Annotated in this window: 46 protein-coding genes and 4 pseudogenes (2 of these 50 only partly in view); 20 read left to right on the top strand and 30 right to left on the bottom strand. The window is 72.5% G+C overall.

Annotation, left to right across the window (positions count from 1 at the left end; all coding sequences use genetic code 11):
- The 8 genes from tpiA to uvrC all read right to left on the bottom strand — a co-directional run.
- Positions 1-764 carry the 5' portion of a triose-phosphate isomerase gene (tpiA, locus tag ACRRSS_RS09170; protein ID WP_351896774.1) on the bottom strand. It extends 16 nt beyond the left edge of the window, so 764 of the gene's 780 nt are visible here — the first part of the coding sequence; the start codon lies at positions 762-764; its stop codon lies beyond the left edge, outside the window.
- A 7-nt stretch (positions 765-771) separates the two neighbouring features.
- Positions 772-1,983, bottom strand: a complete 1,212-nt coding sequence (locus ACRRSS_RS09165; RefSeq protein ID WP_435970721.1) for a phosphoglycerate kinase — start codon at positions 1,981-1,983, stop codon at positions 772-774.
- A 104-nt stretch (positions 1,984-2,087) separates the two neighbouring features.
- Positions 2,088-3,098: a type I glyceraldehyde-3-phosphate dehydrogenase gene (gene gap / locus ACRRSS_RS09160; protein WP_435970720.1), complete on the bottom strand. Its 1,011-nt coding sequence runs from the start codon at positions 3,096-3,098 to the stop codon at positions 2,088-2,090.
- Between the two features lie 218 nt (positions 3,099-3,316).
- Entirely contained in the window at positions 3,317-6,268 is a 2,952-nt protein-coding gene (locus tag ACRRSS_RS09155; RefSeq protein WP_435970719.1) for a M14 family zinc carboxypeptidase, read from the bottom strand.
- 151 nt (positions 6,269-6,419) lie between these two features.
- Positions 6,420-7,409 (bottom strand): DNA-binding protein WhiA, encoded by a 990-nt coding sequence (whiA, locus tag ACRRSS_RS09150; protein ID WP_030205188.1) that lies wholly within the window; start codon positions 7,407-7,409, stop codon positions 6,420-6,422.
- Complete coding sequence (locus tag ACRRSS_RS09145) at positions 7,400-8,425, bottom strand: gluconeogenesis factor YvcK family protein (protein WP_435970718.1); 1,026 nt, start codon at positions 8,423-8,425, stop codon at positions 7,400-7,402. Before ACRRSS_RS09145 ends, whiA begins: the two co-directional genes overlap by 10 nt.
- Positions 8,422-9,411 (bottom strand): RNase adapter RapZ, encoded by a 990-nt coding sequence (gene rapZ / locus ACRRSS_RS09140; RefSeq protein ID WP_435970717.1) that lies wholly within the window; start codon positions 9,409-9,411, stop codon positions 8,422-8,424. The genes ACRRSS_RS09145 and rapZ overlap by 4 nt, the downstream gene beginning before the upstream one ends.
- Positions 9,408-11,384 (bottom strand): excinuclease ABC subunit UvrC, encoded by a 1,977-nt coding sequence (uvrC, locus tag ACRRSS_RS09135; RefSeq protein WP_435970716.1) that lies wholly within the window; start codon positions 11,382-11,384, stop codon positions 9,408-9,410. Before uvrC ends, rapZ begins: the two co-directional genes overlap by 4 nt.
- 117 nt (positions 11,385-11,501) lie before the next feature.
- Here uvrC and ACRRSS_RS09130 point away from each other — a divergent pair.
- Positions 11,502-11,906: pseudogene (locus tag ACRRSS_RS09130) on the top strand (SDR family NAD(P)-dependent oxidoreductase); the annotation flags it as partial.
- Between the two features lie 122 nt (positions 11,907-12,028).
- Here ACRRSS_RS09130 and ACRRSS_RS09125 read toward each other — a convergent pair.
- Both ACRRSS_RS09125 and ACRRSS_RS09120 read right to left on the bottom strand, forming a co-directional pair.
- Positions 12,029-12,859 (bottom strand): hypothetical protein, encoded by an 831-nt coding sequence (locus tag ACRRSS_RS09125; RefSeq protein WP_435975284.1) that lies wholly within the window; start codon positions 12,857-12,859, stop codon positions 12,029-12,031.
- 5 nt (positions 12,860-12,864) lie between these two features.
- Positions 12,865-13,452 (bottom strand): papain-like cysteine protease family protein, encoded by a 588-nt coding sequence (locus tag ACRRSS_RS09120; protein WP_435970715.1) that lies wholly within the window; start codon positions 13,450-13,452, stop codon positions 12,865-12,867.
- A gap of 210 nt (positions 13,453-13,662) precedes the next feature.
- Between ACRRSS_RS09120 and ACRRSS_RS09115 the strand changes: the two genes are divergently transcribed.
- Together ACRRSS_RS09115 and ACRRSS_RS09110 are read left to right on the top strand one after the other, a co-directional pair.
- A complete protein-coding gene (locus ACRRSS_RS09115) occupies positions 13,663-14,130 on the top strand; it encodes a transposase (RefSeq protein ID WP_435970714.1) in 468 nt (155 codons plus the stop codon).
- 117 nt (positions 14,131-14,247) lie between these two features.
- Positions 14,248-15,177, top strand: coding sequence for a hypothetical protein (locus ACRRSS_RS09110; protein WP_435970713.1), 930 nt, complete (start codon positions 14,248-14,250; stop codon positions 15,175-15,177).
- 52 nt (positions 15,178-15,229) lie between these two features.
- Here ACRRSS_RS09110 and ACRRSS_RS09105 read toward each other — a convergent pair whose 3' ends face one another.
- On the bottom strand, positions 15,230-15,667 hold the full coding sequence (locus tag ACRRSS_RS09105) for a Rieske (2Fe-2S) protein (protein WP_435970712.1): 438 nt from the start codon (positions 15,665-15,667) through the stop codon (positions 15,230-15,232).
- A 258-nt stretch (positions 15,668-15,925) separates the two neighbouring features.
- A complete protein-coding gene (gene uvrA / locus ACRRSS_RS09100; protein WP_435970711.1) occupies positions 15,926-19,012 on the bottom strand; it encodes an excinuclease ABC subunit UvrA in 3,087 nt (1,028 codons plus the stop codon).
- 187 nt (positions 19,013-19,199) lie between these two features.
- Here uvrA and ACRRSS_RS09095 point away from each other — a divergent pair, with 187 nt between their 5' ends.
- The 3 genes from ACRRSS_RS09095 to ACRRSS_RS09085 all read left to right on the top strand — a co-directional run bounded on the left by ACRRSS_RS09095 (position 19,200) and on the right by ACRRSS_RS09085 (position 22,009).
- The gene (locus tag ACRRSS_RS09095; protein ID WP_435970710.1) at positions 19,200-19,883 is read left to right on the top strand and encodes a maleylpyruvate isomerase family mycothiol-dependent enzyme; all 684 of its coding nucleotides are present in this window, start codon (positions 19,200-19,202) and stop codon (positions 19,881-19,883) included.
- A 43-nt stretch (positions 19,884-19,926) separates the two neighbouring features.
- The gene (locus ACRRSS_RS09090) at positions 19,927-20,583 is read left to right on the top strand and encodes an MBL fold metallo-hydrolase (protein WP_435970709.1); all 657 of its coding nucleotides are present in this window, start codon (positions 19,927-19,929) and stop codon (positions 20,581-20,583) included.
- Between the two features lie 133 nt (positions 20,584-20,716).
- Positions 20,717-22,009 carry an MFS transporter gene (locus tag ACRRSS_RS09085; protein ID WP_435975283.1) on the top strand — a complete coding sequence of 431 codons (1,293 nt, stop codon included), beginning with the start codon at positions 20,717-20,719 and terminating at the stop codon, positions 22,007-22,009.
- Positions 22,010-22,153: 144 nt separating this feature from the next.
- On the opposite strand, the gene ACRRSS_RS09080 is transcribed toward ACRRSS_RS09085, so the two are convergent.
- From ACRRSS_RS09080 to ACRRSS_RS09060, 5 genes are all read right to left on the bottom strand, one after another.
- A complete protein-coding gene (locus tag ACRRSS_RS09080) occupies positions 22,154-23,161 on the bottom strand; it encodes a TerC family protein (RefSeq protein ID WP_435970708.1) in 1,008 nt (335 codons plus the stop codon).
- Between the two features lie 230 nt (positions 23,162-23,391).
- Positions 23,392-25,455 carry a TerD family protein gene (locus ACRRSS_RS09075; RefSeq protein ID WP_435970707.1) on the bottom strand — a complete coding sequence of 688 codons (2,064 nt, stop codon included), beginning with the start codon at positions 25,453-25,455 and terminating at the stop codon, positions 23,392-23,394.
- Positions 25,456-25,595: 140 nt separating this feature from the next.
- Entirely contained in the window at positions 25,596-26,174 is a 579-nt protein-coding gene (locus tag ACRRSS_RS09070) for a TerD family protein (protein ID WP_435970706.1), read from the bottom strand.
- A 141-nt stretch (positions 26,175-26,315) separates the two neighbouring features.
- Positions 26,316-28,445: an excinuclease ABC subunit UvrB gene (gene uvrB, locus ACRRSS_RS09065; protein ID WP_435970705.1), complete on the bottom strand. Its 2,130-nt coding sequence runs from the start codon at positions 28,443-28,445 to the stop codon at positions 26,316-26,318.
- 196 nt (positions 28,446-28,641) lie between these two features.
- Entirely contained in the window at positions 28,642-29,541 is a 900-nt protein-coding gene (locus ACRRSS_RS09060; RefSeq protein ID WP_435970704.1) for an MHYT domain-containing protein, read from the bottom strand.
- 243 nt (positions 29,542-29,784) lie between these two features.
- Between ACRRSS_RS09060 and ACRRSS_RS09055 the strand changes: the two genes are divergently transcribed.
- Both ACRRSS_RS09055 and ACRRSS_RS09050 read left to right on the top strand, forming a co-directional pair.
- Complete coding sequence (locus tag ACRRSS_RS09055; protein ID WP_435970703.1) at positions 29,785-30,351, top strand: methylated-DNA--[protein]-cysteine S-methyltransferase; 567 nt, start codon at positions 29,785-29,787, stop codon at positions 30,349-30,351.
- Between the two features lie 151 nt (positions 30,352-30,502).
- On the top strand, positions 30,503-31,792 hold the full coding sequence (locus ACRRSS_RS09050) for an MFS transporter (RefSeq protein ID WP_435970702.1): 1,290 nt from the start codon (positions 30,503-30,505) through the stop codon (positions 31,790-31,792).
- A gap of 48 nt (positions 31,793-31,840) precedes the next feature.
- Here ACRRSS_RS09050 and ACRRSS_RS09045 read toward each other — a convergent pair whose 3' ends face one another.
- The 4 genes from ACRRSS_RS09045 to ACRRSS_RS09030 form a co-directional block, all read right to left on the bottom strand.
- Positions 31,841-32,836, bottom strand: a complete 996-nt coding sequence (locus tag ACRRSS_RS09045; protein WP_435970701.1) for a TolB family protein — start codon at positions 32,834-32,836, stop codon at positions 31,841-31,843.
- 3 nt (positions 32,837-32,839) lie between these two features.
- A complete protein-coding gene (locus ACRRSS_RS09040; RefSeq protein WP_435970700.1) occupies positions 32,840-34,249 on the bottom strand; it encodes an MFS transporter in 1,410 nt (469 codons plus the stop codon).
- Entirely contained in the window at positions 34,249-35,586 is a 1,338-nt protein-coding gene (locus tag ACRRSS_RS09035; RefSeq protein WP_435970699.1) for a discoidin domain-containing protein, read from the bottom strand. The genes ACRRSS_RS09040 and ACRRSS_RS09035 overlap by 1 nt, the downstream gene beginning before the upstream one ends.
- 538 nt (positions 35,587-36,124) lie before the next feature.
- On the bottom strand, positions 36,125-36,481 hold the full coding sequence (locus ACRRSS_RS09030) for a cupin domain-containing protein (protein WP_351896829.1): 357 nt from the start codon (positions 36,479-36,481) through the stop codon (positions 36,125-36,127).
- A 274-nt stretch (positions 36,482-36,755) separates the two neighbouring features.
- On the opposite strand from ACRRSS_RS09030, the pseudogene ACRRSS_RS09025 reads away from it, so the two are divergent.
- Positions 36,756-37,652, top strand: a pseudogene (locus tag ACRRSS_RS09025) (pseudouridine-5'-phosphate glycosidase); the annotation flags it as partial.
- Between the two features lie 164 nt (positions 37,653-37,816).
- The gene (locus ACRRSS_RS09020; protein WP_435970698.1) at positions 37,817-38,731 is read left to right on the top strand and encodes a carbohydrate kinase family protein; all 915 of its coding nucleotides are present in this window, start codon (positions 37,817-37,819) and stop codon (positions 38,729-38,731) included.
- Between the two features lie 4 nt (positions 38,732-38,735).
- On the opposite strand, the gene ACRRSS_RS09015 is transcribed toward ACRRSS_RS09020, so the two are convergent.
- On the bottom strand, positions 38,736-39,383 hold the full coding sequence (locus ACRRSS_RS09015) for a uridine kinase (RefSeq protein ID WP_435975282.1): 648 nt from the start codon (positions 39,381-39,383) through the stop codon (positions 38,736-38,738).
- A gap of 96 nt (positions 39,384-39,479) precedes the next feature.
- Here ACRRSS_RS09015 and ACRRSS_RS09010 point away from each other — a divergent pair.
- Positions 39,480-39,773, top strand: a pseudogene (locus ACRRSS_RS09010) (SDR family NAD(P)-dependent oxidoreductase); the annotation flags it as partial.
- Between the two features lie 162 nt (positions 39,774-39,935).
- Positions 39,936-40,282: pseudogene (locus ACRRSS_RS09005) on the top strand (MerR family transcriptional regulator); the annotation flags it as partial.
- Between the two features lie 87 nt (positions 40,283-40,369).
- On the opposite strand, the gene ACRRSS_RS09000 reads toward ACRRSS_RS09005, so the two are convergent.
- Positions 40,370-41,014, bottom strand: coding sequence for a winged helix-turn-helix transcriptional regulator (locus ACRRSS_RS09000; RefSeq protein WP_435970697.1), 645 nt, complete (start codon positions 41,012-41,014; stop codon positions 40,370-40,372).
- Between the two features lie 91 nt (positions 41,015-41,105).
- Between ACRRSS_RS09000 and ACRRSS_RS08995 the strand changes: the two genes are divergently transcribed.
- The 3 genes from ACRRSS_RS08995 (at position 41,106) to ACRRSS_RS08985 (ending at position 43,637) form a co-directional block, all read left to right on the top strand.
- On the top strand, positions 41,106-42,317 hold the full coding sequence (locus tag ACRRSS_RS08995) for a pyridoxal phosphate-dependent aminotransferase (protein WP_435970696.1): 1,212 nt from the start codon (positions 41,106-41,108) through the stop codon (positions 42,315-42,317).
- Between the two features lie 158 nt (positions 42,318-42,475).
- Entirely contained in the window at positions 42,476-42,934 is a 459-nt protein-coding gene (locus ACRRSS_RS08990) for a hypothetical protein (protein WP_351896843.1), read from the top strand.
- A gap of 13 nt (positions 42,935-42,947) precedes the next feature.
- Positions 42,948-43,637 carry a DUF2293 domain-containing protein gene (locus tag ACRRSS_RS08985; protein WP_435970695.1) on the top strand — a complete coding sequence of 230 codons (690 nt, stop codon included), beginning with the start codon at positions 42,948-42,950 and terminating at the stop codon, positions 43,635-43,637.
- A gap of 71 nt (positions 43,638-43,708) precedes the next feature.
- Here the strand turns inward: ACRRSS_RS08985 and ACRRSS_RS08980 are convergent, their stop codons facing one another.
- The 3 genes from ACRRSS_RS08980 to ACRRSS_RS08970 all read right to left on the bottom strand — a co-directional run bounded on the left by ACRRSS_RS08980 (position 43,709) and on the right by ACRRSS_RS08970 (position 48,768).
- Positions 43,709-44,512, bottom strand: coding sequence for a chaplin family protein (locus ACRRSS_RS08980; RefSeq protein ID WP_435970694.1), 804 nt, complete (start codon positions 44,510-44,512; stop codon positions 43,709-43,711).
- Between the two features lie 126 nt (positions 44,513-44,638).
- Positions 44,639-45,907 (bottom strand): SWIM zinc finger family protein, encoded by a 1,269-nt coding sequence (locus ACRRSS_RS08975; protein ID WP_435970693.1) that lies wholly within the window; start codon positions 45,905-45,907, stop codon positions 44,639-44,641.
- On the bottom strand, positions 45,904-48,768 hold the full coding sequence (locus tag ACRRSS_RS08970; protein WP_435970692.1) for an SNF2-related protein: 2,865 nt from the start codon (positions 48,766-48,768) through the stop codon (positions 45,904-45,906). The genes ACRRSS_RS08975 and ACRRSS_RS08970 overlap by 4 nt, the downstream gene beginning before the upstream one ends.
- 214 nt (positions 48,769-48,982) lie before the next feature.
- Between ACRRSS_RS08970 and ACRRSS_RS08965 the strand changes: the two genes are divergently transcribed.
- The gene (locus ACRRSS_RS08965; RefSeq protein ID WP_435970691.1) at positions 48,983-49,318 is read left to right on the top strand and encodes a hypothetical protein; all 336 of its coding nucleotides are present in this window, start codon (positions 48,983-48,985) and stop codon (positions 49,316-49,318) included.
- A gap of 87 nt (positions 49,319-49,405) precedes the next feature.
- Positions 49,406-49,675, top strand: coding sequence for a DUF6343 family protein (locus ACRRSS_RS08960; protein WP_435970690.1), 270 nt, complete (start codon positions 49,406-49,408; stop codon positions 49,673-49,675).
- 16 nt (positions 49,676-49,691) lie between these two features.
- On the opposite strand, the gene ACRRSS_RS08955 is transcribed toward ACRRSS_RS08960, so the two are convergent.
- From ACRRSS_RS08955 to ACRRSS_RS08945, 3 genes are read right to left on the bottom strand one after another with little or no spacing between them, the layout of a single operon-like run.
- On the bottom strand, positions 49,692-50,060 hold the full coding sequence (locus ACRRSS_RS08955) for a tetratricopeptide repeat protein (protein ID WP_351897065.1): 369 nt from the start codon (positions 50,058-50,060) through the stop codon (positions 49,692-49,694).
- 50 nt (positions 50,061-50,110) lie between these two features.
- A complete protein-coding gene (coaE, locus tag ACRRSS_RS08950; RefSeq protein WP_435970689.1) occupies positions 50,111-50,713 on the bottom strand; it encodes a dephospho-CoA kinase in 603 nt (200 codons plus the stop codon).
- A 31-nt stretch (positions 50,714-50,744) separates the two neighbouring features.
- Positions 50,745-51,683, bottom strand: coding sequence for a PAC2 family protein (locus tag ACRRSS_RS08945; protein ID WP_435970688.1), 939 nt, complete (start codon positions 51,681-51,683; stop codon positions 50,745-50,747).
- Between the two features lie 277 nt (positions 51,684-51,960).
- Here ACRRSS_RS08945 and ACRRSS_RS08940 point away from each other — a divergent pair, with 277 nt between their 5' ends.
- Positions 51,961-52,908 carry a right-handed parallel beta-helix repeat-containing protein gene (locus ACRRSS_RS08940; RefSeq protein WP_435970687.1) on the top strand — a complete coding sequence of 316 codons (948 nt, stop codon included), beginning with the start codon at positions 51,961-51,963 and terminating at the stop codon, positions 52,906-52,908.
- 177 nt (positions 52,909-53,085) lie between these two features.
- On the opposite strand, the gene rpsA is transcribed toward ACRRSS_RS08940, so the two are convergent.
- Positions 53,086-54,600, bottom strand: a complete 1,515-nt coding sequence (gene rpsA, locus ACRRSS_RS08935) for a 30S ribosomal protein S1 (RefSeq protein WP_435970686.1) — start codon at positions 54,598-54,600, stop codon at positions 53,086-53,088.
- Positions 54,601-54,946: 346 nt separating this feature from the next.
- Here rpsA and ACRRSS_RS08930 point away from each other — a divergent pair, with 346 nt between their 5' ends.
- Positions 54,947-55,810, top strand: a complete 864-nt coding sequence (locus ACRRSS_RS08930; protein ID WP_435970685.1) for a class I SAM-dependent methyltransferase — start codon at positions 54,947-54,949, stop codon at positions 55,808-55,810.
- 145 nt (positions 55,811-55,955) lie between these two features.
- Positions 55,956-56,673, top strand: partial view of an ATP-dependent RNA helicase gene (locus tag ACRRSS_RS08925; RefSeq protein WP_435970684.1) — the start only. Its footprint extends 1,949 nt past the window's final position; the window shows 718 of its 2,667 coding nt (coding positions 1-718); the start codon lies at positions 55,956-55,958; the stop codon falls past the right edge of the window.

Genomic DNA, 56,673 nt, shown 5'->3' with positions numbered 1-56,673 from the left:
CGGACGATCTTGACGAACTCGTCGGCGTCCAGTGCCGCGCCGCCCACGAGGGCGCCGTCGACGTCCGGCTGCGCCATGATCGCGGCGACGTTGCCGGACTTGACCGAGCCGCCGTACTGGATGCGGACCTTGTCGGCCAGCTCCTGCGAGTACAGCTCCGCGAGACGGCCGCGGATCGCCCCGCAGACCTCCTGGGCGTCCTCGGGGGTGGCGACCTCGCCGGTGCCGATGGCCCACACCGGCTCGTACGCGATCACGATGGTCTCGGCCTGCTCGGCCGGGACGTCCTTCAGGCCGCCGTCGAGCTGGGCGAGGGTGTACTCGACCTGCTGACCGGCCTTGCGGATGTCCAGGCCCTCGCCGACGCAGAGGATCGGGGTCACGCCGTGCTTGAAGGCGGCCTTCACCTTGGCGTTGCAGACCTCGTCGTTCTCGGCGTGGTACTGGCGGCGCTCGGAGTGGCCGACGGCCACGTAGGTGCACTTCAGCTTGGACAGCATCAGGCCCGAGATCTCACCGGTGTAGGCACCGGAGTCGTACGCCGAGATGTCCTGGGCGCCGTACTTGATCTTGAGCTTGTCGCCGTCGACCAGGGTCTGCACGGACCGGAGGTCGGTGAAGGGAACCAGGACCGCGACCTCACAGGCGTCGTAGTCCTTGTCGGTCAGGGCGAAGGCGAGCTTCTGGACGTGGGCGATGGCCTCGAGGTGGTTGAGGTTCATCTTCCAGTTGCCCGCCATCAGCGGGGTGCGGGTGCTGCTCATAAAGCGGTCAGTCCTCCAGTGCGGCGAGGCCGGGAAGCGTCTTGCCCTCGAGGTACTCGAGGGAGGCGCCGCCGCCGGTCGAAATGTGGCCGAATGCCTTCTCGTCGAAGCCCAGGGTGCGGACGGCGGCGGCGGAGTCGCCACCACCGACCACCGTGAAGGCCGGGGAGTCGACGAGCGCCTGGGCGACGGCCTTGGTGCCCTCGGCGTAGTCGGGGTGTTCGAAGACGCCCATCGGACCGTTCCAGAAGACGGTGCCGGCGTCGGCGAGCTTCGAGGCGTAGAGCTTACGGGTCTCCGGACCGATGTCCAGGCCCTCCTCGTCCGCCGGGATGGCGTCCGCGGCGACCGTGGTGGGGTGGGCCGGAGCCTTGGTCTTCAGGTCGGGGAACTTGTCCGAGACCAGCACGTCGACGGGGAGCACGAACTCCACGCCGCGTTCCTTGGCGCGCTCCAGGTACTCCAGGACCGCCGGGACCTGGTCCTCCTGGAGCAGCGAGATGCCGACCTCGTGGCCCTGGGCCTTGAGGAAGGTGTACGCCATGCCGCCGCCGATGAGGATGCGGTCGGCCTTCTCCAGGAGGTGGTCGATCACGCCGAGCTTGTCGGAGACCTTGGCGCCGCCGAGCGCGACCACGTACGGCCGCTTGACGTCGTCCGTGAGCTTCCTCAGGACGCCGACCTCGGTGGCGATGAGGTAGCCCGCGGCGTGCGGCAGGCGCGCCGGGAGGTCGAAGACCGAGGCCTGCTTGCGGTGCACGGCGCCGAAGCCGTCGCCGACGTAGACGTCGGCGAGAGCCGCCAGCCGGTCCGCGAACGCGCCGCGCTCGGCGTCGTCCTTGGAGGTCTCGCCGGCGTTGAACCGCAGGTTCTCGATGACGGCGACCTGGCCGTCGGTGAGGCCCGCGACGGTGGCGGTGGCGGAGTCGCCGACCGTGTCCGTCGCGAAGGCCACCTCGGCGCCGAGGAGCTCGCCGAGACGGGCGGCGGCCGGGGCGAGCGAGAACGCCGGGTCCGGAGCGCCCTTCGGGCGGCCCAGGTGCGAGGCGACCACGACGCGGGCACCCGCGTCGGCGAGCGCCTTGACCGTGGGCACGACGGCGCGGATGCGGCCGTCGTCGGTGATGGTGGTGCCGTCGAGCGGCACGTTGAGGTCGGCGCGGACGAACACCCGCTGGCCGGAGACGCCTTCGGCGAGAAGCTCGTCGATCGTCTTCATCTGTCACAGACTCCTTGGTACGCGGTGGAGCACACAAACAGGGCTCGTACAGCGCGGCGTTGCGCTGCCCGAGCCCTGCTCACATCGAAAGCCCGCCCTGAAGCTTAGAGCTGACCGCCGACGAAGACGGTGAGGTCGACGAGACGGTTGGAGTAGCCCCACTCGTTGTCGTACCAACCCAGGATCTTCACCGTGTTGCCCTCCTGGACCATGGTCAGGGAGGCGTCGAAGGTGCAGGAGGCCGGGTCACTCACGATGTCCGAGGACACGATCGGGTCCTCGGTGTAGTACAGGATGCCCTTGAGGTCGCCGTCCTCGGCGGCCTTCTTGAACGCGGCGTTGACCTCGTCCTTGGTGACCTCGCGGTCGAGCGTCACGACCAGGTCGGTGGCGGAACCGGTCGGGACCGGGACGCGCATGGCGATGCCGTCGAGCTTGCCCTTGAGCTGCGGGAGGACCAGGGCGGTGGCCTTGGCGGCACCCGTCGTGGTCGGGATGATGTTCTCCGCGGCGGCGCGGGCGCGGCGCAGGTCCTTGTGCGGGAAGTCCAGGATCCGCTGGTCGTTGGTGTACGCGTGGACCGTGGTCATCAGGCCCTTGACGATGCCGAAGTTCTCGTCGAGGACCTTCGCCATCGGCGCGACACAGTTGGTGGTGCAGGACGCGTTCGAGATGACGTCGTGCTGCGCCGGGTCGTACTTGTCCTGGTTGACGCCCATGACGATGGTGATGTCCTCGTCGGTGGCCGGAGCCGAGATGAGGACCTTCTTGGCGCCACCGGCGATGTGCTTCTCGGCGTCGGCCTTCTTGGTGAAGATGCCGGTCGACTCGATGACGATGTCGACGCCCAGCTCACCCCAGGGGATGTCGGCCGGGTTGCGCTCGGAGAGCACCTTGATGGTGTGGCCGTCGACGGTGATGGTGTCGGCGGTGTGGGTGACCTCTGCCTTGAGGCGGCCCAGGATGGTGTCGTACTTCAGCAGGTGGGCCGTGGTCGCGGTGTCACCCAGGTCGTTGACAGCCACGATCTCGATGTCGGCACCCTGCTCAAGGAGCGCGCGGAAGTAGTTCCGGCCGATGCGGCCAAAGCCGTTGATGCCTACGCGGATCGTCACGAACCGATCTCCTCGTTAGGAACGCCGGTGTGCTCGACGCCGGCGAGATTTTTGTTTTTTGGGATGTCCCCGACCGCTTACGACCCTACCTCCCCGGGCGCCCCCGAGTGACATCCAGCGCAGCCGTACGAGCCCGGAAAGTGAGGGAGAAAGGCCGACGGCCCGTACCTACCAACGGGTACGGGCCGCCGTGGGACCTTTGTCCCCACTACGCTCCGTCAGCGTCGGAGCACCCCGAGGGCGCGGCCCACCAGACGCGCCCGCTCTCCGGCGGCCGGCACGTGCTCCAGTCCGTAGCCGATGAGGACGGTGTCGCGGGTGGTGACCGCGGCCTGGGAGTGGAAGAGCGCGGCGGAGCGCGTCCAGTCGGCGCCGTTGCCGGGGCTGCCGGCCGGTGCGCCGGGTACGGTCCACGCGCCGAAGGCGGTCTCGAAGCCCTCCGCCTGGGTGGTGGTGCCGTCGAAGAGCCTGATGTCGTCCACGAAGGCGCCCGTCTCCCCCGTACCGGGGTCGGAGACGTACGAGATCGACAGCTCGACCCGCTTGCCCGCCCAGGCGCTCAGGTCGACGGAGGCCTGCCGCCAGCCGTTGGAGGGGCCGGTGAAGGCGTTCCAGGAACCGGTGGTGCCGGTGGCGGCGCAGCCGTCCTCGCCGACGGTGAGGTAGTGGGCGAGGAAGGGGTGGCCGGCGACGTAGTAGCCCTCGCCGCAGTCGGCGGGGGGCTCGGCGGACGTGCCGCCGTTGGCGTCGGGCAGGGTCGTCCAGTCGTCCTGGCCGACGGTGTGGGCCTCGACGACGAGGTTGTCGTAGCCGGGCTCGGTGTCGTAGCTGACCTGGAAGTCCAGGCGCGGCGCGGCTCCGGCGGCGACGCCGGTGAGGTCGACGGTCCTGCTGAGCCGGGCCCAGGTGTCGTCGGCGTGCTTGACCGCGGCGAACGTGGCGCCTTCGGCGGGCTCGAAGGGGGTGCGGATGCCCGGGTAGTCACCGGCGGAGGCGCTGCTCGCGAACTGCGGGAAGTCCTTCGGCTTCAGCGTGTCCGAGGTGACGGTGTAGGCGCCCGCGTTGTCGAGCGGGTTGTCGGCGGCGGCGCCGAGGCCGGCGCGGACGCCCGCGAAGGCGCCGGTGCCGGAGAAGGCGGGCGGGGTCTTGAGGCCCGCGCGGTGGTAGGCCCCGAGGTAGTACTGGGCGAAGTCGTTGGTCTCGGCGAGGCCGACCCGGGTGAGGCCGCCGGACTTCTCGCCGGCGTTGATGAGCTTGCCGCCCTCGTTGAGGTAGGAGCGGACGGCGAGCTGGGTGGCTCCGGAGGGCCGCTCGGCGCCGGTGTACCAGAGGACGGTGCGGAAGTGGGAGAGGACGCCGAGGGCGTCCGGGGTGCCCTGGGTGGCGACGTCCCAGACGGCGGCCCCGCGGCCGTTGTCGGCGAGTGCCTTCACGTAGCCGGCGGTGTGCTTCGCGGGGGTGGTGCCGCCCTCGTCGGCGAGGACGAGCACGTCGCCGCGGGGGCGCTCGGCCACCTTGTAGGTGAAGGGGGCGGAGGTGGTGGTCCGGCCCTCCCGGGTGCGGGCGGTGAACCAGACCTCGACGGAGTCGCCGGGCCGGGCGCCCTCGACCTCGGCGCGGTACTCGTCGAAGTAGAGGTTGTCCTCGCCGCCGTAGGTCTCGCCGCCCTTCCAGGCGTCGAGCCCCTCGGTGCGGGTGCGGCCGCCGTTGACGCGGTACTTCAGGGTCTTGCCGCGCAGCGACTTGCGGGCGGTGACCGCGACCTCCTGCTCCTCGCCGCGGGCGTAGGAGGTGGCGAAGGTCTTCGGGGTGAAGTCCGGGGCCTCGATGCCGACCGGGGAGACGGGCCGGTCCGGGTGGGCGGCGGTCTCGGCGACGGCGAGGGCGAAGGGGATGTTCTTGGCGAACTCGGCCTGGATCAGCTTCTCGTCGTCCGGGAAGGTGAAGACGGAGGCGCAGTCCGCCGGGTTCCACGCGTCGTTCGGGTCGACCCGGGAGGCGGTGGCGCAGGTCGACATCTCCGGGGTGAACATCTGCGTCCCGTTGACGTTGGCGGCGTGTCCGTCCGCCTCGCCGTTGGTGATGTACAGCTCGGAGGAGACCTGCGGCCGGTAGCCGGGCACGGCGGAGTTCTGCGGGGTGCCGGCGAGTGCCTTGAGGGCCACGTCGTCGGGCGTGTCGGTGGCGACCTGCCAGCCCACGCCGTACAGCAGGAGCTGGGCGGCCGAGTGGTAGTTGATGCCGTACGCGAAGCCGATGCGCTTCTGGAAGGCGTCGACGGCCTTGGTCTCGGGCTCCGACATGGGGCCCTTGCCGCGGAAGGTCTCGTCCGCCGGGTCGGGGGACGAACCCTCGTTGTCGTAACCCCACTTGTAGGAGAAGTTGCGGTTGAGGTCGACGCCGTCGCCGGAGGTGATCCGCCCGTCGCGGTCGTTGTCGCGGAGGTTCTTGCGCCACTGCCGGTTGGCGGGGTCGGCGTGCGTCCAGTCGTAGCCGTCCGGGTTGGCGGAGAGTACGAACCACAGTTCGGTGGTGTCGACGATCCGGGTGATCCGCTCGTCCTTGCCGTACCCGTCGAGGTAGTGGTGGAGCAGGCGCCGGGTCATCTCGGGGGTGATCCACTCGCGCGCGTGCTGGTTCGACATGTACAGCGTGGCGGGCTTCGACCCGTCCTTGACGCGCTGGGCGCCCTTGGTCAGCTTGAGGGCGAGGATGTCCTGGCCCTTGACGGTCCTGCCGAGGGAGACGACCTTGGTGATCCCGGGGTTGGCCCGGGCCGTGTCGAGGATCTCCTGCTTGAGGCCGTTCGGCCCTCCGTACGGGCGGAAGACCCCGTCCCCGGCGGCCGCCACCCGCTTCTCGGCCTGGGCCGTCAGCTGGTGCTCGGCGAGCTCGACGCCCTGACCGCGCAGCTGCCCGGCCTGGCGGCCGGTGAGGAAGAGCTCGACCGTCGCGGTGCCCTTCGCGGGCACCTGTTCGGTCAGTTCATGGGCGTCCGCACCGGCTTCGAGGAGGAGCGGAACCTGCTCCTTGGTCACCTCGGCCCGCCATACGGAGAGGGCGTCGCCGCCGTCCCGGTCGTTCGGCTGCGCTCCGGCGACGGGTGCCGCCGCCACTCCCGCGATCAACAGTGAAGCTGCTGCGAGGATCGATCTCGCCCTGCGTCTCATGAGCCCCCCTTGCTGTCGTCTGCCACGAAGGTGAACAGACGAAAGGCTCATGGGAGCCCATGGGCCTGTCAAGGGTGCCGCGCGGGTGTACGAAAAAGCTGCCGGTGCCTCAGAAAGGCACCGGCAGCGTGGAGTTCGGTGTTCCGTGCGCTCAGCCGACCAGGCTGTCGTCGAGCTCCTCGGTCAGGTTGGACTCGGTCCCGGGAATGCCCAGGTCCTGCGCCCGCTTGTCGGCCATCGCGAGCAGCCGGCGGATCCGTCCGGCGACCGCGTCCTTCGTCAGCGGCGGGTCGGCGAGCGCGCCCAGCTCCTCCAGCGAGGCCTGCTTGTGCTCCATCCGGAGCCGGCCGGCGGCCGCGAGGTGCTCGGGCACCTCCTCGCCGAGGATCTCCAGGGCGCGCTGCACCCGGGCACCGGCGGCGACCGCCGCGCGGGCCGAACGGCGCAGGTTGGCGTCGTCGAAGTTGGCCAGGCGGTTGGCGGTGGCGCGGACCTCGCGCCGCATCCGCCGCTCCTCCCAGGCGAGCACCGACTCGTGCGCGCCGAGCCGGGTGAGCAGGGCACCGATCGCGTCGCCGTCGCGGACGACGACCCGGTCCACACCGCGCACCTCACGGGCCTTCGCCGCGATGGAGAGCCGGCGGGCCGCGCCGACCAGCGCGAGCGCGGCCTCCGGACCCGGGCAGGTCACCTCCAGGGAGGAGGAGCGACCGGGCTCGGTCAGCGAACCGTGCGCGAGGAAGGCGCCCCGCCAGGCCGCCTCCGCGTCACAGGTGGCCCCGGAGACCACCTGCGGGGGGAGGCCCCGGATGGGGCGGCCCCGGCCGTCCACAAGCCCCGTCTGCCGGGCCAGCTGGTCGCCTCCGGCCACCACCCGCACCACGAAGCGCGAGCCGCGCCGCAGTCCGCCGGGGGCCATCACGATCAGCTCCGAGCTGTGCCCGAAGATCTCCAGGATGTCCCGCTTGAGGCGGCGCGCCGCCATCGCGGTGTCGAGCTCCGCCTCGATCACGATGCGGCCGCTCACCAGGTGCAGCCCGCCCGCGAACCGCAGGATCGACGAGACCTCTGCCTTCCTGCAGCAGGTCCGGGTGACGGGAAGCCGGGAGATCTCGTCCTTCACCGCTGCCGTCATCGCCATGGGCCGATCCTTCCATGCATCCGAAAAATACGGTCGTACGCGGCGGCCAACAGCTCCGGGTCGTGCTTCGCGGAGCCGTCGGGCCCGGCCACCGGCGCCAGCTCGACCGCGGCACCGAGCCGCTTGGCGGCATCGGCGAGGGACTCGCGATCGGGCACGGCGGCCTCGTCGGCCAGCACCACGTCCAGGGCGAGTTTAGGGGCGTGTCGTCCCAAAACCTCCAAATGACGCTGCGGGGAGAAGCCCTCTGTTTCTCCGGGCTGCGGCGCGAGGTTCAGCGAGAGCACCTTCCGGGCCTTCGTCTCGGCCAGCGCGTCGAGCAGACCGGGGACGAGGAGGTGCGGGATCACCGAGGAGAACCAGGAGCCGGGACCGAGGACGACCCAGTCCGCGTCCAGGACCGCCTCGACCGCCTCGGGCACCGCCGGCGGGTCGTTCGGCACGAGGTGCACGGACTGCACCTCACCAGGCGTGAGCGCCACCGTCGCCTGACCGCGCACGGTGTCCACGTCGTCCGGGCGCTCCGGGTCATGGCCCCTGACCAGGGCCTGGAGCTCCAGGGGTACGGCGGACATGGGCAGCACCCGGCCCTGCGCGCCGAGCAGCCGGCCCACCAGGTCGAGGGCCTGCACGGGGTCGCCGAGCTGCTCCCAGAGGGCGACGATCAGGAGGTTGCCGACGGCGTGGCCGTTGATCTCGCCCTTGGACTGGAAGCGGTGCTGGATGACCCGGGCCCAGGTCTGCCCCCAGTCGTCGTCGCCGCAGAGCGCGGCGAGCGCCTTGCGGAGATCGCCCGGGGGCAGCACGCCCAGCTCCTCCCGGAGCCGGCCGCTGGAGCCCCCGTCGTCGGCGACGGTGACGACGGCCGTGAGGTCGCCGGTGATCCGGCGGAGCGCGGCGAGGGAGGCCGAGAGGCCCATGCCGCCGCCCAGCGCGACCACCTTCGGCTGAGCGCCGCGCCTGCGGAGCGTACGCCGCACCGAGAGGGTGGAGGCACGCCGGCGGTACGGCTTCACTCGCGCCCCATGTCCCGGTGCACGACGACGGTCTCGACCCCTTCGGCGGCGATGCGGGCGGCGAGCCGCTCGGCGGTGGCCACGGAGCGGTGCTTGCCGCCGGTGCAGCCCACGGCGACGGTCACGTACCGCTTGCCCTCGCGGCGGTAGCCCGCGGCGATCAGCTGGAGCAGCTCGGTGTAGCGGTCGAGGAACTCCTTGGCGCCGGGCTGGTTGTAGACGTAGTTCGACACCTCCTCGTTGAGGCCGGTGAAGGGGCGCAGCTCGGGGACCCAGTGCGGGTTCGGCAGGAAGCGCATGTCGACGACGAGGTCGGCGTCGACCGGCAGGCCGTACTTGAACCCGAAGGACATCACGGTGGCCCGCAGCTCGGGCTCCTCGTCGCCGGCGAACTGGGCGTCCATCTTGGCGCGCAGCTCGTGGACGTTGAGGCTGGAGGTGTCGATGACCAGGTCGGCGTCGCCGCGCAGCTCGCGCAGCAGGTCGCGCTCGGCGGCGATGCCGTCGGTGATGCGGCCGTCGCCCTGGAGGGGGTGCGGCCTGCGGACCGACTCGAAGCGCCGGACGAGGGCGTCGTCGGACGACTCCAGGAAGACGATACGGCGGGTGACCTGCTTGGAGTCCAGGTCGGCGAGGGACTCCCTGAGGTTGTCGAAGAACTGCCGGCCGCGGACGTCCACGACGACGGCGATCCGGGCGACGTTGCCCTGGGAGCGGGCGCCGAGCTCCACCATGGTGGGGATCAGCGCGGGCGGCAGGTTGTCCACGACGAACCAGCCGAGGTCCTCCAGACACTTCGCCGCGGTGGACCGGCCGGCCCCGGACATGCCGGAGATGATCACCAGCTCGGGAATGGCCGCCTCGGCGCCGTTGTCGCCGGGGGTCTCCTTCGTGCCCGTACTCACGTGTCCTGCTCCGTCTTCTCGGTCGTGCTCTTCGTGCTCATCGTGCGCGTCCTGCTGGTCCTGCTGCTCGTGCGCGGTCATGCCGTGCCGCCCCCGTCGTCTTCCATGATCTCTCCTGTCGCCGTGTTCACGGCGGGCGCCGCCGGGGCCGCCTGGACGAGGGCCACGACTACCGCCTCCGCGGTCTTCCGGCCCATGCCCGGAACCTCGCAGATCTGCTCGATTGTCGCCTGCCGGAGCCGCTTCACCGAGCCGAAATGCTTGATCAACGCCTGTTTCCGGGTCTCGCCGAGGCCGGGAACCGCGTCGAGAGGGCTGGTCCGGATACGTTTCGCGCGCTTGGAGCGCTGATAGCGGATCGCGAAGTCGTGAGCCGTGTCACGTACCCGCTGAAGGAGGTACAGTCCCTCGCTGGAGCGGGGCAGCACCACCGGGTCGTCGTCACCGGGCAGCCACACCTCCTCCAGACGCTTGGCGAGCCCGCAGACCGCGATGTCGTCGATCCCCAGCTCGTCCATGGCCCGCCGGGCCGCCGCCACCTGCGGCTGCCCGCCGTCGACCACGACGAGCTGCGGAGGGTACGCGAAGCGCTTGGGCCGCCCGCTCTCCTCCGGGTCCTCGACGACCCCCTCCGGATCCCACTCCCCCGTCTTCTCCTTCTCGACGAGATAGCGGCGGAAGCGGCGGCCGATCACCTCGTGCATGGACCGGACGTCGTCCTGGCCCTCGAAGCCCTTGATCTGGAAGCGGCGGTACTCGCTCTTGCGGGGCAGCCCGTCCTCGAAGACCACCATCGAGGCCACCACGTCCTCGCCCTGGAGGTGCGAGATGTCGAAGCACTCGATCCGCAGCGGCGCCGAGTCCAGGCCCAGGGCCTCGGCGATCTCCTCCAGGGCCCGGGAGCGGGTGGTCAGATCGCTGGCGCGCTTCGTCTTGTGCAGCACCAGCGCCTGCTGGGCGTTGCGCGCGACGGTCTCCATCAGGTCCTTCTTGTCGCCGCGCTGCGGGATCCGCAGCGAGACGTTGGACCCGCGGCGGCCGGAGAGCCAGGCGGTGACGGCCTCCGCGTCGTCGGGCAGCGCCGGGACCAGGACCTCCTTGGGGACCGTGTCGCCGGTCTCCTCGCCGTACAGCTGCTGGATCGCGTGCTCGACGAGCCCGGCCGTGTCGACGGCCTCGACCTTGTCCGTGACCCAGCCGCGCTGGCCGCGGACGCGTCCGCCCCGCACGTGGAAGATCTGCACGGCGGCCTCCAGCTCGTCCTCGGCGAGGGCGATCAGGTCGGCGTCGGTGGCGTCGGCGAGCACGACCGCGCTCTTCTCCATGGCCCGGCGCAGCGCCTCTATGTCGTCGCGGAGCCGCGCGGCCTTCTCGTACTCCATGTCCTCGGCCGCCAGCATCATCTCCTTCTCCAGACGGCGGATGTACGTGCCCGTACGGCCGGCCATGAAGTCGCTGAAGTCCTCGGCCAGTTCGCGGTGCTCCTCCGGCGTGACCCGGCCGACGCAGGGCGCGGAGCACTTGCCGATGTAGCCGAGGAGGCAGGGGCGGCCGGCCGAAGCCGCGTTCCGGAAGACCCCCGCCGAGCAGGTCCGGACGGGGAAGACCCGCAGCATCAGGTCGACGGTCTCGCGGATCGCCCACGCGTGCGCGTACGGCCCGAAGTAGCGCACGCCCTTCTTCTTGTGGCCGCGCATGACCTGGACCCGGGGGAACTCCTCGTTCATCGTGACCGCGAGGTACGGGTAGCTCTTGTCGTCCCGGTACTTGACGTTGAACCGGGGGTCGTACTCCTTGATCCAGGAGTACTCCAGCTGCAGCGCCTCGACCTCCGTCGACACGACGGTCCACTCCACGGACGCGGCGGTGGTCACCATCGTCGCCGTGCGCGGGTGCAGGCTCGTGAGGGGCTGGAAGTAGTTGGCGAGCCGCTGGCGGAGCGACTTCGCCTTCCCCACGTAGATCACCCGGCGGTGCTCGTCGCGGAACTTGTAGACCCCCGGGGAGTCGGGGATCTGCCCCGGCCTGGGGCGGTAGCTGGAGGGGTCTGCCATGCTCCCCACCCTACTGGCGGGCACCGACACTCCGGCCTCGCGCGGTCGTTGGCGGGGCATGGCGAATCATGAGGCGGGACGGCCGGCGGACCGGGTGCGCGTGATCACGGCGCGGTCATGGCGGTCGACGGCCGGGGCATGTGCCTGACCTGCGAGCACGCGCCCGAGGCGATGCTCGTCTCGGGCGGCGGGGCCATCGTGCGCGCCTCGTCGATCCCGGGCGTGGCCGGGCAGGCCCGGCCGACGGTCTACGGGCCGGCGAAGTGCGTGGCGACCGGTCTGGCCGAGCACCGGGCGGTGGAGCGGGCGGAGCACGGGATCCGGGTGAACGCGGCGGCCCCGGCCACCACCGAGACCGAGCGCGTGGCCGCCGCGCGTGTGGAGCCCGGCGGCCCCGAGTACCTCTCCGAGACCGTCCGCGCCCATCCGATGGGCCGCTTCGGCACGCCGGGGGAGGTGGCGGCGGCGATCCCCCTCCTCGCGTCGGACGAGGCGTCGTTCGTGACGGGAGCGGTCCTCCCGGTGGACGGCGGCTGCCTGGCCCGCCGAGCCTCCACGACGCGAGCCCCCACCCGCGGGCCTCACCCGCCCGGTGGGGGCTGCGCACAACAGGGGCGGGACGTGACCCGGCCCGGTGCGGGGGCTCAGGTCTCCCTGGACACCCGCCGGCGGCGTATCGCCGCCGTACCCAGCAGCGCGAGCGCGAGCGCCGCCCCCACCCCCGCCGTCGCCGACGCGACGGTGACCGCCGGCTCCGCCCGGGCCCCCGTCGCGAGGGGCGGAGCCGCCGCTTCCGGCGCGTGGCCGCCCGTCGGGAGGGCCGGAGCAGCCGCCTCCGGCGCGTAGCCGCCCGCCGCGCCCTTCTTCGCGTAAGCCGAGCCCGGCAGCTTGTCCCCGTACGCCCGGGCGACCCGCTCCCGGTACGCCCCGAGGCTCGTCCCGTTCCGCCCGACCGCCCGCACCGCGTCCTCGTCCAGCGGCAGCACCTTCGTCCCCTTCTGGACGTACCACGCGTCGATCTGCGGCTCGCGGAAGACGAGGCCGCCGGGCAGCACGCGTCCGCCCTGTTCCGCGTAGCGGATCTCGTCGTCGCCGGTGGCGATGTTCACCACCTGCCAGCCGCCGGACCGCTGCACCGTCCACAGCGAGGCCTTCTGGCCGTCGGAGGAGACGGCCCGGCTGGCCCGGAACTCGACCCGGGCGACCGGCGCCCCGGCCTTCCCGGCGACGAAGTCCGGGGAGAGGATCCGTACCGGCACGGACCCGCCCTCGACGCGCGGCGCGGCGGCCGAGCGGGCGACGGCGCCGTCCCGGGCGAAGAACCGGGACAGGGTGTCCAGGGTCCCCGGCGCGGAGGCGGCCTGTTCGGGGGTGGGCGCGGGCGGCAGGGCCTCGGCCGCGTCCGCCGGCAGCGCCCCGAGGAGGACGAGGGCGACGGTGGTGAGGAGCCCGGCTCCCGTGGCACGTGCGTGCATCGTCGTCACGCCCCGATCCGGTAGAGGGAGTGCGTCCAGGAGAAGGAGTCGTTGTCGACGTACCAGGCGTGCGAGGCCCAGTTGTAGCGGTCGCTGGAGGGCCAGGGGTCGCCCCAGTACACCCAGCTGTTCGCGTCGTCGTAGCCGTGGATCACGTGCATGTGGCCACCGCCGCTGGACCACTGGATGCGGGTCTCGATGGGCCGGTCGGCGTTGATCTCGGTCTGCACGGTGGGGTAGCGCAGCCAGCCGGTGACGTACGAGCCGGGCCGGACGCCGGCCCAGCTGAGTCCGGTCTGGACGTTGCCGAGGGTGGCCTGGTTGTTGGGGCAGTCGTAGCCCTGCTGGCGGTTGAAGGCGGCGTTGCAGAACTGGTTCTGGCTGTGGTTCCGGCCGAACCAGGTGGCGATGGTGTTGCCGGCCGCCGCCCAGCACCAGTTGGTCTTCTGCTGGGCCTGCATGGTGATGTTCAGCCGCTTGGAGCCGAGGGCCGCGGCGTCCTCGGCGGCGGGGGCGGCGGACGCCGAGGTGGTGGGGGCGAGAAAGAGGGCGGCTGCGGCGAGTGCCGCGAGGTTCAGCTTTCTACTGCGCATCGCGTTCCTCCCGGGGCGGGGGGTGTGGGGATGGGGGTGGAGGAGCGCGTCCGGACGCTGGTCTGGAGCATCTTCCGTTGTCCGGATCCGGTCAACACGCCGCAACGCGGGGTGACATCGGACTGTGAACGGTGTGACCCGGGTGTGAACGGACGCCCTCGGCCCACCTGCCCGCCCACCCCACGCGGCGCCGCGGTCCGCTCCCCCACCGTGAACGTTCACGTGCGGCCCGCCGGGGCCGGGAACCCCGGCCGGGAGGGCTCGAAACGGCGCGTACGGGCGGAGTCGAGGCCGATCATGCTCCGCGAGGAGGCGGCGCAGCCGTTCGACGACCGCATCCGGGGCATCCGGGGCATCCGGCAGAGGGTTACGGCCGAGCGGGACCAGCGGGCACGACGGCGCTCCTGGGCCTTCGCTCAACTCGGCACGTTCGTCGAGGACGAGGCACGCCGAGCGGGGGTCCCCGTAGTCTTCGTCGACCCGCGCGACACTTCCCGGCAGTGCTCCGACTGCCGGCACACCCACCGCACGGACAGGGCGACCCGAACACGGTTCGTCTGCCGGTCCTGCGGGACCGTCCTGCACGCGGACCACAACGGCTCCCGCGACATCGCCCACCGAGGCGACGCTGTGTGGAAGCGTGGCGCGGTCAATCGCCCCGGAACCGGCGCAAGCTGATTCAGGACGCAGGGACCAGCGCGACAGCCGGCCGCGCTCCACTTGCCATCACGGCCTTTCGCGGATCGGGTGACAAGCCCGGTCCTTCAGGACCGAGAAGTCGACTGAGGAGTCCTCGTGAGCCACACCGAGGCCGATCTGGTGCAGCTCCTGCACACCGGCCCCTTTCATCTGGCGCTGCGCACCGCGCTGGCCGTGCGCGGGCTGCCGCTCCAGCGGGTCCAGCACCATCTCGCCCACCGGGGCGTCAAGGTCGGGGTGACGAGTCTGAGCTACTGGCAGCAGGGCGCCCGCCGTCCGCAGCGGCCGGAGTCGATGAAGGCGGTCCGTGCCCTGGAGGAGGTGCTCCAGCTGCCGGGGAACTCGCTGCTGCGGCTGCTCACGGAGGACGCCGCCGCGCGGTCCGAGGTGGAGCGCCCGGCGGCCCGTTCGTACCGCTCACTGGTCGAGGCGTCCGGCTCGGTCGAGGAGCTGCTCGCGGACCTGGAGTCGCCGGCGGACGGCGGGCTGCACACGGTGGGGCACCACGAGCGGGTGCGGATCGGGGCGGGGCGGGAGCTGGTGGGGCGCGAGTCGCAGCACGTGGTGCGGGCACACCGGGACGGCGTCGACCGCTATCTCGCCATCCACCACGGGGACCCGGGCTGCGACCCGTCGCGGGTGCGGGTGCGGGCGGTGGAGAACTGCCGGACCGGGCGGGTGCGGTGGCACACGGGGACGGGCGTCCTGATCGCGGAGCTGCTCTTCGACGCACGGCTGCGGGCCGGGGACACGTACCTCTTCTCGTACGGATTCGAGGACGGTACGGCGGGGGCGAGCGGGGAGTACATGCGCGGGTTCAGCTTCGCCGCCGGGCAGTACGTGCTTCAGGTGCGTTTCGACGAGGCGGCGCTGCCGGTGCGGTGCCGGAGGTTCGCGCAGGCCTCGACGGGCGCGCCGCGCGGGGGCCGCGCGGAGCTGACCCTGAGCGGCCGGCACCGCACGGTGCACGTCGTGGAGCAGGGGGTACGTCCGGGGATCCTGGGGATCGACTGGGACTGGACCTGACGGGCCCGGGGCCCGGCTCAGGCCTTGGGCCCGCGCGGGCCCGGGGCCCGGCTCAGCTCTTCGGGGCGGCTTCGGGGCCGACGATCAGCTTGCCGTTCTCGACGCGGACCGGGACCTCGGGGAGCGGGACGGTGGCCGGGCCCTTGAGCGCCTTGCCGGTCGTCACGTCGAAGCGGCTGCCGTGGCAGGGGCAGTTGCCCTCGTTGTTCTCGATCTTGTCGAGGACGCAGCCGGCGTGGGTGCACTGGGCGCTGAACGCCTTGTACCGGCCCTTGGCCGGGCAGCTCACCAGGACCCGCTGCTCGCGGTAGAGCTTGGCACCGCCGACCGGGATCTCGTCCGGGGCGCCGAGGGAGACCGGGGCGGTCGGGGTCGGGACCTCGGCGTGGCCGAGCTTGGACTCGGTGGAGCAGGCGGCGACTCCCAGCCCGGCGGCACCGGCGAGAGCGGCGCCCTTCAGTACGGTGCGGCGGCTGGACTGGCCGGACATGGGCGCTCCACGGTGGATCGGGGCAAGGCGTGACCGAACCGACGATACCGGCGTGGTGTGCGGCGCCGACGTCCGGGCCTGCCCGTGAACCCTGCCCCGTGAACCCCGCGCGGCGGCCCTGCCGTAGCCCTGCCGACGGCCCCGCCCGTGAACCCTGCGCGATGCCCTGCCCGTAGCCCTGCCCGTGGCCCCCCGGGTACGGGCCTGCGCGCGGGCGGCCGGGAGGCAGGGCCCCGGGGTGGGGCCCCGCCTCCGGCGTCAGGCCTTGCGGGCCTTGCTCGTCGCCTTCTTGGCAGCGGCCTTCGTGGCGGTCGCCTTGGTGGCGGTCGCCTTGGTGGCGGTCGCCTTCGTGGCCGTCTTCCTGGCCGGAGCGGCGGCCTTCGTGGCGGTGGCCTTCGTCGCCACGGTCTTCTTGGCGGCGGTCTTGGCCGGGGCCTTCCTGGCCGCCGCCTTCTTCGCTCCACGGGCCGCCGGCACGGCGACGGCCGCGTCGCTGATCCGGTCCGCGCCGAGGACCTCTCGGAGGAACTTGCCGGTGTGGCTCGCCGGGACCGAGGCGACCTCCTCCGGCGTGCCCTCGGCGACGACCAGGCCGCCGCCGTTTCCGCCCTCGGGGCCCATGTCGATGAGCCAGTCGGCGGTCTTGATGACATCGAGGTTGTGCTCGATGACGATCACCGAGTTGCCCTTGTCGACCAGACCGGAGAGGACCTTGATCAGCTTCGAGATGTCCTCGAAGTGCAGACCCGTGGTCGGCTCGTCCAGGACGTAGACCGTGCGGCCCGTCGAACGCTTCTGGAGCTCGGAGGCGAGCTTCACGCGCTGCGCCTCGCCGCCCGAGAGCGTCGGCGCGGACTGCCCGAGCCGGACGTACCCGAGGCCGACCTCGTTGAGCGTGCGCAGGTGGCGCGAGATGGTCGGGACGGCCTCGAAGAAGTCCAGGGCCTCCTCGATCGGCATGTTCAGGACTTCGGCGATGGACTTGCCCTTGTAGTGGACCTCCAGGGTCTCCCGGTTGTACCGGTCGCCGTGGCAGACCTCGCACGGGACGTAGACGTCCGGGAGGAAGTTCATCTCGATCTTGATCGTGCCGTCGCCGGAGCAGTTCTCGCAGCGGCCGCCCTTGACGTTGAAGGAGAACCGGCCGGGCAGGTAGCCCCGGACCTTGGCCTCCATCGTCTCGGCGAAGAGCCTGCGGACGTGGTCGAAGACGCCGGTGTAGGTCGCCGGGTTCGACCGCGGGGTGCGGCCGATCGGGGACTGGTCGACGTGTACGACCTTGTCGACGAGGTCGTCGCCGTCCACCCGCGTGTGCCGTCCGGGCACCGACTTGGCGCCGTTCAGCTCGCGGGCCAGGTGGGTGTAGAGGATGTCGTTGACCAGGGTCGACTTGCCCGAGCCCGAGACGCCGGTGACGGCGGTGAGGACGCCCAGCGGGAAGGACACGTCGATGTCCCGCAGGTTGTTCTCGCGGGCCCCGTGCACGGTGAGGCGGCGCCCCGGGTCGATCGGTCGGCGGATCTCCGGCGTGGGGATCGCCCGGCGGCCGGACAGGTACTGCCCGGTGATCGACTCCTCGTTGGCGAGGAGCTCCTTCATGGTGCCGGAGTGGACGACCTTGCCGCCGTGCTCGCCGGCGCCGGGGCCGATGTCGACGACCCAGTCGGCCACCTTGATGGTGTCCTCGTCGTGCTCGACGACGATGAGCGTGTTGCCCATGTCCCGGAGCCGCACCAGGGTCTCGATGAGCCGGTGGTTGTCGCGCTGGTGGAGGCCGATGGACGGCTCGTCGAGCACGTACAGCACACCGACCAGGCCCGAGCCGATCTGGGTGGCGAGCCGGATGCGCTGGGCCTCGCCGCCGGAGAGGGTGCCCGCGGCCCGGTTGAGCGAGAGGTAGTCGAGGCCGACGTCGACGAGGAAGCGCAGCCGCTCGTTGACCTCCTTGAGGACCCGCTCGGCGATCTGCTTGTCCCGGGCGCTCAGCCTGAGGCGGGAGAGGAACTCGGCGCAGTCGCTGATCGACATCGCGGAGACCTCGGCGATGGACTTCTCCATGACCGTGACGGCGAGGACGATCGGCTTGAGGCGGGTGCCCTCACAGGTGGGGCAGGGCACCTCGCGCATGTAGCCCTCGAAGCGCTCGCGGCTGGAGTCGCTCTCGGCCTCGGTGTGGCGCCGCTTGACGAAGGAGACGGCGCCCTCGAAGGCCGGGGTGGTGTACGCCCGCTCCCGTCCGTACCGGTTGCGGTAGCGGACCTCGACCTGGGTCTTGTGGCCGTGCATCAGGGCCTTCTTGGCGCGCTGCGGCAGTCCCGCGTACGGGATGTCCGTGCGGAAGCCGAGGGCCTGGGAGAGACCGCCGATGAGCCGGCCGAAGTACTCCTTGGTGTGGCCGTGCGACCAGGGGTGGATGGCGCCCTCGTCGAGGGACTTGTCCTCGTCGGGCACGATCAGCTCGGGGTCGACCTCCATGCGGGTGCCGATGCCGGTGCAGTCCGGGCAGGCGCCGAAGGGCGAGTTGAAGGAGAAGGAGCGCGGCTCCAGCTCCTCGAACGACAGGTCGTCGTACGGGCAGTAGAGGTGCTCCGAGTACATCCGCTCGCGCTCGGGGTCGTCCTCGGCGAGGTCGACGAAGTCGAGCACGACCATGCCGCCGGAGAGCCCCAGCGCGGTCTCGACCGAGTCGGTGAGGCGGCGCTTGGCGCCGTCCTTCACGGTGAGGCGGTCGACGACCACCTCGATCGTGTGCTTCTCCTGCTTCTTCAGCGTCGGCGGCTCGCTGAGCTGGATGGTCTGCCCGTCGACCCGTGCCCGGCTGTAGCCCTTGGTCTGGAGGTCGGCGAAGAGGTCGACGAACTCGCCCTTCCGCTCGCGCACGAGCGGGGAGAGCACCTGGAAGCGGCTGCCCTCGGGGAGCTCCAGGACCCTGTCCACGATGGCCTGCGGCGACTGGCGGGAGATCGGCCGGTGGCACTCGGGACAGTGCGGCTTGCCGATGCGGGCGAAGAGCAGACGGAGGTAGTCGTAGACCTCGGTGATGGTGCCGACCGTCGAGCGCGGGTTGCGCGAGGTCGACTTCTGGTCGATGGAGACGGCGGGCGACAGACCTTCGATGAAGTCGACGTCCGGCTTGTCCATCTGACCGAGGAACTGCCGGGCGTAGGAGGAGAGCGACTCGACGTAGCGGCGCTGCCCCTCGGCGAAGATCGTGTCGAACGCGAGGGAGGACTTGCCCGACCCGGACAGCCCGGTGAAGACGATCAGGGAGTCGCGAGGGAGGTCGAGCGAGACGTTCTTGAGGTTGTGCTCACGAGCGCCACGGACGATGAGACGGTCGGCCACGCCGGTCCGCACCTTTCTTCAGAGAGCGGATGTGCCTGAGAGCTGCTGATGTGTCTGTACACCCAACAACTCCAGGATGCCGGATGCTTCCATCGAGCCTATAGCACGCACATTCGATTTCCGGTCCTCCGGCGACCGCTTCACCCGAACGAGTGGTGGGACCCCTGCTGGCACTAGGGTCGGCGCCATGATCGACCACGAACGCGACCTTGCTCACGTCCGCGAAGCGACGGAGAAGCTGCTGAACGCGGCCGCCTCCCTGGACAACGCGGCGGCGGCCGAGCCGTCACGGCTGCCCGGCTGGACCAGGGGCCACGTGCTCGCCCACGTCGCCCGCAACGCCGACGCCCTGGTGAACGTCCTCCGGGGTCTTCCCATGTATCCCGACGCCACGACCCGCGACGCCGACATCGAGCGCGACTCCGGCCGCCCGGTCGACGTCCACCTCGCCGACCTGCGCGAGAGCGCCGACCGCTTCCTGTCCGTGGGCGCCGAGCCCGCCGACTGGAGCCGGACGGTCGAGCTCCGCAACGGCGTCACGGACAGCGCCTCCCGGATCCCGTTCCGCCGCTGGGTGGAGGTGGACCTGCACCACGTCGACCTGGGCGTCGGCTACGAGCTGGAGGACCTGCCCGAGGAGTTCACGACCCGCGAGATCGCGTTCCTCGCCGAGCGCTTCAGCGGCCTGGGAAGCGTGCCGGCGACGGTCGTCCGGTCGGGCGACGGCAGGACGTGGACGACCGGCGGCGAGTCCGGCGGCGTCACCGTCACGGGCCCGGCCCCCGACCTCCTCGGCTGGCTCGCCGGCCGCCGCGACGGCTCCGCCCTGAAGGCCGAGGGCGGCCCGCTGCCGGAACTCCCGGCGCTGTAGCCGCGGCAGCACCCGCGTCGGTGCGCGGAGCTAGGCTGAGCGCATGACGTACAGCGGAGTGGTGAAGGTCGGCGGACCGGCGGACGTGCACGAGCTGACGGACCTCATGATCTCGAAGGTCGCGGTCGGCCCGATGGACAACAACGCGTACCTGCTGCGCTGCCGGGCCACCGGCGAGCAGCTGCTGATCGACGCGGCGAACGACGCGGACACACTCCTCACGCTGATCGGTGACGACGGCATCAAGGCCGTCGTCACCACCCACCGGCACGGCGACCACTGGCAGGCGCTCGCCGCGGTGGTCGCCGCGACCGGCGCCGCGACCTACGCCGGCGCGTACGACGTGGAGGGCATCCCGGTCCTGACCGACGTGCCCGTCGAGGACGGCGACACGATCCGGGTGGGGCGGGTCGAGCTGACCGCGCGCCGGCTGGTCGGACACACCCCGGGCTCGATCGCCCTCGTCTACGACGACCCGCACGGCCACCCCCACGTCTTCACCGGCGACTGCCTCTTCCCGGGCGGGGTGGGGAACACCGGGAAGGACCCGGAGGCCTTCGCCAGCCTGATCCACGACGTGGAGACCAAGCTCTTCGCGGTCCTCCCGGACGAGTCCTGGATCTACCCGGGCCATGGCAAGGACACCACGCTCGGTGACGAGCGCCCCTCCCTCGCGGAGTGGCGCGAGCGCGGCTGGTGATCTGACCGAGGGCCGACCAGCGCGCGGCTGATCAGCCGCGCGCTCCCGCACGCCCCCGTAACCCGGACGACGGAGGGGTAGTTGGCGCGACATGCGCACCAGTCACTCTCCGTCGCCGCCTCCCCCGCCCTCCATGCCCCGGCTCGCCGCCGCCTCGCTCGTCGGCACCGCCATCGAGTTCTTCGACTTCTTCGTCTACGGGACCGCCGCCGCCCTCGTCCTGGGGCCGCTCTTCTTCCCGACCTTCTCGCCGCTCGCCGGGACCCTGGCCGCCTTCGGCACCTTCGCCGTCGGCTTCCTGTCCCGCCCGCTCGGCTCGATCCTCTTCGGGCACGTCGGCGACCGGTACGGACGGCGCCCGGTGCTCTTCGCCTCGCTGCTCCTGACCGGCTGCGCCACGGTCGCGGTCGGCTGCGTCCCCACGTACGCGACGCTCGGCATCGCCGCCCCCGTGCTGCTGCTCGTCCTGCGCTTCCTCCAGGGCCTCGGCCTCGGCGGCGAGTGGGGCGGGGCCGTCCTCCTCACCGCCGAGCACGCCCCCGCGCACCGGCGTGCGCTCTGGTCGAGCTTCCCGCAGATCGGCCCGTCGATCGGGTTCCTCCTGGCCAACGGCGTGATGCTGGCCCTCTCGGCCGGCCTGAGCGACGCCGAGTTCCGCTCCTGGGGCTGGCGGGTGCCGTTCTGGGCGGCGGGCCTGCTCGCCGCGGTCGGGCTGCTGCTGCGCTCCTCGCTGGCGGAGACCCCGCAGTTCGAGGAGCTGTCCGCGTCCGGGAAGCGCGCGGGCGCCCCGCTGGCCGAGGTCGTCCGTGACCACTGGCGGCTCGTCCTGCTGACGGCCGGAGCGCTCGCGGTCGGCTACGCCACCTTCTACGCGGTCTCCACCTGGGCCCTGTCCTATGGCACCGAGCAGCTCGGGGTGAGCAGCACGGTGATGCTGACCTGCGTCATGGCGGCGGTCGCGATCAAGGGCGCGACCACCCCGTTCGTGGCGCTCCTCGCCGACCGCTGGGGCCGCAGGCCGCTGTGTCTCGCGGGGTGCGCGGCCTCCGCGCTCTGGATGTTCCCGATGGTGGCGCTGCTGCACACGGCACAGCCGATGCTGATGTTCCTCGGGTTCCTGGGCGCGCTGCTCGCCTTCATCACCATGTTCGCGGTGGTCGCCGCGTACCTCCCGGAGCTGTACGAGCCCCGTGTCCGCTGTACCGGCGCCGCCGTCGGCTACAACCTCGCGGGCGTCCTGGGCGGCGCCCTCACGCCCCTGGTCGCCACGGCCCTCTCCGACGGCGGCTCCGGTCCGCCCTGGGGTGTCGCGGCCTATCTGACCGTGGTCGCCCTCGTCAGCCTGGCCTGCTTCGCGCTCCTCCCGGAGACGATGCCGCGGCGCTCGCGGGAGACCGTCCCCGAGCCCGCCTCGGCCTCCGCCTGACCCTGAGACGCCGACGGCGGCCCGGGAAGCCGCTCCGGATGCGGGGGGAGCCGCTCCGGATGCGGGGGGAGCCGCTCCGGATGCGGGGAAACGGCGACGGCCGGCCGGGGAGACCCCCGGCCGGCCGTCGCCGTGTGTGCCGCGTCAGGCGCCGATGCTGTCCTTCTCGGCGCCGTCGGCGTCGGCCACGCTCTCGGCGGCCTCGCGCTCCGCCTGCCGCTTCGAGGCGATCAGGCTGGTGATCGTGGTGATGACCAGGACACCGCCGATGACCGCGAGCGAGAACGGGATGGAGATCTCCGGGACGTGCACCCCGGACTCGTGCAGGGCGTGCAGCACGAGCTTGACGCCGATGAAGCCGAGGATCACCGACAGGCCGTAGCTGAGGTGGACCAGCTTCTTGAGCAGGCCGCCGATCAGGAAGTACAGCTGACGCAGACCCATCAGGGCGAACGCGTTGGCCGTGAAGACGATGTACGGGTCCTGGGTCAGGCCGAAGATCGCCGGGATGGAGTCGAGGGCGAAGAGGATGTCGGTGGTGCCGATGGCGAGCATGACGACCATCAGCGGGGTCATGATCCGCTTACCGTTGTTCCGGATGAACAGCTTGGTGCCGTGGTACCGGTCGGCGACGCCGAACCGCTTCTCGACGCTCTTGAGGAGACGGTTCTCCTCCCAGTCCTCCTCGTCATCGTCGGCACGCGCCTCCTGGATGAGCTTCCAGGCGGTGTAGATCAGGAACGCGCCGAAGATGTAGAAGATCCAGGAGAAGTTCGCGATGACCGCCGCTCCCGCGGCGATGAAGATCGCGCGGAGCACCAGGGCGATCAGCACACCGACCAGCAGCACGCGCTGCTGGAGGTGGGAGGGCACCGAGAACTTCGCCATGATCAGGACGAAGACGAAGAGGTTGTCGACACTGAGCGACTTCTCGGTGATGTAGCCCGCGAAGAACTCGCCGGACGCCTGGCTGTTGCCCCAGAACAGCAGGCCGATTCCGAAGAGGGCGGCCAGGACGATCCAGACGACCGTCCAGATTCCGGCTTCCTTGACCGACACGTCATGGGGCTTGCGCCCGATGAAGAAGTCGGCTCCGATCAGGGCGACCAGACCAAGAATGGTCAGCACCCACATGGTCATTGAAACGTCCACTGCGCCTCCGGCGTCGTACGGCTACTGATCAGCGTCGTCGCTGCCGGAGGTCTCTTCCACCCGGGGCGAACCCTCGCCACCGGGCCGACGCCCCGGGATCGGATCGATGAGGATCCGTCCGTATTGACGGGTACGCCGCGCATGGGGAGTACTCCCCTCCGCACCGGAAAGCCTACCCGAAAGACCAAGAGAAGGTAAAGGGCAGGGTAAAGAGCTACCAAGAGTCCAGGTCAGGACCGCTGTCCACGACGAGCGGCGGCCACCTGCGCGAGGACCGTCCGGAGGACGCCGCTGCCCGGCGGAAGCATCGGAGGCTCGTACGACCAGGCGTGGCCGACCCACGGATCGGCGAGGTGGTCGTCGGGGACGGGCGTGAGCCGCAGCAGTGAGCGCCACAGCGGATCGAGCAGCGGCCCGTACGCGGACGCGTCCTCCCGGTCCGCCACCATCAGCAGATGGACGCCGACCGAGGGCCCCTCGTCGGCGAGGTACCGGAGCCGGGTGACCGCCCGGTCGTCGAAGCCGTGCGGGAAGTCGTGCACGAGCAGCAGCTGCCGGGCGGTGTCCAGACCGGGCGGCAGGGCGTCGGCGGCCCCGGCCCGCGCCGCCATCTGCAACAGGTCCACCCGCTCGGTGAGCTGCTCCAGGACCGCCGAGACCCCGGCCGCGCCCCGGGCCGGCGGGGCCGCGAGGACGCCCGTCTCCACGAGCGGGGCGAGCGCGGCGGCGCCCGCACCGGCCGGGTCGACGACGTGGACGGTGAACGCGCCCGCCGGGTGCGCCGCGAGCAGCCGGGCCGCGTGCGCGACCGCGCTGTCCAGGGCGAGCCCGCGCAGTTCGACCTCGTCGAGGAGACCGGCCGCCTCGGAGCGGCCGCGGCCGCTGTCCACCCAGAGCCCGCGCTCCAGGGGCAGCCGGACGAGCATCGGGATCCGCAGATCGGTCCGCTCGGGGAGGTGGAGGTCGCCGAGGCGGACGGCCATGGGCTCCTCGGCGGGGACCCGGTAGGCCTGCCAGACGGGGTTGTCCCAGCGGGCGTACGCGGCGGGCAGCGCCGGTTCGACGACCTCCGACTCGGCCGCGAGCTGGGCGAGGTCCCGGTCCAGGACCGCGCGGGCCCGCTCCACCAGCTCGTCGTGCCGGGCGCGGGCGGCCGCCCGCGCGGCGTCGTTGGCGCCCCCGCCGCGGGCGCGGTAGTCGGAGAGCGTCTCGTCGAGCTCACGGTCGAGCCGGGACTCGGCGAAGTCGCGGGCGCTGCGGTAGGCGGCGGCGGTCCGGGCCAGGTCCTCGAACATCCCCCACACCTGGTTGTACAGGCGCTCGTCCATGGACCAGCCCGAGGCGTCCCCGGCGACCGGGGTGGGCGGAGCCTGCCGGGGCTCGGACTCGGGCGCGGCCTTCCGGCGCCGGGGGTGGGCGTAGTCGATCGGCCCGCCCCCGCCACCGGGAACGGAGGTCCCCGCGACGGGGGTCGGCTCGCCCGTCACCGGGGCCGCCGTACCCGTGACGGGAGTCGGCGCGCCCACGAGCGGCGTCGGCGTGTTCGTACCCGGGGTCGGCGTGTTCGTACCCGGGGTCGGCGTGTTCGTGCCCGCCACGGGGAGGGGAGGCGGGCTCGTCACCGTGGTCGGCGGCGGCGTCACCGGGGTGGCCGGGTGCGGGTCCGGCGTGGTCAGGGCGGCCGCGTGCCGTACCCGCTCCTCCTCGGGCGCCTGGAGCGTCGGGGCGGCGACCGGGGCGGGCCCGGGCGTGAGCGGCTCCAGGATCGACGCGGCCAGGTCGGCCGAACGCTCCAGGCCCTGGTCGCCGAGGAGGTCGGCGAGCCCGCCCTCGTACCCCTGGCCCATGGCGCGGACCTTCCAGGTGTCCTGTCTGCGGTACAGCTCCAGGGCGACGACGGCGGACTCGCTGTCGAGGCCGGTGATCGTGTAGCTCACGATCTCGTCGCCGTCGGGGCCCGCGACGGCGACGAACGGGGCGGCGACGCTTCCGAAGCGGGCGGCTCCCCCGGCGCGCGCGCCGGGCAGCGCCAGGAGGACCGAGACCCGGTGGACGGCGCTGGGGACGGCCGCCAGGTCGACGGTGAGGCGGTGGTCGGCGGCGGCCTGCCCGGGGACGTCGACGCCGGGCAGGGAGGGCGAGCCGGGGTGGGCGATCCACTCCACGCCCGGGACCCTGCCCTGCTCGTCGCAGAGGGTGGCACCGGCGAGGACGGGATGGCCGGCGGACACCCGGATCTCCAGTCGGGTGTCGGGCAGGGGGTGGTTCTGCCCCCGGACCAGCTCGGCCGTCATCGACTCTGTCCCCTCAGCGTTGCCCGGCGCGGATCAGGCGTTGTACGTGGAAGCGTCCATTGCGGTGGACGCGTTCATGCGGGACAGCTCCCGGTGGCCTGCTGCCTCCGGGAGCTGCGGATGGGTGCTGCGCGGACCGCCTACAGGTGCGGCAGGATCGCGGGCATCAGGTCCTGGAAGGTGCGCCCGTTGGCCGGGTTGCCCAGGGCCGTCATCTGCCAGCCGGAGCCGGCCCGGTGCACCTTCGCCATGATCTGCGCGGTGTAGCGGCCGCCGCCGTCGAGGGTGTAGCGCGCGAGTTCCTGCCCGTTCGTCTCGTCGACGATCCGGCAGAACGCGTTCTGCACCTCCTGGAACGTCTGGCCGGTGAAGGAGTTCACCGTGAAGACGATCTGGTCGATGTGGACCGGGACGCGCTCCAGGTCGACGAGGATCGCCTCGTCGTCGCCGCCCTGGCCCGCACCGCCGACGAGGTTGTCGCCGGTGTGCTTGACCGAGCCGTCGTCGCTGACCAGGTGACGGAAGAAGACCACGTCGACCGGCTGCTTGTCGGCGAAGAGGACGGCCGAGGCGTCCAGGTCGATCTCCCGGGTGCGCGAGCCGAAGAGACCGCGGCGGGGCGCGGCCTGCCAGCCGAGGCCCATCCGCACCTGGGTGAGGTTGCCCCCGCCCTTCTTCTCCAGGCTGATGGCCTGACCCTTGGTCATGTTGACCGACACGCGTTTGCCCCTCTCGTTGGCGTTCCCCGCGACCGCTGTTCCGGTGCGTGCGGTTGTCGAGCACCCTACGCAGCGCCACGGACACCGAGGAGGTGTGGTCCGGTTCTGTGTCGGTCTTGCAACACACCGGACCACGACCGGTCAGGCGAGTCCCGCCTCCTTCATCTGGCGCAACTCCTTCTTCAGCTCTCCCACTTCGTCACGGAGCCGGGCGGCCACCTCGAACTGCAGCTCCGCGGCGGCGGCGCGCATCCGGTCGGTCATCTCCTCGATGATCGCGGCCAGTTCCGTGGCGGGCCGGTCGCCGAGCTCCACGGTGGAGCCGGCCCTGCCCTTGCCCTTGACGCCGTGCGCGGCGAGCGAGGGGACGGGGGCCTTGGCGCCCTTGCCCTCCTTGCCCTGGCGGTAGCCGGTGCCGAGCAGCTCCTCGGTGTCGACCTCCTCGCGCGCGATGGTCGCGACGATGTCGTTGATCTTCTTGCGGAGCGGCTGCGGGTCGATGCCGTGCTCCGTGTTGTACGCGATCTGCTTCTCGCGGCGCCGGTTGGTCTCGTCGATGGCCTGCTCCATCGCCGGGGTGATCCGGTCCGCGTACATGTGGACCTGGCCCGAGACGTTCCGGGCGGCGCGGCCGATCGTCTGGATCAGGGAGGTCCCGGAGCGCAGGAAGCCCTGCTTGTCGGCGTCGAGGATGGCGACGAGGGACACCTCGGGGAGGTCGAGGCCCTCGCGCAGGAGGTTGATGCCGACGAGGACGTCGTACTCGCCGGCGCGCAGCTCGCGCAGGAGCTCGATGCGGCGCAGGGTGTCGACGTCGCTGTGCAGGTAGCGCACCTGGATGCCGAGCTCCAGGAAGTAGTCGGTGAGGTCCTCGGCCATCTTCTTGGTGAGGGTGGTGACGAGGACCCGCTCGTCCTTCTCGGTGCGCAGCCGGATCTCGTGGACGAGGTCGTCGATCTGGCCCTCGGTGGGCTTGACGACGACCTCGGGGTCGATGAGGCCGGTGGGGCGGATGATCTGCTCGACGAAGCCGTCGCCTCGCGAGAGTTCGTACGTCCCGGGGGTCGCGGAGAGGTAGACGGTCTGGCCGATCCGCTCCTGGAACTCCTCCCACTTGAGCGGGCGGTTGTCGAGGGCGGACGGCAGCCGGAAGCCGTGGTCGACCAGGGTCCGCTTGCGGGAGGCGTCGCCCTCGTACATGGCGCCGATCTGGGGCACGGTGACGTGCGACTCGTCGATGACGAGGAGGAAGTCCTCGGGGAAGTAGTCGATGAGCGTGTTGGGCGCGGAGCCGGGCTCGCGTCCGTCGAAGTGCATCGAGTAGTTCTCGATGCCGGAGCAGGAGCCGATCTGGCGCATCATCTCGATGTCGTACGTGGTCCGCATGCGCAGGCGCTGGGACTCCAGGTGCTTGCCCTGCTTGTCGAGCTCGGCGAGACGGACCTCCAGCTCGCGCTCGATGTCGTTGACCGCGCGCTCCATGCGCTCGGGGCCGGCGACGTAGTGGCTGGCGGGGAACACGTACAGGTCGCGGTCCTCGCTGATGACCTCGCCGGTGAGCGGGTGGAGGGTGGAGAGGGCCTCGATCTCGTCGCCGAACATCTCGATGCGGACGGCGAGCTCCTCGTACACCGGGAAGATCTCGATGGTGTCGCCGCGGACGCGGAAGGTGCCGCGGGTGAACGCCAGGTCGTTGCGCGTGTACTGGATGTCGACGAAGCGGCGCAGCAGCTGGTCGCGGTCGATCTCCTCGCCGACCTTGAGCTGGACCATCCGGTCCACGTACTCCTGGGGCGTGCCGAGGCCGTAGATGCAGGAGACGGAGGCGACCACGATGACGTCCCTGCGGGTGAGCAGGGAGTTCGTCGCGGAGTGGCGGAGCCGCTCCACCTCCTCGTTGATGGAGGAGTCCTTCTCGATGTACGTGTCCGACTGCGGCACGTACGCCTCGGGCTGGTAGTAGTCGTAGTACGAGACGAAGTACTCGACCGCGTTGTTCGGCAGGAGCTCGCGGAACTCGTTCGCCAGCTGGGCCGCCAGCGTCTTGTTCGGCGCCATCACCAGGGTGGGGCGCTGGAGCTTCTCGATCATCCACGCGGTGGTGGCCGACTTTCCGGTGCCGGTGGCACCGAGGAGCACGACGTCCTTCTCGCCCGCGCGGATACGCCGCTCCAGGTCGGCGATGGCCGTCGGCTGGTCGCCGCTGGGCTGGTAGGAGCTGACGACCTCGAAGGGCGCCACCGAACGTTCGATCTTGGAAACGGGCCGCATGCACCCACCGTACGACCCGGCACCGACAGTCGGGTGGTGATCGGCGGCCCGCCCGCCCGCCGGGCCCCTCCACCGGCCCCGTCATCGGCCTCGTCGCCGGGCCCTCCACCGGCCCCGTCGCCTGCCCCGTCACCGCGGTCGGGAGCGCTCCGTCATCGATCCCGGGAGCGCCCCGATCGTGGTCCGGAGGCTCCGCTCACCAGTCCTGGGAGCGGTGGCCGCCACGGGCCACGCTCCTGCGGGCGCCGCGCCCGGCGGTCCGGGCCGACCAGTTGGCGGGCTCGCCGTAGGACGGCACGTGACGCGGGGCGGGCACGCCGGGGCGGTGCGGACCCCGGGCGGCGGTCGCCTGCCAGTCGGGGTCGCCCATCACGAGCAGCGGGTCGAACATGACGACGACGGCGGCGAGGATGAGGAAGACCGCCGGGCCGATCAGCATCGGCAGGAGGAGCGAGGTGGCGGCGTCGCCGGTGCCGGTGGAACGCTCGGTTCCGTGCAGGTGCACGCTGACGGCCGCCATGGCGGTGTAGTGCATACCACTGACGGCGACGCCCATCACGAGGCTCGCACCGAGGCTGGCCAGAAATCCATGGACGGAAACGGCCGCCCAGAGGGCCGTGGTGGCCGCCACGACGGCGATGACCACGGAGAAGACCACGGTGAGGGTGTCGTACTCGATGCGCCCCTGGAGACGCATGCCGGCCATGCCCAGGTAGTGCATGGTGGCGACGCCGAGGCCGGTGATGGTGCCGCCGGTGACCAGGGTGAGGGCGGTGGCCCCTCGGTATCCGACGATGAAGATGCCGATGCCGACCATGACCACCGCGACGCCGAGGCTGGCGAAGGTGATGGGCAGGTCGTAGTGGATGGGCGCCTGCCGGACGGAGAAGCCCATCATCGCGATGAAGTGCATGGTCCAGATGCCGCTGCCGATGGAGGTGGCGCCCAGGACGAGCCAGCCCGCCTTGAAGCTGTCGCGGTGGCGGAGCGATCGCGTGGTGCACCGGAGGCCCAGGGCGCCGCCCAGGCACGCCATGAGAAAGGCCGCCACCGGGGTGACGAGCCCGTAGCTGAATCCGTCGACCGTGCCCTGCATGAGCGTGTGTCCTCCACCCCTGGTGCCACGTCGTCCGAAAACAGTCGGTACCGCTGGGTAGTACTACCGGGGCGAGATTATGGCGCGCCGGGGGCCCGGCGACCACGTGACCGGGGAATTACTCCTCGTGAGACCTGAGCGAGACCGGCCCGTGATCTTGACATCGATTCCCGGAGCCCGCCGGAGCCCCCTGGCCGCGGATTCCGACCTCGGCTGTCGGTGGCGGGTCGTACGGTGGGCGCCATGGACATCGAAGCGGGGCCGGCGGGCGGCGAACGGCCCGTCCCGGTCGAGTGGACGGTCATGGAGAGCGCCATCGGACCGCTCTTCCTGGCGGCGACCGCGCGCGGGCTCGTGCGCGTCGAGTTCCACGCCGACGCGGCACGGCGGGCGCAGATGCTGGACCGGCTGGCCGGGCAGCTCGGCGCGGTGCCGGTGGAGCGCGCCTCGGGGCTGCTCGCGGGCGCGATACGCCGCCTCGACCGGTACTTCGCGGGCGAGCCCGGCGATCTCGGCCTGCCCCTCGACTGGAGCCTGACCGCCGGGTTCAACCGGCAGGTGCTGCGCGAGCTGGCGAGCGGTGTCCCGTACGGCACGGTCGTCGGGTACGGGGAGCTGGCCAGGCGCGTGGGGCAGCCGGGGGCGGCCCAGGCGGTCGGGGCCGCGATGGGCTCCAACCCGCTGCCGGTGGTGGTGCCGTGCCACCGTGTGGTGGAGAGCGACGGCGGACTCGGCGGCTTCGGGGGCGGCCTGGAGACCAAGAGACAGCTGCTGGCACTCGAAGGCGTACTGCCGGCACCGCTGTTCTGAGGGGTCGGGGTCGGGAATCGCTGTTCTGAGGGGTCGGGAATCGCTGCTCCGAGGGGCGGGGAACGCTCCTCCGAGGGGCGGGGAACGCTCCTCCGAGAGGCCCCGAAGGGGACCGTTCCCATGAGATGGGACGGCTGGCAGACTCACGAGAGTGACCCAGACCCCCGGCGCCCGTGACGCCACCCTCCCCGAGCGGATACCCGTCACCGCCGCCGAGCTGCCCGCCCTGCGCCGGCGCGTCCAGGCCGTCCTGATCGCCACCCAGATCCTCGGGGGCCTCGGCATCGCCACCGGCGTCGCGCTCTCCGCCGTCCTGGCCAAGGACGTCAGCGGCTCCGAGGCCCTCTCCGGTCTGGCGTCGACGGCGACGGTGGCCGGACCCGCGCTGCTCGCCATGCCGCTGGCCGCGCTCATGGCCTCCCGGGGGCGACGGGCCGGCCTCGTCCTCGCGTACCTGATCGGCGCGGTCGGTGCCGGGGTCGCGGTGCTCGGGGCGGTCGTCGGCAGCTTCGTCCTGCTGCTCGTCGGGCTCGTCGGCTTCGGCGCCGGGGCCTCGGCGAACCTGACGGCCCGCTTCGCCGCCGCCGACCTGGCCGAGCCGGACCACAGGGCACGGGCCATCTCCACGGTGGTGTGGGCGACCACGATCGGAGCGGTGCTCGGCCCGAACATCGCCGCGCCGGCCGGGGAGAGCGTCGCGGGCTGGGGAATCCCCGCCACCGCGGGGCCCTTCGTCTGGGCCGGCGGTGTCTTCGTGGTCGCGGCGGCCGTGGTGGCCCTGCTGCTGCGTCCGGACCCGCTCCTCACCGCCCGCGCGCTGACCGACGCCGAGGCGGGCGGCGAGGCCGCGGAGAGCCGATCGCTGCGGGCCGGGATGCGGGCGGTGCGGGAGTCCCCGAAGGCCCGCCTCGCCCTGGTCACCGTCGCCGTCTCGCACACCACGATGGTGTCGATCATGTCGATGACACCGGTGGCGCTCACCCACCACGGCGCGGACATCCAGCTCATCGGGCTCGTCATCAGCGGGCACATCGCGGGCATGTACGCCTTCTCGCCCGTGATGGGCTGGCTGTCCGACCGGCTGGGGCGGCTGTCGGTGATCGGGCTCACGGTCGGGCTCATCGGCCTGGCGGCGCTCATCGCTGGCACGGCGGGACCCAGCCACGGCCGGACCGCCCTGGGACTCTTCGTCCTCGGCCTGGGATGGTCGGCGGGCCTGGTCTCCGGCTCGGCGCTGCTCACCGACTCGGTGCCGCAGGCCGCGCGGGCGGCGGCCCAGGGACTCTCCGACTTCGTCATGAACACCTCGGCCGGCCTCGCCGCCCTCCTGGCGGGCCTGATCGTCGCGCAGGCGGGTTACGGACCGCTGAACGCGATCGCCGCGTGTCTGCTGCTGCCGATGGCGGCGCTCGCGCTGCGCGGCTCGCTCCGGAAGTCCTGACGCTCCGGAGCGCCGGGCCGCGTCGGCGCGCGGGACGTCCGGACGGCGTCAGCGCGGCACCGCCGGGGAGGACGCTCCGGCCGCCAGTCGGCGGGGCGCGCCCGTGCCGTCGGCCGGTACGGCCCAGACCGCTCCCCCGTAGCCGTACGCGAGGGTCTCCCGGTCCGTCCAGAGCGCCTGGTCGTCGATGCCGCGCCGCTCGGCGACCGCGTGTTCGCGCCCGGTGCCCACCTCGTACACGTACAGCCGCCATGGCTCGCGCGGGCCCTCGGAGACCCGCTTCTTGAAGGCGATCCGTGTGCCGTCCGGGGAGAGCGAGGGGCATTCGACGTTCTCCCGCAGGGCCCGGGCCGACCAGCTCCTCATGTCCCCCTCGACGAGATGGGTACGGCCGCCGGTCGACACGGTGGCGTAGAAACGGTTGTCGTCGGCGGCGAAGCTGACGCCCCAGTAGTTGACGTCGGGGGCGTGGTGGCGGCGGCCGCCGAGGGTGAGGGGGATCTGCTCGATGTTCTTCACCAGATAGCCGGTCCGCAGGTCGAGTATCGAGGTGCGGGTGGAGAAGGACGAGCGCGCGTAGGAGTCGCCGGTCGCGAACATAGTCCAGGAGAGCATGTTTCCCGAGGCCGAGACCCGGGCCCGGCTGGGAATGCCCGGCAGGCCGATGCGACGCACCTCGCGCAGCTCCCGGTCGAGCACCAGGACGTACGAGCGGGCCGGGACGCCCGGTCGGCGCTGGAGGCAGAGGGCGGTGGATCCGGCCGCGTGGAAGCGGTCGCACGAGGGGCCTCCCACCACCCGGCCGCCGGGAGCGGACGGGTCCACGCGCGCGACGCGGCCGCTGGCGGTGTCCCGGGCGTAGAGCGCGGAGGCGGCGCCGTCGAGGGTGAAGCCGGGGTCGGCGGTCCCGGTGGCCGCGGCCTCACGGCCCGAGGCCGCCCGCAGGGTGTAGGCGGTGGCTCCTCCGCCGAGCAGGAGGAGGGCGAGGACGAGGATCCACACGCGGGTGCGGGTGGACGGGCGGGCGCCGGACGGGTCGGACATGGGTCAGTCGGTCCTCTCGGGGTGTTCGGGGACGACACTTCCTGCGGGCGTCGGGGCGCTCGTCCCCGAGGGGCCGGCGGGCGTCTTCGCGGGGGTGGCGGGCAGCAGGCGCGCGGCGCAGCACAGGGCGGCCGTGAGGGCGAGCATCGCCACCACGAGCGCGGCCTCGGGCCCGCTCGCGGTCCAGACGGCGCCGAACCCGACGGCGGCTCCGACCCGGGCGAGGGCCTGCGCGGTCTGGACGACCGCGAGACCGCCCGCCTGCCGGCCCTCGGTGAGGAAGGGGCCGGTCAGGGCCATCAGGACGCCGTCCGTGGTGGCGTAGAAGACCCCGAGCAGCAGCAGGACGCCGAAGAGGACCGCCGGGTCGGGCAGCGGGGTCAGGAGCAGTCCGTAGGCGAGGAGCAGGGCCCCGTGCCCGTACAGGAGGGGGCCGCGCCGCCCTATGCGGTCGGCGAGGCGTCCGGCGGGGACCGCGAGCAGCAGGTAGACGGCGGCCGCGCCGAGCGGCAGGAAGGGGAACCAGGTGGCGTCGAACGCGAGCCGTCGTTGGAGCAGCAGGTAGAGGAAGGAGTCGCCGATGGTGGCGGCTCCGAGGAGCCCTGCGCAGAGCACGATCCGTCGGTACGCGGGCGAGCGCAGCCCGGCGAGGACCCCGCCACGCGCGCGTGGCCCCGGCGGAGCGGTCGCCCTCGTCGCGTGACCGGGGGTCCTCCCGTCGCCGGGGGTCGCTCTTCCATCGCCGGAACCGCGGCTTCCGTCGCCGGGGGGCCGCTTTCCGGCGCCCGGGGTCCGGCCGGGGACGAGGAGCAGCCAGAGCAGGACGCCGAACGCCCCGACGCAGAAGCTGACGGCGAAGACGGCGTCGTACGCGTCGGCCGTCACCCACAGCAGCGCGAAGGCGGCCAGGGGACCGAGGAGCGCTCCGGTGGTGTCCATGGCGCGGTGGGTGCCGAAGGCACGGCCGAGGTCCTCGGGCGGGCTGTGCAGCGTGATGAGGGCGTCGCGCGGGGCGGTGCGGACGCCCTTGCCCAGCTTGTCGGCGGCGAGCGCCCCGGCGATCCAGCCGGTCGCGCCGCCCGCGAGGAGGAGGCCGAGGCGGGAGCAGGCGGAGAGGGCGTAACCGAGCCCGCCGACCTGTTTGTGGCGGCCGCCCCGGTCGGCGGTGGCGCCGCCGAGGAGCCGTACGAGCGCGGTGGCGCCGGTCGACAGACCGTCGAGCAGCCCGAACTGGAGCGGGGAGAGACCGAGTCCGAGGACCAGGTAGAGCGGCAGTACGGCGGTCACCATCTCCGAGGAGACGTCGGTGACGAGGCTGACCGCGCCGAGGGCGAGGACGGTGCCCGGGACGCGCCGCCGGACCCCCGAGGGGGCGGGCGGCGCGTCGCGGCGACCGGTGGTCGCGAGGTACATCAGTGGCAGGTGTAGGTCGGGCCGGAGTCCTTCACCTGGTTGTCCGTGCCGACGTACTGCCAGGTGTAGGTGGTGTCGGTGAAGTCCAGCTTCAGGACGCCGTACGGACCGCTGATCCGCTTCTGGCTGTTGGGCTGGACCGTCTCGATGTCGTAGGGCTCGGCGCCGCCCATGCCGCCGACGATCTCGACGATGCCGTCGGCGGTGGCCCGCCCGTTGGGGTCCTGCGGGGCGAAGCGCTCGTAGTGGTGGTCGTGTCCGTTGAGGACGAGGTCGGCCTTGGCTCCGTAGAGGATCTGCCAGACGGGCTTGGAGACCGGGTCGTTGCCGTGGCCGCCGGAGGAGTACAGCGGGTGGTGGAAGTAGGCGGCGACGCAGCCCCTGGTGTTCCGCGCGAGGTCGTCCTTGAGCCACTGGATCTGCGCGGCGTCGTCGAAGGAGTTGGAGTCGAGGGCGACGAAGTGCCAGTTGCCCTGGTCGTAGCTGTAGTACGACTTGCCCTGCGGGTAGGCGATCGAGCCGAAGTACGACTTGTAGCCGGCGAGCGGGCCGGCCGGGTCGTAGGTCTCGTGGTTGCCGGGGACGGGCCGGGTCTTCGCCTTGAAGGCGCCCCAGCTCTTGTCGTAGTAGGCGCGGAAGTCGGAGAGCAGGGCGTCGTCGTACTGGTTGTCGCCCATCGTCAGGTAGAAGGAGGGCGCGATCCGCTGGGCCAGGGCCGCCGTCTTGGGGTGGGCGCAGGAGCTGCTGGAGGCCGTGCACTGGGCGGCGATGTCGCCGGCCGCGACGACGGTGAAGGAGCCGGTGGGCGGGGTGGTGTCGGCGGTGCCGTAGACCTCCACCGAGAAGAGCGAGTAGCCGTACGAGGTGCCGCGCGCGGTTCCGTAGACGCGCAGGTGGCGGCCCCGGCCGGTGAGTCCGGTCCAGTCGTCGGTGCCGCCGTTGCCCGCGGTCTCGTTGGCGAGGCGGGTCCAGGTGGTGCCGTCGGCGGAGATCTCGACGCGGTAGGCCTTGGCGTACGCGGCCTCCCAGACGAGCTTGACGCGGGAGACGGTGGCCGAGGGGCCGAGGTCGACCCGGATCCACTGGGGGTCGGAGCCCTCGGCGCTGGCCCAGCGGGTGGTGGAGACGCCGTCGAAGGCCTTCTCCGGGCCGAACGTGCTGTCCTCGACGGAGGAGGACGTGGCCGGTCGGCCCTGGGAGATCAGGACGTCGGCGGCGGCCCCGGCGCGTTCCGGGAGGGCGAGGAGGAGCCCGCCGACGAGCAGCAGGACGGCGGTGAGGACGAGGGGCAGACGGCGGGTCGTGGAGTGGGGTGGGGCGGAGGCGTTCAGGCGCATACCTGGGCTCCCTGGCCTGTGGGGTCGGCGAGAGCTGGACACCGGTGCGGCGCACCACGGACCGGCCGCACGGCGGGCCGGTTCGCCCGTGCCGCGGGGTGCGGACACGGACGGCCGGCCGTGTGGCGTTCGGGGCGCCACGCGGCGGGGTGGTGCTCGGCGGCCGGGTCAGAGCTCTCGCTGAGCGCGTCACGCCCCGTGGGGTGGGGCGCCGCGCCGAGCCGCTGCCGGGGATGTTAGCCGATAGGAAGGTTTCCTACCAGACTCTCAACCGCCTACGGAAACGAGCGATTTCGGGCCTGTGCGGGCCCGGTCCGGACATGGCTCGGGCCCGGTCCTGGCCGCGTTCGGACCTCGTTTCGGGCCCCGACCGGACCTCGCCCAGGCCCCGTCCGGGCCGTGTTCGGACCTCGTTTCGGGCCCCGACCGGACCTCGCCCAGGGCCCGTCCGGGCCGCGTTCGGGCCTGACCGGACCTCCTCCAGGCCCCGCTCGGGCCCCCTAAGGGCTTATCCGCGTCGTCGGGGGCTCATCCGGCCTCAGAGGCTGATGTGGTAGGCCTTGCGCAGGGTCTCGTGCACGGTCCAGGTGGTCCTGTCGCCCTCGCGCAGCACGCAGGCGTCACCGGGGCCGATCTCCAGGGTGTCCCCGCCCTCGACGGCGACGGTCGCCCGGCCGGAGACCACCACGAAGAGCTCGTTCGCCTCGGTGTCGGTGACGACGCCGGGGGTGATCTGCCAGATGCCGCGCAGCTGCTTGCCGTCGGCCGACTCCCACAGCACCTTGCCCGTCACCTCGGGGGTGCCGGAGACGATCTGGGCGGGGTCGAGCGGCTCCGGTTCGAGCTCCGCGTCGGGGATGTGCACGGCGAAGGAGGGCTGGTCATGTGTCGTCATGGGCGGTGACTGTAGCGGGGGTCCGGGGCCGCCCAGAGGCCGGGAGGGTCTGGACCGAACCCCTCCGCTTCGCCTCCCACCAGGCGCGATGCCCGAATCCCGCGACGACGACGAAATCCGCACGAGCCCTTCGGCGCAGCGCCCGGCAGGTGCCGCGCCCGGCCCGGACACCCGCGCCGGGCACCGCGTGACGGATTCCGCAGGCACCGCCCGCCGTGTGGCGGGAGGTCGCCGACGAGGTTTGCGGGGCGCGTGGTCGCGCCAGGAATGGGACATGTCCACACAGGTGTCCGAAGAGGTACGGGAGGCGCTCCACGAGGGGCGCCCCGTCGTCGCGCTCGAATCGACGATCATCGCCCACGGCCTGCCGCGCCCGCGCAACCTGGCCGTGGCCCTGGAGCTGGAGGGGCTGGTGCGGGCCGGGGGCGCGGTCCCCGCCACCGTCGCCGTGGTCGACGGCACGGCCAGGGTCGGCCTGGACCGGGCGTCCCTGACCCGGATCGCCGAGGACCCGGCGGTACGGAAGCTGGGCCACCGCGACCTGGCCCCGGCCCTGGCGACCGGTGTGACCGGAGCGACGACGGTCTCGGCGACGGCCTGGCTCGCCGACGCGGCCGGCATACGGGTGTTCGCGACCGGCGGCCTCGGCGGCGTGCACCGCGAGTGGACCGAGACCCAGGACGAGTCCGCCGACCTGCGGCTGCTCGCCCGGGTCGGGATCACCGTGGTCTGTGCCGGGGTCAAGTCGATCCTCGACGTGCCCGCGACGCTCCAGCGCCTGGAGACGCTGGGGGTGACGGTCGTGGGGTACGGCTCGGAGCACTTCCCCGGCTTCTACCTCTCCTCCTCGGGCGAGCCCGTCGACTGGACCCTGCGGACCCCGGAGGAGGTGGCCGGGGTGATACGGGCGCAGGACCGGCTCGGCGGACCGCGTGCGGCGCTCGTCGTGGCCAACCCGGTGCCGGCGGCGGAGCAGTTGGATCCCGCGCTGCACGACCGGGTGCTCGCGGAGGGCCTGGCGGTGGCGAAGGAGAAGGGGATCACGGGACAGGCGGTGACACCCTTCCTGCTCGAATACCTGACGGTCCACACGGAGGGCGCGTCCCTGGAGGCCAACCTGGCGGCGGTACGGGGCAACGTGCGGCTCGCGGCGCGCATCGCGGGCGCGTACGGCACGGGTACGGAGTCGGGTTCGGGCTCAGGCGCGGGCGCGGACGCGCACAGGGATGCGGGGGCGGAGTCGGACTCGGGTTCCGGCTCAGGCGCGGCCGCGCACCGGACCACGAGTTCGGAGTCGGACTCGGACTCGGGCGCGGCGACCGGCGTGAGCGGCCGGTGAGCCCGGCGGCGGGCGCGCTGCTCGTCGTCGGGGACGTGGTCACGGATGTCGTCGCCCGGCACCGGACGCCGCTCGCCCCGGCCACGGACACGGCGGCGGAGATCCGGACCCTCCCGGGCGGCGCCGGGGCCAACGCGGCCTGCTGGGCCGCGCGTTCCGGGTGCGAGGAGGTGCGGCTCCTCGGCCGGGTGGGGACGGACAGCGCCGTCTGGCACGACCGGGCGCTGCGTCGCGCGGGCGTACGCCCCCTGCTGGTCGTGGACGCGGAGGCGGCGACGGCCACGGTGATCGCGCTGGTGGACCCCAGCGCCGAGCGCACCTTCCTGACCGACAGCGGCGCCGCGCTGCGCCTCGCGCCCGAGGACTGGTCCGCCCGTCTGCTCGACGGCGTGGCGCGGCTGCATCTCTCCGGCTACCTCTTCTTCGCCGCCGCGAGCCGCGAGACGGTCCGGCGGGCGCTGCGGGACGCGGGAGAGGCGGGGATTCCGGTGAGTGTGGACCCGGCGTCGGCGGGGTTCCTGGCGGAGCTGGGGCCGGAGCGGTTCCTGGCGGCGGCGGAGGGCGCCGAGATCCTGCTGCCCAACGTCGACGAGGCCCGCGCGCTGACCGGCCGGGACGAACCCGAGGTGGCGGCGGCCGAGTTGAGCCGTCGGTTCCCACTGGTCGCGACGACCCTGGGGGCGGCGGGCGCGCTGGTCGCCGAGGGGGGTGCGGTCACCGCGCGAGTGACGGCGCCTCCGGTGCGGCCGGTGGACTCGACGGGCGCGGGCGACGCGTTCACCGGGGCGTTCCTGGCGGCCCGGCTCGCGGGCGCGGACCCGGCGAAGGCCGCTGAGGCGGGCTGCCGCGCGGGGTCGGAGGCGGTCACGGTGGTGGGCGGCAGACCCCCGGACCCTCCACCCGGCCCCTGACGGCTCATGCCTCCGGCCGCCGGCCCAGCCCGGTCCACGCCGGGTGGCGCGGGTCGTCGGCGCGTACGACGGCGTCGGCCGCCGAAACCGGGTCGACCTCCGTCTCGTACCGGGCGAAGGCGGGCAGGGCCCAGGGTTCCCCGGTGCGCCGGGCGAGGGCGGCGGGCGAGAGTCGCAGGTGCACGGAGAGGTCGAAGGGAAACCAGTGACCGAGCAGGAAGGGGCCGTGCAGTACGAGCACCCCACCCGGCGGCAGCGTCACGTACGGGCTGCGGGTCGCCCGGTCGCGTACCGGATCCCACAGGTCGGGCAGGACACGCCCGGTGCCGCCGGGTTCCAGCGGGTTGAAGATCTCCCGCCAGAGCGCCCCGACGTCCGTCCACCCGTCGTAGTACGCGTCCGGGTCCTGCTTCCCGTACTCGTACCGCAGGGACGCGGGCCGCAGGAATCCGCTGGTCCCCACGACGTGCACCGCGCGCCCGCGCGACCGCAGCGCCTCGGCGAGCAGCTCCGCGAGCTCGCCGCCGGGCGCGGCGGGCGGGCCGTCGACGGCGACCTTGAGCCGGCTGCCGCCCGCTTCCGGCTCGGACGCGTCGAGGTGTCCGGCGAGCGCCTCCGCCAGCCGGTCCCAGGTGATCGCCTCGTATCGCATCCCGCTCGCCCCACTCACACCGTTCATCCTGCACACCGGACCACCGGACCGTCGCCTCGACCTTGCCACTGACGTCACCGTTCGACCATCGGATTCATGACCACCGACCGCGTGAACACCCACCGCACGACCACCGACCGCACGACCGCCGGATGCACGACCGCCGGGTGTACGCACACGAGAGGCACGGACACCGGGCGCACGAACACCACCACACCCGCCAGGGTCGTCGCCGTCACCGGCGCGGGCACCGGCATCGGGCGGGCCACCGCCCGTGCCTTCGCCGGACAGGGGGCGACCGTCGTCGCCGTCGGCCGGCGGGAGGAGCCGCTGCGGGAGACCGCCGAGGGGCACCCCGGGATCCGCCCGCTCGCCGCCGACGTCACGGCGGAGAACGCGCCCGAGGAGATCGTCGGCGCGACCGTGACCGACCACGGCCGGGTGGTGGCGGTCGCGCCCGGCGCGATCGAGACCCCGATCGCGGACCACTTGGGCCTCTCCCCCGAGCAGGCGACTGCGCTTCGGGCGTGGCAGCTCGCGCAGGTGGCGCCCTTGCTCATCGGTGAACTGGCCCGGCGGACGGGGGCGTCGGCCCGCGCGTCGCGCCACTACGAGGCGGTGGGGCCGATCACGTCGACGCGCGCGGCCAACGGCTACCGGGGGTACGGGGAGGGCGCGGTGGCGCGCGTGGCGAACATCCGGTACCTGCTCGACGCGGGCCTCACCCTGGACGACGTGTCCGCGTTCCGTTCCTGCCTGGACGGGGACATGCCCTCGGCCCCGCCGTCCGCGCGCGGCCTGGAGATCGCCCGCGAGCGGCTGGCCGTGCTCGACGCGCGCGGATCGCGGCCCAGACCGAGGCCCAGACCGAGGCCCGGGACAGGCTGGCACACACCCTCAACGCTCACCCGGACCCACCGACACACGGTCCGAACGACCCGAGCAGTCCCAGCAGTCCCAGCAGTCCCAGCGAAGCTGACCCGCGCTCAGCGGACCCCGGCGGCCCGCACGGTCGTGTCGAGCACGGCACGCCCCGACTCGATCGCCTCGGCGAGCGTCGTCTCCCCGCCCGCGAGGGCCCGGCAGGTCGCCGCGTCGGTCCTCAGCCGGGCGTCGGGCTCCTCCCCCGTACCGGCGCCGTACACCCCGTCCCCGTACGAGAGGGATCCGTCCTCCCCGATCCGTACGTGGAACTCCCCCTCGTCCAGGGTCACCTGGACGATCCCCGCTCCCCGCTCGGCGAGCGGCCCGAGGAGCGGGATCGCGTACCAGTGCGCGCGGACGGCGTCGGTGGGCCGAGGTTCGCCCAGGTCGGAGGCGCCCCAGGCGGCGAGGGCGCGCAGCACGGGCAGCAGGTCGCGGCCGCGCGGGGTGAGCTCGTACACGGACGCCGAGGCGGGCGGGGGCAGTCGGCGGCGGGTGACGAGCTCGGCGCCCTCCATGTCCTTGAGCCGCCCGGCCAGCATGTCGGTGCTGACGCCCGGGAGGTCGGCGTGGAGGTCGGTGTAGCGGCGCGGCCCGGCGAGGAGTTCGCGGACGACGAGCAGGGTCCACCGGTCGCCGACGAGGTCGAGGGCGCGCGCGGCGGCGCAGTGCTGGTCGTAGCTGCGGCGGCGTGGCTGGCGTGGCATGCGACGCAGTCTAGACATGTCGTTGGACTTTCCAAGCTCGAACTTGGTAAAACCAAGCAACACTGATTCCGGGGACCTGGGGAGGTCGGACATGGAGTTCCGGCAGTCGAGCAAGCTGAGCGAGGTCTGTTACGAGATCCGGGGCCCGGTCATCGAACACGCCAACGCGCTGGAGGAGGCGGGCCACAGCGTCCTGCGCCTCAACACCGGCAATCCGGCGCTCTTCGGCTTCGAGGCGCCCGAGGAGATCGTCCAGGACATGATCCGGATGCTCCCGAAGGCCCACGGGTACACCGATTCCCGGGGCATCCTCTCCGCCCGCCGTGCCGTGGCCCAGCGCTACCAGGCCATGGGGCTCCCGGAGGTCGACGTCGACGACGTCTTCCTCGGCAACGGCGTCTCGGAGCTCGTCTCGATGGCCGTCCAGGCCCTCCTGGAGGACGGCGACGAGGTCCTGATCCCCGCCCCCGACTTCCCGCTGTGGACGGCGGTCACCACCCTCTCGGGCGGCAAGGCCGTGCACTACCTGTGCGACGAGTCGGCCGACTGGTACCCGGACCTCGACGACATGGCATCGAAGATCACCGACCGGACCCGGGCCGTGGTCATCATCAACCCCAACAACCCCACCGGCGCGGTCTATCCGAAGGAGATCGTCGCGGGCATCCTCGACCTCGCCCGCCGCCACGGCCTGATGGTCTTCGCCGACGAGATCTACGACCAGATCGTCTACGACGAGGCCGTGCACTACCCGGCCGCCTCGCTCGCCCCTGACCTGGTCGTCCTCACCTTCGGCGGGCTCTCCAAGACCTACCGGGTGGCGGGCTTCCGCTCCGGCTGGCTCGTCGTCACCGGCCCGAAGCAGCACGCCAGGAACTACCTGGAGGGGCTCACCATGCTGGCCTCCATGCGGCTCTGCCCCAACGCCCCCGCCCAGTACGCCATCCAGGCCGCGCTCGGCGGCCGCCAGTCCATCCACGAACTCACGGCCCCCGGCGGCCGGCTCCGCGAACAGCGCGACCGGGCCTGGGAGAAGCTCAACGAGATCCCCGGCGTCTCCTGCGTGAAGCCGAAGGGAGCCCTCTACGCCTTCCCGCGCCTGGATCCCGCCGTGCACAAGATCCACGACGACGAGAGGTTCGTCCTCGACCTCCTCCTGCGGGAGAAGATCCAGGTCGTCCAGGGAACCGGCTTCAACTGGCCCCGCCCGGACCACTTCCGCATCCTGACCCTGCCGTACGCCGACGACCTCGACGCCGCGATCGGCCGCATCGGCCGCTTCCTGAGCGGCTACCGGCAGTGAGGCGACCGACCGTGACGTCCCGCCGCCCGACTGCCATGATCTGAGGGTCCGAGGGATCTTCGGACCCGACGAGCGGACCTGACGAGGGACCCTCCGAGGGGATCCGACGAGGGAATCGGCCGTGGAGACGGCCGGGGGAAACGGGAGGGCGGTCGGCCATGGATGTGGCGCTGATAGCCGTGGCGGGGACCCTGTTGGGCGTCATCGCCACCCACTGGTTCCAGGGGCGGGCCACCGAACGCACCGCCTCGCTCGCCCGGACCGAACAGCTCCGCCAGGAACGGATCGCGACCTACAGCGCCTACGCGGGCGCGGTCGTCGACTACCGGCACAGCCAGAACGACCGCTGGTTCCGGGCGGTGGAGGAGCCCGGATCGGAGGAGGCGGAGGAGTCCCGGCACGCCTCCTACCGGCAGCGCACCGCCGCCCGGCAGGCCCTCTTCCGCGTCCAGTTGGTCTGCGACGACGCGCACGTCCGCCGGCTGGCCGAGGCTGCCTTCGAGGAGACCCACTGCCTGCACGACGCGGACGGCGAGGCGGAGCGCGCCCGCCGCTCCGCGCTGGCGAAGGAGGCACTCGCCGTGTTCATCGCCGCCGCCGCGCCCGGCGTCCGCTGAACGGCGCCCGGATATGGACCTCGTCGCGCCCGTCGTCGTCGAGCCGCTCCGTCGCCGCCGCTGCTCGGAGTGCCACCAGGGCCCGCTGGAGCGGATGATCGTCGAGTTCAACGCGCCGGTCTGCCTGGACTGCGCCGACCTCGGGCATCTCGTCTTCCTGCGCCGGGGCGACACGGCGCTCACCCGGCGCGCCCGCGAGGGCAGCACCCTGTGGGCCGTGGTGGTACGGCACAACCGGCGCCGTACCCGGTACGAGCGTCAGGGCCTGCTCGTCGAGGAGGCCGCGCTCGCCGAGGCGGAACGGGCCTGCCTGGCCGACGCGGAGGCCCGGGCCAGGCGCCGGGCGAGGGACGCGGTACGGCGCGCGGCGCTCGACGCGGAGATCACCGAGGTCCTCCGGTCGGAGATCCTGCGCCTCTTCCCGTCCTGCCCGGCGGACCGGGCGACGGAGATCGCCGTCCACGCCTCGACGAAGGGCAGCGGACGGGTGGGACGCACGTCCGCGGGGCGCTCGCTCGACCGCGGCGCCGTCACGGCCGCGGTGCGCGCCTCCGTACGGCATGTCGACACGCCGTACGACACGCTGCTGATGCGGGGGGTCACCCGGCACCAGGCCCGGACGAGGGTCGCTCCCGCCATCGAGGCGGTGCTCCGGGCCTGGCGTCGCGGCGGCGAGAACGCCCGCGGTCGGGGACACGGCTGACAGCTCGGGTGTCAGCTCGCGCGGGACCGGACCACGGGGCGTGCGTCGACCGGACCGCGAGGACGGAACCCTCAGGCCTGGTCTCCGGAGCGGCGCGCGCGACGGTAGAGCAGAGCACCTCCGAGCAGCAGCGCGGCACTCGCGGACGCGGCGTAGCCCAGGGCGTCCGAGCCGGTCTCGGCGAGCGCGACCGGGCGGGTCTCACCCTGCGGCGCGGGGGCCGGGGCGGGCTTCTCCGTCTCCGTCTCGGTCTCGGTCTGCGGGACCGGTACGTTGCGGACGGGGGTCTGCGGGCGCGGCGTCGGCTTCTCGACCGGCGGCACGGGCTTCGAGGGCCCGTTGACCGAGGTGTTGCCGAAGACCGGGTTCAGCAGTCCGACCACGTTGACCGAGTTCCCGCTGACGTTCACGGGGAGGTCGACGGGCAGCTGGAGACCGTTCCCGGAGAGAACGCCGGGAGATCCCTCGGCGTGGCCCTCGGCCGTGGAGCCGCCGCCGTTGGAGGAGCCGCCCTGCGAACCGCCCCCGTGGGAGCCGCCGGCCTGCTCACCGCCGCGCGGAGTACCGGGCTCGTCCTTGTGGGACCGGCCGCCGCCGTCGTCCGACCCGTAGCCCGCGGGCTCCTGCGGGGCGGAGCGGTTCTCACACGTGTTGCCGAAGGCCGGGTTGAGCAGACCGACGACGTTGACCGTGTTCCCGCAGACGTTGACCGGGACGTGCACCGGCAGCTGAACCGTGTTGCCGGAGCCGACGCCCGGCGAACCGACCGCGGCGCCCTGCGCGCCGGAGTCGGCGTGCGCGGCGCCCGCCGACAGGGCGAGCGCCCCACCCGTGACCAACAGTGTGGCCAGACCACTTCGGCGAATCTGCCTCATGGCTTCCTGCCTTCCGGAGGTGTACACGGGCGAATGCCCGTACCGGAATCAACGCGACAAACCCACTTGCCGGATCCGGTCGTTGACGGGTTTCACTCCATCGAGTGGGACCCGTTCGAGTGTGCGTCAGTGCCCCAGAAGGTCGGTGAGGGCTCCGACAGGGTCCGGATCGGGGGCGCCGCGCGGCCACCAGTCCTCGCGCCCGGCGTCCGACTCGTAGCCGTACCAGAGGCCGTCGCGACCGAGGCGGAGCTGGAGGGACTCGGTGGAGAGCCGGTTGCGCCAGGGGCGGAAGGCGGGGAAGTCGGCGGCGAGCAGGGCGGGTCGGGCCCGGTCGAACGGGCCCGCCGGCGGATCCCAGGGCTCTTCGAGTACGGCGAGCCCCGCGGCGCCGCCCTGCCGCCAGGCGGCGACGGCGCGGGCGAGCTCCGTGGGGGTGCGGTCGAGCGCGTACGCCAGGTCGCGGTAGAGCGCACGGGTCGACGCGGTGAGCCCCGAACCGGGGTGCGCGGCGGCCAGCCGGACGGCGTCCTGCCAGGGGCTGAGCGCGGCGACCGGATCGAGTCCGGTGGCCAGGAACGCGTGGGCGCGGACGGCGGCTTCGGAGGCGAGGAGGTCGAGGGCGAGCGGATCGGGGGCCTCGGGGTCGGGCGGGAAGACCGCGGGCCGGCCGGGCCGGTCCGGAAGGGGCAGCGGGGGCGGCAGCGGAGGCGCGGCCCGCTCCGTCGCGGCGAGCACGGCGCGGGCGGGAACGGTGGGCATGGGAGGTGCGGCGGCGGTCGACTCGGCGGCGGACAGGGCCGCGTTGCGCCGGGTCAGCTCGGCGAGGAGCTCCTGTTCCCCGCGTCCGCGCATCAGGAAGAGGACGAACGGGTCCTCGTCGAGGAGCCGGGCCGCCTGGTAGCAGAGGGCGGCGGCGTGCTTGCAGGGGTAACCGTCGTCCGGGCAGGAGCAGTCGGGTACGAGGTCGCCCGGCGCGGGCAGCAGGCCCGACACCGCCTCCAGGGCGTGCGGCACGTCCTTGTCGAGGAGGGCGGCGATGTGGTCGGGGCGGGCGGTGGCCTCGTCGAGGAACCGCTCCCAGCCGTCGTCGCCGAGGGTCCGCATCCTGATCTCGGTGCGGTACGGGCGGGCCCGGCTGCCGTGGACGTAGGCGACGACCCGGCCGGGCGTGACGGTGATCGCGTCGACGTGGCCGCGCCCCGCGTACGCCTTGCCGCGGGCGAGGCGCGCCGGGTCGAGGGCGGTGTCCTCCAGGGCCTCCACCCAGGCGTTTCCCCACCAGGTGGCGGCGAACCGCCCGTCGGGGGCCTCGCGGGGCGCTACCTGGGGAAAGCTGCGCCGGCGGTCGTCGTGGCGCGGGGCGGCTCCGCGCGCGCCCCGTGGGGTGGTCACGCGGGCCTCCTCAGGGACACCAGGTCGGCGAGCTCGCGGTCGGTCAGTTCGGTGAGGGCCGCCTCGCCGGAGCCGAGGACGGCGTCGGCGAGAGCCCTCTTGGCGAGGAGCATCTCGGCGATCCGGTCCTCGACCGTGCCCTCGGCGACGAGCCGGTGGACCTGCACCGGCTGGGTCTGCCCGATGCGGTAGGCCCGGTCGGTGGCCTGCTCCTCGACGGCCGGGTTCCACCAGCGGTCGTAGTGGACGACATGGCCGGCGCGGGTGAGGTTGAGGCCGGTGCCCGCGGCCTTGAGGGAGAGCAGGAAGACGGGGACCTCGCCCGCCTGGAAGCGGTCGACCATCCGCTCCCGCTCGGCCACCGGGGTTCCGCCGTGCAGGAGTTGGGCCTGGACGCCGCGGGCTGCCAGGTGGTCGGCGAGGAGCCGCGCCATCGACACGTACTGGGTGAAGACGAGCACGGACCCGTCCTCGGCGAGGATCGTGTCGAGGAGTTCGTCGAGCAGGGCGAGCTTCCCCGAGCGGCCGGCGAGACGCGCGGTGCCGCTGCCGCGCGGTGCCTGTTCCTTCAGGTACTGCGCGGGGTGGTTGCAGATCTGCTTGAGGGAGGTCAGCAGCTTCATGACGAGGCCACGGCGGGCCATGCCCTCGGACTCCTCGATCCGCGCCATGGTCTCGCGGACGACCGCCTCGTAGAGCGAGGCCTGTTCCCGGGTGAGGGAGACGGGGTGGTCGGACTCCGTCTTGGGCGGCAGCTCGGGGACGATGCCGGGGTCGGACTTGCGGCGGCGCAGCAGGAAGGGCCGCACCAGTCGGGCGAGCCGCTCGACGGCCTCCGCGTGCTCGATCTCCTCGTGGTTCTCGACGGCGCGCGCGTGCCGGGAGCGGAAGGCCTTGAGCGGGCCGAGGAGACCGGGGGTGGTCCAGTCGAGGAGCGCCCAGAGTTCGGAGAGGTTGTTCTCCACGGGTGTGCCGGTGAGGGCGACCCGGGCGGGCGCGGGGATCTCACGCAGTGCCTTCGCGGTCGCGGAGAACGGGTTCTTGACGTGCTGCGCCTCGTCGGCGACGACCATCCCCCACTCCCGCCCGGCCAGTTGGGCGGCGCTGGTCCGCAGAGTGCCGTAGGTGGTGAGGACGAAGCCGCCCTCGACGCCTTCGAGGTCGCGGTCGGCGCCGTGGAACCGCCGCACGGGCACGTCGGGCGCGAACTTCCCCACCTCCCGCTGCCAGTTGCCGAGCAGGGACGCGGGGCAGACGACGAGGGTGGGTGCGCGGCGGGCGCGGCGCAGATGGAGGGCGATGAGGGTGACGGTCTTGCCCAGGCCCATGTCGTCGGCGAGGCAGCCGCCGAGACCGAGCGAGGTCATGAGGTCCAGCCAGGCGAGTCCGCGCAGCTGGTAGTCGCGGAGGGTGGCGGTGAGACCGGGCGGGGCGTGCACGTCCTCGGGGCCGGCGAGCAGCCGGTCGCGGAGCGCGGCAAGGGCTCCGACGGGGACGGCGGGCACGGTCTCGCCGTCCACCTCGGCGGTGCCGGTGAGGGCGACGGCGAGGGCGTCGACCGGTTCGAGCAGGCCGAGTTCCCGCTTGCGCGCCTTGCGGACGAGGTCGGGGTCGACGACGACCCACTGGTCACGGAGGCGGACGACGGGCCGGTGCGCCTCGGCGAGCTGGTCCATCTCGCGCTCGGTGAGCGGATCGCCGTCCAGGGCCAGCTGCCAGTTGAACCGCAGGAGCTCCTCGCTGTCGAAGAACGCGGTCCCGTCGGTCGCGGAGCCGGGCGCGGCCCGGTCTGCGCGGACGACGGCGGAGGCGCTGAGCGAGCGGGCCAGCTCGCGCGGCCAGTGGACGGTGACACCGGCGTCGGCGAGCCGGGCGGCGGCGGGACCGAGCAGCTCGTACAGCTCGTCCTCGGCGACGGCGAGGACGTCCGGCACGTCCCGCTCCAGAAGGCGGGCGAGCGGGGGCCAGACGCGGGCGGCCCGGCGCAGGGCGAGGACGGCGTCGATCCGGGCGCGGGGGCCGAAGTGCTCGCCCTCCCCCGCCCACAGGGCCGTGGCGTCGATGACGAGGGTGGGGTCGGCGAGGCTGTGGACCTGGAGGACGGCGGCGGCGGCGTGCCGCCCGCCGCCCCGCCCCTGGTCCGCGCTCTCCGGGTCATCGGCGCTCTCGGCCGTGTCGAAGAGTTCGTACGGGGAGAGGTCCAGGCGGAGCGAGACACGGACGCCCGCGTCCATCCCGGCCGCCGCCTCGGCGGCCCAGGCACGGGCACGGGGCAGGTGCTGGGGCTCCCGGGCGGCGAACGGCGCCCCCACCGCGTGGGCGGCGGCGGGGGTGCGGGGCAGGGTGTCGGCGACCGCGTCGAGGAAGGCGCGCACGAGGGCCTCGGGGTCGGGCAGCCGCAGCGGCCCCGGCCCGGGGACGGGCACGGCGTGCGCCTCGTACGGCAGGGCGGCCGCGACGGCCCGCAGGTGGGCGATGTCGTCGGCGTCCAGGGGCCCGGCCCGCCAGGCGTCCAGGTCGTCGGCGGTCAGGCCCGGCAGCACGCGGCCACGGGCCACGAGGTGCAGGGCGTGCAGGGCGGCGGCGCCCCATCCCGCTGTGGCGGGGTGCGCGGCCGGGTGGTGGCGGGCCGCGACGAGGTGGGGCAGGGCGGCGTCGACCGGGAGGGCCAGGGCGGGCACGGTACGGCTCCGGGCGCCGCTGCCGTGCCGTCGGGCGACGGTCAGGTCGACGCGCTCCGCCCCGCTCTCCGCCGGGTCCGGCAGCGCTCCGCCGTCGGGGGCCCAGAAGGCGACCCGTCCCTCACGGGGCAGCGCGGCGGGCAGGAAGACGGCGGCACTGGTCGTCCAGGTGGGTGGCACGGCTCTCGTCCTCCTTCCGCCGGGTGCCGTCGTACGTCGATCGGACCTCCGACCTTACGGCGGGGGTCTGACAACGGCCGCCAGGCGGGTTCGCCCGGGCGGCCCAGCAGCGGATGACACGCGGTCCCGGGGGCGCGAACGTGGTGTCCACGTCAGACCCGTGTCAGACCCGTCAGACCCGACCCGTCAGACCCACGACAGAAGAGGAACCGCCATGTCCGTTCGTCGGCGTCTCACGACCGCCACCGGGGCCGTGCTGCTCACCTTCGCCGTCGCCGGCTGTTCAGGTCTGGGCCGCACCATGGTCGGCACGCTCACCTACGAGACGGAACGCGACCTCGTGGTGACCGTGACCAGCCCCTCGGTGAACGGCTGCCACCGCCTCGCGCCCTCCGGCGCGACCAAGGTCGAGAACAACACCCTGGTCGACATCGTGCTGTACCGGACGCGGGACTGTAAGGGCGGGGAATCCACCTACCTGCCGACCACCCTGAGCGACGGGATCGTCCCCGGCAGCCTGCCCTGGCGCAGCTACAGCGTCGTCCACTAGCCCCGCCTCCCGGCCACTCCCGTTCCCCCCGCCCCGGGTCCATCCTGGAAGGTGACCGAAGGGGGCCGGACGGGAGACGCGAGCGCCATGCGTACGGGCAGCGAACCGGCGACCGCGCGCAGTCCGCTGCGCATGCGGTTCTGGCTGAGTGTGTGGGGCCTGCTCTGGGCCGCCTTCGGCACGGCGGCGTTCGCGCTGGTGGGCCGCCCCGGCTGGGCGGTGGCCTGCGGAGTGCTGTTCCTGGTGGTCGTCTGCGACCTCGTGATGGTGGTGCGCCACCTCCGCCAGGGCCCGCACTGGCAGCCCGGCCGGGACGTTCCGCCGTACGACCCCGATCACGGCGGCGCGGGGCGCTGAGGGGGAGAGCCCGGCCCTACCGCTCCGAGTCGAAACCCGCGGCCTGGAGGTACTCCGGCTTCGGGTCGAGCGCTGCGGCGAGACGGAAGTGCCGGGTGGCCTGGGCGGTCAGACCGGAGCGCTCGAAGGTGCGGGCCAGCGCGAAGTGCGCGAACGCGTTGTCCGGCTCACGCTCCAGGACCAGCTCGAACTCCAGCTGGGCGGGGCGCAGCTGGGCGGCGGCGAAGAACGCGCGGGCACGGAGCAGCCGCGCCGCCGTGTTCTCGGGGTGGGCGGCGATCACCGAGTCGAGCAGCTTCACGGCGCCCTGCGGATCCCGCGCGGCCAGCAGGTGCTCGGCGGCGCGGAAGTCGATGACGTGCGTTTCCGGGTTTCTGTCGGCCACCATGGCATCCTTCCCCTCGATCCGGTGGTTGAACACCGGACCCGCCCCGCTCATTCCGCCGCGGCGCGGCGCTCCAGCTCGTCCCAGACCTTGCGCACCTGCGGTTCGAGGGCGTCGAGCGGCCCGTCGTTGTCGATCACGAGCTCCGCGACGGCCAGCCGCTGCGCGCGCGTGGCCTGCGCCGCCATCCGGGCCCGCGCCTCGGGCTCGGCCATGCCGCGGAGCCGTACGAGCCGGTCGAGCTGGGTCTCGGGGGACGCGTCCACGACCACGACCAGGTCGTACAGCGGTGCGAGCCCGTTCTCGGTGAGCAGGGGTACGTCGTGGACGACCACGTCTCCCGGGCCCGCCCGGCCCTCCAGCTCCGCCGACCGCGCCCCGACCAGGGGGTGCACGATGGCGTTGAGGGTGGCGAGACGGTCGGCGTCGGCGAACACGATGGAGCCGAGCTTCGGCCGGTCGAGCGTCCCCTCCCGGGTGAGGACGCCGTCCCCGAAGGCCTCGACGACGGCCGCGAGCCCCGGCGTTCCGGGCTCGACGACCTCGCGGGCGATCCGGTCCGCGTCGATCAGCACGGCCCCGTACGAGACGAGCATCCGTGACACCTCACTCTTGCCGGCTCCGATCCCGCCGGTCAGGCCCACCTTCAGCATGAGCGGCAGCTTAGGGCCTGCCCCGAGCGGATCAGACGTCACCCTCCCGCTCCGCGAGGAAGCGCTCGAACTCACGGCCCAGTTCGTCCGCGGACGGCAGGTCGACGGGCTCGGCGACCAGGCTGCCGCGGGTCTCGGCACCGGCCACCGCGTCGTACTGGTGCTCAAGGCCCTGCACCAGCGCGACCAACTCCTCGTCGCCCTCGCCGATCTGGCGGTCGATCTCGGTCTGGGTGCGGCGCGCCTCGGTCCGCAGGGAGTGGGCGACGCCGGGAAGCACCAGGCCGGTGGCGGCCGTGACGGCCTCCAGCGCGGTCAGGGCCGCGTCCGGGTACGGCGAGCGGGCGACGTAGTGCGGGACGTGCGCGGCGACACCGAGGGTGTCGTGGCCGGCCTCGGTGAGCCGGTACTCGACGAGGGACTCGGCGCTGCCGGGGACCTGCGCCTCGTCGAAGGGGCTGCGATGGCCCGGCATGAGGTCGGTGCGGCTGCCGTGCGGGGTGAGTCCGACGGGGCGGGTGTGCGGCACGCCCATGGGGATGCCGTGGAAGTTGACGGAGAGGCGCACGCCGAGGCGCTCGATGATCTGCCGGACGGCGGTGGCGAACCGCTCCCACTCCACGTCGGGCTCGGGGCCGGAGAGGACGAGGAAGGGGGCGCCCGTGGCGTCCTGGACGAGGCGGACCTCGATGGACGGCGTCTCGTACGAGGTCCAGCGGTCGCGCCGGAAGGTCAGCAGCGGGCGGCGGGCCCGGTAGTCCACCAGCCGGTCGTGGTCGAAGCGGGCCACCAGCTGGTGGGGCAGGGTGTCGAGCAGGCCGTCGATGATCTGCTCACCGGTCTCGCCCGCGTCGATGTATCCGTCGAAGTGGTACAGCATGACCAGCCCGGCCGACTCCTGCGCCAGGGCCAGGTCGACGACAGCCAGGCCCTTCGCGTCCCATTCGTACAAATCCTGGGGATCAAGCACGATTACCGCTCCTCCTCGGGTTCTCTCTGGGAACGTCTCGCGCGGCACCGCCATTCCCGTGCGGGGCGATCTTCCGGCGAGCGATCCGGCGGCCCGCCGGACGGAGGGCCTTCCGGCGGGCGGGTCCCGGTCGGCGCGGCGAACTCCGGCCACTGGTCCAGACCTTGACATGGCCACAGCCTCTCCCTACCGTCTCGGGACAGCATCGCGTTCAGCATCCCGTCCCTCGTGCACATACAGGAACACCCCCTCGCCCCCGCACGGAAGGCCTCCCCCCATGCGCACCCGAACGCTGCTCCTCCCCCTGCTCCCCGCGCTCCTCGCCGTCCCCCTCCTCACCACGCCCGCCTCGGCGACGACGATCGAGGTGTCGACGGCGGCGCAGCTGAAGACGGCGCTCACCAATGCCCGCCCCGGCGACACGATCCACCTCGCGGACGGCACGTACACCGGCAACTTCAAGGCCACGACCCCGGGTACCGCCTCGGCCCGGATCACCCTGGCCGGCTCCTCGCGCGCGGTGCTGACCGCAGGCGGCGGCTACGGGCTGCACCTCAACGGGGCCTCGTACTGGACGGTCAAGGGCGTCACCGTCACCGGCGGTCAGAAGGGGATCATGACCGACGCCGCGGACGGCGTGGTGATCGACGGGGTGACCGTGCACGACCTGGACATGGAGGGCGTGCACTTCCGCAACTCCAGCAGGAACGGCGTCCTCAAGAACTCGCGCATCCACGACACCGGGAACGACGGCCGGGGCATGGGTGAGGGGGTGTATGTCGGGACGGCCAACAGCCTCGCCGACCGCAGCGACAACGCGCAGATCCTGAACAACGTCATCGGGCCGGACGTCGGCGGCGAGAGCGTGGACATCAAGGAGGGCACCACCGGGGCGCGGATCGTCGGGAACACCTTCGACGGACGCGGGCTGACCGGCGCCAACTACGACGACTCCTGGGTCGACGTGAAGGGCAACAACGTTCTCGTCGAGGGCAACACCGGCGTCAACACGACGAACAACGGCTTCGAGACGCACACCCAGCAGAGCGGCTGGGGCTGTGGCACGGTCTTCCGCGGCAACCGCTCGAACCTGACGGGTGCGACCGGGGCACAGCGGCTCGCGATCAACGTCACCAACCGGAGCGGCTCCTGCCCGACCACGGTCTACGCATCGAACACGGTGACCGGCGGGAACGGCCTGACGAACATCCCCGTCACGCCCTGAGCCGACGCGACCTGAGCCGACCCCACCTGGCCCGACCCGACCCGCCCTGAGCTGACCCGACCCAAGGGGGGTCGAGTCGAGCTGACCGAAACGGCTCCCGGACATGACCGAGGCCCGCTCCCCCGAAGGGAAGCGGGCCTCGATTCGCTAGCGGCTAGCGCTCAGCGGAGAGCCTGTTCAGCTCTGGCCGCCGGCCAGCTTCTCGCGCAGGGCGGCGAGCGCCTCGTCCGACGCCAGGGCGCCGGAGTTGTCGTCCGACTCCGAGGAGTACGAACCACCCGAGATGCCCGCACCGGCGTTGCCACTGGCGGCCGGGGCGGCAGCGCCCTCGGCGGCAGCGGCCTCGTCGGCCTCGCGGGACTTGATGACCTGAGCCTGGTGCTGCTCGAAACGAGTCTGCGCCTCGGCGTACTGGGTCTCCCACACCTCGCGCTGGGTCTCGAAGCCCTCGAGCCAGTCGTTGGTCTCGGGGTCGAAGCCCTCGGGGTAGATGTAGTTGCCCTGGTCGTCGTAGGACGCGGCCATGCCGTACAGGGTCGGGTCGAACTCGACCGAGGCCGGGTCGGCACCGAAGGACTCGTTGGCCTGCTTCAGCGAGAGGCTGATGCGACGACGCTCGAGGTCGATGTCGATGACCTTGACGAAGATCTCGTCGTTGACCTGGACGACCTGCTCCGGGATCTCCACGTGGCGCTCGGCCAGCTCGGAGATGTGGACCAGACCCTCGATGCCCTCGTCCACGCGGACGAACGCACCGAACGGAACCAGCTTGGTGACCTTACCCGGGACGACCTGACCGATCTGGTGCGTCCGGGCGAACTGCTGCCACGGGTCCTCCTGCGTCGCCTTCAGCGACAGGGAGACACGCTCGCGGTCCATGTCCACGTCGAGAACCTCGACGGTGACCTCCTGGCCGACCTCGACAACCTCGGACGGGTGGTCGATGTGCTTCCAGGACAGCTCGGAGACGTGCACGAGACCGTCGACGCCACCCAGGTCCACGAAGGCACCGAAGTTGACGATCGAGGAGACGACGCCGGAGCGGACCTGACCCTTCTGCAGGGTGGTGAGGAACGTCTGGCGAACCTCGGACTGGGTCTGCTCGAGCCAGGCGCGGCGGGACAGGACCACGTTGTTGCGGTTCTTGTCCAGCTCGATGATCTTCGCCTCGAGCTCCTTGCCCACGTAGGGCTGGAGGTCGCGGACGCGACGCATCTCGACGAGGGAGGCCGGCAGGAAGCCGCGGAGGCCGATGTCGAGGATGAGACCACCCTTGACGACCTCGATGACGGTACCGGTGACGATGCCGTCTTCTTCCTTGATCTTCTCGATCGTGCCCCAGGCACGCTCGTACTGAGCGCGCTTCTTGGACAGGATCAGGCGGCCTTCCTTGTCCTCCTTCTGGAGAACCAGGGCCTCGATCTCGTCGCCGACCTTGACGACCTCGTTCGGGTCGACGTCGTGCTTGATCGAGAGCTCACGGCTCGGGATCACGCCTTCGGTCTTGTAACCGATGTCGAGCAGGACCTCGTCCCGGTCGACCTTCACGATGACGCCGTCGACGATGTCGCCGTCGTTGAAGTACTTGATCGTCTCGTCGATCGCGGCGAGGAAGGCTTCCTCGTTACCGATGTCGTTGACCGCAACCTGCGGGGTGGTGCTGGTGGCGGTGGTCTCGGTGCTGCTCGTCATGTGGGAAAGGGCTCCGGTTACGGACAGAAAGTCGTAGGTACTGCTACGCCGAGAGCCCGTATCGCACCAAGAAGCCGGACAGCCAATGAGGCACCCTTCCCGCAAGGGGGAGGAGCCTCGAAAACCGAGGGGACATACAACAGGTACGAGCGCGGCCTGCTCCGTCTGAGGCGCGCAGGCCCGCAGCGCAACCTTTAGCATACGGGGGCGGCCGGACAGGGTCAATGCGCGAAGCGCGCACCCGGGGCAGATCTACTCAACTCCGGCACCACTCATGTCTTTCCACGCCGTATCGGCGGGGTCGGCCGCTCGGTGGCACTGAGCGCAAACTACATCGGCGGGCGAGATGAACCAAGGGTACGAACACGAACTCCCCCACAACTCGGACGAGGACGGGGCGGAGGCGACCCGGCGTGACGCGGGGGACGCGGAGAGCAGCCGCGCGAGCCGTGGCTGGTGGGACAGGAACGCCGACGAGTACCAGAGCGACCACGGCTCCTTCCTCGGTGACGACCGGTTCGTCTGGGGGCCGGAGGGGCTCGACGAGGAGCAGGCCGAGCTCCTCGGGCCCGCCTCCTCCCTGGAGGGGCTCGACGTCCTGGAGATCGGCGCGGGCGCGGCGCAGTGCTCGCGGTGGCTGGCGGCGCGGGGGGCACGGCCGGTGGCCCTGGACCTCTCGCACCGGCAGCTCCAGCACGCCCTGCGGATCGGCGGGGAGGTGCCGCTGGTGGAGGCCGACGCCTGCGCGCTGCCGTTCCTGGACGGCTCCTTCGACCTGGCGTGCTCGGCGTACGGCGCGGTGCCGTTCGTCGCCGACCCCGTGAAGGTGTTCCGGGAGGTGCGGCGGGTGCTGCGGCCCGGCGGCCGGTGGGTCTTCTCGGTGACGCACCCGATCCGCTGGGCGTTCCCCGACGAGCCGGGCCCCGAGGGTCTCTCGGTCGCGGCCTCCTACTTCGACCGCACCCCCTATGTGGAGCAGGACGAGCAGGGGCGTGCCGTGTACGTGGAGCACCACCGGACGCTCGGCGACCGGGTGCGGGACGTGGTGGCCGGCGGGTTCCGCCTGGTGGACCTGGTCGAGCCGGAGTGGCCGGAGTGGAACAGCCAGGAGTGGGGCGGCTGGTCCCCGCTGCGCGGGAACCTGATCCCGGGGACGGCGATCTTCGTCTGCGAGCGCGCGGAGGAGCGGAGGAGCGCCGTAGCGCAGTAGCGGAGAGAAGTGGTGCGGAGCGGGTAGCAGAGGAGCGGTGCGGTAGCGCGGGGCCGCCGAGCAGCGCGTCATGCTTGTCGTACTCATAGGTGGGCCTGTGGACAACGGGGCCCACCTTTTCCGCGTCGCGTACGAGACTGAGTGCGTGATCCGAAACGACGCACTCGACCGTCTCCCCGTCCGCCACGCCGTCCCCGAGCTGCTGGGCGCGCTCGACCGGCGCGGTACGGCCGTGTTGTCCGCGCCTCCCGGCACCGGCAAGACGACGCTGGTGCCGCTCGCGCTGGCGGGCCTCATAGGGGACGGACCGCGGCGGCGGGTCCTGGTGGCCGAGCCGCGCCGGATGGCGGTGCGGGCGGCGGCCCGGCGGATGGCATGGCTGCTCGGCGAGGAGGTCGGCGGCGCGGTCGGCTTCTCGGTGCGCGGTGAGCGGCGGACAGGTCCCGCGACCCGGGTCGAGGTGGTGACGACGGGCATCCTGCTGCAACGGCTCCAGCGCGACCCGGAGCTGGCGGGCGTGGACGTGGTCCTGCTCGACGAGTGCCACGAGCGGCATCTGGACGCCGACACCGCGATGGCCTTCCTCGTGGACGTCCGGGCCACCCTCCGGCCGGAGCTGAAGCTGATCGCCGCGTCGGCGACGAGTGACGCGGCGGCCTGGGCGGACCTCCTGACGGTCCTGGACGGCGGCGGCCCCGCGCCGGTGGTGTGGAGCAAGGGCGAGGGGCACGGCTGCCGGGTCTTCTTCGCGGCGCCGCCGCCGGACGTCCGGCCGGCCCACGGCACCTGGGTGGACCCGGCGCTGCTCCGGCACGTCGCGACCACGGTCCGGCTCGCGATGGACCGGCACGAGGGGGACGTCC

It is taken from the genome of Streptomyces sp. Qhu_M48, assembly GCF_051305195.1.
In the GTDB taxonomy this organism is placed as follows: domain Bacteria; phylum Actinomycetota; class Actinomycetes; order Streptomycetales; family Streptomycetaceae; genus Streptomyces.
This window is presented reverse-complemented; position numbering and strand designations above follow the sequence as displayed.

Bases quoted from the DNA above. Each gene is read 5' to 3' on its own strand.
- ACRRSS_RS09125 (WP_435975284.1), bottom strand. From the start codon at position 12,859: ATGCACGCACGTGCCACGGGAGCCGGGCTCCTCACCACCGTCGCCCTC.
- ACRRSS_RS09060 (WP_435970704.1), bottom strand. From the start codon at position 29,541: ATGCAGGGCACGGTCGACGGATTCAGCTACGGGCTCGTCACCCCGGTG.
- ACRRSS_RS09055 (WP_435970703.1), top strand. From the start codon at position 29,785: ATGGACATCGAAGCGGGGCCGGCGGGCGGCGAACGGCCCGTCCCGGTC.
- uvrB (WP_435970705.1), bottom strand. From the start codon at position 28,445: ATGCGGCCCGTTTCCAAGATCGAACGTTCGGTGGCGCCCTTCGAGGTC.
- ACRRSS_RS09155 (WP_435970719.1), bottom strand. From the start codon at position 6,268: ATGAGACGCAGGGCGAGATCGATCCTCGCAGCAGCTTCACTGTTGATC.
- ACRRSS_RS09165 (WP_435970721.1), bottom strand. From the start codon at position 1,983: ATGAAGACGATCGACGAGCTTCTCGCCGAAGGCGTCTCCGGCCAGCGG.
- ACRRSS_RS09075 (WP_435970707.1), bottom strand. From the start codon at position 25,455: ATGACGGCCGAGCTGGTCCGGGGGCAGAACCACCCCCTGCCCGACACC.
- ACRRSS_RS08980 (WP_435970694.1), bottom strand. From the start codon at position 44,512: ATGAGGCAGATTCGCCGAAGTGGTCTGGCCACACTGTTGGTCACGGGT.
- ACRRSS_RS09095 (WP_435970710.1), top strand. From the start codon at position 19,200: ATGATCGACCACGAACGCGACCTTGCTCACGTCCGCGAAGCGACGGAG.
- ACRRSS_RS08965 (WP_435970691.1), top strand. From the start codon at position 48,983: ATGTCCGTTCGTCGGCGTCTCACGACCGCCACCGGGGCCGTGCTGCTC.
- ACRRSS_RS08985 (WP_435970695.1), top strand. From the start codon at position 42,948: ATGGACCTCGTCGCGCCCGTCGTCGTCGAGCCGCTCCGTCGCCGCCGC.
- rapZ (WP_435970717.1), bottom strand. From the start codon at position 9,411: ATGACCGCGCACGAGCAGCAGGACCAGCAGGACGCGCACGATGAGCAC.
- ACRRSS_RS08995 (WP_435970696.1), top strand. From the start codon at position 41,106: ATGGAGTTCCGGCAGTCGAGCAAGCTGAGCGAGGTCTGTTACGAGATC.
- ACRRSS_RS09120 (WP_435970715.1), bottom strand. From the start codon at position 13,452: ATGCGCAGTAGAAAGCTGAACCTCGCGGCACTCGCCGCAGCCGCCCTC.
- ACRRSS_RS09000 (WP_435970697.1), bottom strand. From the start codon at position 41,014: ATGCCACGCCAGCCACGCCGCCGCAGCTACGACCAGCACTGCGCCGCC.
- ACRRSS_RS09105 (WP_435970712.1), bottom strand. From the start codon at position 15,667: ATGTCCGGCCAGTCCAGCCGCCGCACCGTACTGAAGGGCGCCGCTCTC.
- uvrC (WP_435970716.1), bottom strand. From the start codon at position 11,384: ATGGCAGACCCCTCCAGCTACCGCCCCAGGCCGGGGCAGATCCCCGAC.
- ACRRSS_RS09040 (WP_435970700.1), bottom strand. From the start codon at position 34,249: ATGTACCTCGCGACCACCGGTCGCCGCGACGCGCCGCCCGCCCCCTCG.
- whiA (WP_030205188.1), bottom strand. From the start codon at position 7,409: ATGGCGATGACGGCAGCGGTGAAGGACGAGATCTCCCGGCTTCCCGTC.
- ACRRSS_RS09045 (WP_435970701.1), bottom strand. From the start codon at position 32,836: ATGTCCGACCCGTCCGGCGCCCGCCCGTCCACCCGCACCCGCGTGTGG.
- rpsA (WP_435970686.1), bottom strand. From the start codon at position 54,600: ATGACGAGCAGCACCGAGACCACCGCCACCAGCACCACCCCGCAGGTT.
- ACRRSS_RS08990 (WP_351896843.1), top strand. From the start codon at position 42,476: ATGGATGTGGCGCTGATAGCCGTGGCGGGGACCCTGTTGGGCGTCATC.
- ACRRSS_RS09090 (WP_435970709.1), top strand. From the start codon at position 19,927: ATGACGTACAGCGGAGTGGTGAAGGTCGGCGGACCGGCGGACGTGCAC.
- ACRRSS_RS09035 (WP_435970699.1), bottom strand. From the start codon at position 35,586: ATGCGCCTGAACGCCTCCGCCCCACCCCACTCCACGACCCGCCGTCTG.
- ACRRSS_RS08960 (WP_435970690.1), top strand. From the start codon at position 49,406: ATGCGTACGGGCAGCGAACCGGCGACCGCGCGCAGTCCGCTGCGCATG.
- ACRRSS_RS09085 (WP_435975283.1), top strand. From the start codon at position 20,717: ATGCCCCGGCTCGCCGCCGCCTCGCTCGTCGGCACCGCCATCGAGTTC.
- ACRRSS_RS08930 (WP_435970685.1), top strand. From the start codon at position 54,947: ATGAACCAAGGGTACGAACACGAACTCCCCCACAACTCGGACGAGGAC.
- ACRRSS_RS08940 (WP_435970687.1), top strand. From the start codon at position 51,961: ATGCGCACCCGAACGCTGCTCCTCCCCCTGCTCCCCGCGCTCCTCGCC.
- coaE (WP_435970689.1), bottom strand. From the start codon at position 50,713: ATGCTGAAGGTGGGCCTGACCGGCGGGATCGGAGCCGGCAAGAGTGAG.
- ACRRSS_RS09030 (WP_351896829.1), bottom strand. From the start codon at position 36,481: ATGACGACACATGACCAGCCCTCCTTCGCCGTGCACATCCCCGACGCG.
- ACRRSS_RS09015 (WP_435975282.1), bottom strand. From the start codon at position 39,383: ATGCGATACGAGGCGATCACCTGGGACCGGCTGGCGGAGGCGCTCGCC.